The 56,426-nt window shown below is 70.8% G+C and carries 52 protein-coding genes and 2 pseudogenes (2 of these 54 cut by a window edge); 22 read left to right on the top strand and 32 right to left on the bottom strand.

Annotated elements, in window-relative coordinates; translation table 11 throughout:
• From OHU89_RS25935 to OHU89_RS25915, 5 genes are all read right to left on the bottom strand, one after another.
• Positions 1-173: the 5' portion of an ANTAR domain-containing protein gene (locus tag OHU89_RS25935; protein WP_405646208.1), read on the bottom strand. It extends 34 nt beyond the left edge of the window; 173 of the gene's 207 nt are visible here — the first part of the coding sequence; it begins with the start codon at positions 171-173; the stop codon falls past the left edge of the window.
• A gap of 85 nt (positions 174-258) precedes the next feature.
• On the bottom strand, positions 259-492 hold the full coding sequence (locus OHU89_RS25930) for a hypothetical protein (RefSeq protein WP_405646207.1): 234 nt from the start codon (positions 490-492) through the stop codon (positions 259-261).
• Positions 493-898: 406 nt separating this feature from the next.
• The gene (locus OHU89_RS25925; RefSeq protein WP_405646205.1) at positions 899-1,618 is read right to left on the bottom strand and encodes a TIGR03943 family putative permease subunit; all 720 of its coding nucleotides are present in this window, start codon (positions 1,616-1,618) and stop codon (positions 899-901) included.
• Entirely contained in the window at positions 1,615-2,616 is a 1,002-nt protein-coding gene (locus OHU89_RS25920) for a permease (RefSeq protein WP_405646203.1), read from the bottom strand. Before OHU89_RS25920 ends, OHU89_RS25925 begins: the two co-directional genes overlap by 4 nt.
• A gap of 60 nt (positions 2,617-2,676) precedes the next feature.
• On the bottom strand, positions 2,677-4,020 hold the full coding sequence (locus tag OHU89_RS25915; RefSeq protein WP_405646201.1) for a helix-turn-helix domain-containing protein: 1,344 nt from the start codon (positions 4,018-4,020) through the stop codon (positions 2,677-2,679).
• A 125-nt stretch (positions 4,021-4,145) separates the two neighbouring features.
• Between OHU89_RS25915 and OHU89_RS25910 the strand changes: the two genes are divergently transcribed.
• Positions 4,146-4,319, top strand: coding sequence for a hypothetical protein (locus OHU89_RS25910; protein WP_405646199.1), 174 nt, complete (start codon positions 4,146-4,148; stop codon positions 4,317-4,319).
• Position 4,320: 1 nt separating this feature from the next.
• Here OHU89_RS25910 and OHU89_RS25905 read toward each other — a convergent pair whose 3' ends face one another.
• Positions 4,321-4,896, bottom strand: a complete 576-nt coding sequence (locus OHU89_RS25905; RefSeq protein WP_266889858.1) for a tellurite resistance TerB family protein — start codon at positions 4,894-4,896, stop codon at positions 4,321-4,323.
• A gap of 97 nt (positions 4,897-4,993) precedes the next feature.
• Here OHU89_RS25905 and OHU89_RS25900 point away from each other — a divergent pair, with 97 nt between their 5' ends.
• Positions 4,994-6,235, top strand: a complete 1,242-nt coding sequence (locus OHU89_RS25900) for an amidohydrolase (protein ID WP_405646198.1) — start codon at positions 4,994-4,996, stop codon at positions 6,233-6,235.
• 6 nt (positions 6,236-6,241) lie between these two features.
• Here OHU89_RS25900 and OHU89_RS25895 read toward each other — a convergent pair whose 3' ends face one another.
• The 3 genes from OHU89_RS25895 to OHU89_RS25885 are packed head-to-tail and all read right to left on the bottom strand — an operon-like array spanning position 6,242 to position 10,537.
• Entirely contained in the window at positions 6,242-7,606 is a 1,365-nt protein-coding gene (locus OHU89_RS25895; RefSeq protein WP_405646196.1) for an extracellular solute-binding protein, read from the bottom strand.
• The gene (locus OHU89_RS25890) at positions 7,606-10,167 is read right to left on the bottom strand and encodes a caspase family protein (RefSeq protein ID WP_405646194.1); all 2,562 of its coding nucleotides are present in this window, start codon (positions 10,165-10,167) and stop codon (positions 7,606-7,608) included. Before OHU89_RS25890 ends, OHU89_RS25895 begins: the two co-directional genes overlap by 1 nt.
• A 4-nt stretch (positions 10,168-10,171) precedes the next feature.
• Positions 10,172-10,537: an effector-associated constant component EACC1 gene (locus OHU89_RS25885; protein ID WP_267015386.1), complete on the bottom strand. Its 366-nt coding sequence runs from the start codon at positions 10,535-10,537 to the stop codon at positions 10,172-10,174.
• Between the two features lie 186 nt (positions 10,538-10,723).
• Here OHU89_RS25885 and OHU89_RS25880 point away from each other — a divergent pair, with 186 nt between their 5' ends.
• Positions 10,724-12,685 (top strand): YncE family protein, encoded by a 1,962-nt coding sequence (locus OHU89_RS25880; RefSeq protein ID WP_405646192.1) that lies wholly within the window; start codon positions 10,724-10,726, stop codon positions 12,683-12,685.
• Here the strand turns inward: OHU89_RS25880 and OHU89_RS25875 are convergent.
• Both OHU89_RS25875 and OHU89_RS25870 read right to left on the bottom strand, forming a co-directional pair.
• The gene (locus OHU89_RS25875; RefSeq protein ID WP_405646190.1) at positions 12,675-13,733 is read right to left on the bottom strand and encodes a hypothetical protein; all 1,059 of its coding nucleotides are present in this window, start codon (positions 13,731-13,733) and stop codon (positions 12,675-12,677) included. The two genes, OHU89_RS25880 and OHU89_RS25875, sit on opposite strands and share 11 nt — an antisense overlap.
• Positions 13,734-13,802: 69 nt before the next feature.
• Complete coding sequence (locus OHU89_RS25870) at positions 13,803-15,032, bottom strand: PP2C family protein-serine/threonine phosphatase (protein WP_405646188.1); 1,230 nt, start codon at positions 15,030-15,032, stop codon at positions 13,803-13,805.
• 126 nt (positions 15,033-15,158) lie between these two features.
• Between OHU89_RS25870 and OHU89_RS25865 the strand changes: the two genes are divergently transcribed.
• A complete protein-coding gene (locus OHU89_RS25865; protein ID WP_405646186.1) occupies positions 15,159-15,632 on the top strand; it encodes a hypothetical protein in 474 nt (157 codons plus the stop codon).
• A gap of 61 nt (positions 15,633-15,693) precedes the next feature.
• Here the strand turns inward: OHU89_RS25865 and OHU89_RS25860 are convergent, their stop codons facing one another.
• Positions 15,694-16,236, bottom strand: coding sequence for an SH3 domain-containing protein (locus OHU89_RS25860; protein WP_405646184.1), 543 nt, complete (start codon positions 16,234-16,236; stop codon positions 15,694-15,696).
• A 143-nt stretch (positions 16,237-16,379) separates the two neighbouring features.
• Between OHU89_RS25860 and OHU89_RS25855 the strand changes: the two genes are divergently transcribed.
• Positions 16,380-16,910, top strand: a complete 531-nt coding sequence (locus OHU89_RS25855) for a hypothetical protein (protein WP_405646182.1) — start codon at positions 16,380-16,382, stop codon at positions 16,908-16,910.
• Here the strand turns inward: OHU89_RS25855 and OHU89_RS25850 are convergent.
• Positions 16,825-18,153 carry a PLP-dependent aminotransferase family protein gene (locus OHU89_RS25850; protein ID WP_405646180.1) on the bottom strand — a complete coding sequence of 443 codons (1,329 nt, stop codon included), beginning with the start codon at positions 18,151-18,153 and terminating at the stop codon, positions 16,825-16,827. The two genes, OHU89_RS25855 and OHU89_RS25850, sit on opposite strands and share 86 nt — an antisense overlap.
• 128 nt (positions 18,154-18,281) lie before the next feature.
• Between OHU89_RS25850 and OHU89_RS25845 the strand changes: the two genes are divergently transcribed.
• The 3 genes from OHU89_RS25845 (at position 18,282) to OHU89_RS25835 (ending at position 22,153) form a co-directional block, all read left to right on the top strand.
• On the top strand, positions 18,282-19,028 hold the full coding sequence (locus OHU89_RS25845) for an alpha/beta fold hydrolase (RefSeq protein WP_405646179.1): 747 nt from the start codon (positions 18,282-18,284) through the stop codon (positions 19,026-19,028).
• Between the two features lie 162 nt (positions 19,029-19,190).
• Positions 19,191-21,179 (top strand): zinc ribbon domain-containing protein, encoded by a 1,989-nt coding sequence (locus tag OHU89_RS25840; protein ID WP_405646177.1) that lies wholly within the window; start codon positions 19,191-19,193, stop codon positions 21,177-21,179.
• Positions 21,176-22,153, top strand: a complete 978-nt coding sequence (locus OHU89_RS25835; RefSeq protein WP_405646175.1) for an endonuclease/exonuclease/phosphatase family protein — start codon at positions 21,176-21,178, stop codon at positions 22,151-22,153. The genes OHU89_RS25840 and OHU89_RS25835 overlap by 4 nt, the downstream gene beginning before the upstream one ends.
• Before the next feature lie 83 nt (positions 22,154-22,236).
• On the opposite strand, the gene OHU89_RS25830 is transcribed toward OHU89_RS25835, so the two are convergent.
• Positions 22,237-24,309: a PhoX family protein gene (locus tag OHU89_RS25830; protein WP_405654656.1), complete on the bottom strand. Its 2,073-nt coding sequence runs from the start codon at positions 24,307-24,309 to the stop codon at positions 22,237-22,239.
• 386 nt (positions 24,310-24,695) lie between these two features.
• On the opposite strand from OHU89_RS25830, the gene OHU89_RS25825 reads away from it, so the two are divergent.
• Together OHU89_RS25825 and metG are read left to right on the top strand one after the other, a co-directional pair.
• Positions 24,696-26,387 (top strand): VWA domain-containing protein, encoded by a 1,692-nt coding sequence (locus OHU89_RS25825; protein ID WP_405646174.1) that lies wholly within the window; start codon positions 24,696-24,698, stop codon positions 26,385-26,387.
• Between the two features lie 132 nt (positions 26,388-26,519).
• The gene (gene metG / locus OHU89_RS25820; RefSeq protein ID WP_405646172.1) at positions 26,520-28,241 is read left to right on the top strand and encodes a methionine--tRNA ligase; all 1,722 of its coding nucleotides are present in this window, start codon (positions 26,520-26,522) and stop codon (positions 28,239-28,241) included.
• A gap of 55 nt (positions 28,242-28,296) precedes the next feature.
• On the opposite strand, the gene OHU89_RS25815 is transcribed toward metG, so the two are convergent.
• The gene (locus tag OHU89_RS25815) at positions 28,297-29,640 is read right to left on the bottom strand and encodes a polysaccharide lyase family 1 protein (protein WP_405646170.1); all 1,344 of its coding nucleotides are present in this window, start codon (positions 29,638-29,640) and stop codon (positions 28,297-28,299) included.
• Between the two features lie 148 nt (positions 29,641-29,788).
• Here OHU89_RS25815 and OHU89_RS25810 point away from each other — a divergent pair, with 148 nt between their 5' ends.
• Together OHU89_RS25810 and OHU89_RS25805 are read left to right on the top strand one after the other, a co-directional pair.
• Complete coding sequence (locus OHU89_RS25810) at positions 29,789-30,253, top strand: hypothetical protein (RefSeq protein WP_405646169.1); 465 nt, start codon at positions 29,789-29,791, stop codon at positions 30,251-30,253.
• Positions 30,254-30,316: 63 nt separating this feature from the next.
• Positions 30,317-30,682: a PH domain-containing protein gene (locus OHU89_RS25805; RefSeq protein WP_046261125.1), complete on the top strand. Its 366-nt coding sequence runs from the start codon at positions 30,317-30,319 to the stop codon at positions 30,680-30,682.
• Positions 30,683-30,684: 2 nt separating this feature from the next.
• On the opposite strand, the gene OHU89_RS25800 is transcribed toward OHU89_RS25805, so the two are convergent.
• The 3 genes from OHU89_RS25800 to OHU89_RS25790 all read right to left on the bottom strand — a co-directional run bounded on the left by OHU89_RS25800 (position 30,685) and on the right by OHU89_RS25790 (position 33,960).
• Positions 30,685-32,457: a carbohydrate-binding domain-containing protein gene (locus OHU89_RS25800; protein WP_405646167.1), complete on the bottom strand. Its 1,773-nt coding sequence runs from the start codon at positions 32,455-32,457 to the stop codon at positions 30,685-30,687.
• 106 nt (positions 32,458-32,563) lie between these two features.
• Positions 32,564-33,352 (bottom strand): polyphosphate polymerase domain-containing protein, encoded by a 789-nt coding sequence (locus tag OHU89_RS25795; RefSeq protein WP_405646166.1) that lies wholly within the window; start codon positions 33,350-33,352, stop codon positions 32,564-32,566.
• Positions 33,349-33,960, bottom strand: a complete 612-nt coding sequence (locus OHU89_RS25790) for a DUF4956 domain-containing protein (protein WP_266889894.1) — start codon at positions 33,958-33,960, stop codon at positions 33,349-33,351. Before OHU89_RS25790 ends, OHU89_RS25795 begins: the two co-directional genes overlap by 4 nt.
• Positions 33,961-34,128: 168 nt before the next feature.
• On the opposite strand from OHU89_RS25790, the gene OHU89_RS25785 reads away from it, so the two are divergent.
• Positions 34,129-35,523 carry a VCBS repeat-containing protein gene (locus tag OHU89_RS25785; RefSeq protein WP_405646164.1) on the top strand — a complete coding sequence of 465 codons (1,395 nt, stop codon included), beginning with the start codon at positions 34,129-34,131 and terminating at the stop codon, positions 35,521-35,523.
• 4 nt (positions 35,524-35,527) lie between these two features.
• Here the strand turns inward: OHU89_RS25785 and OHU89_RS25780 are convergent, their stop codons facing one another.
• The 4 genes from OHU89_RS25780 to aspS form a co-directional block, all read right to left on the bottom strand.
• Positions 35,528-36,109: a hypothetical protein gene (locus tag OHU89_RS25780; protein ID WP_405646162.1), complete on the bottom strand. Its 582-nt coding sequence runs from the start codon at positions 36,107-36,109 to the stop codon at positions 35,528-35,530.
• A 189-nt stretch (positions 36,110-36,298) separates the two neighbouring features.
• Positions 36,299-37,216: an intradiol ring-cleavage dioxygenase gene (locus OHU89_RS25775; protein ID WP_405646160.1), complete on the bottom strand. Its 918-nt coding sequence runs from the start codon at positions 37,214-37,216 to the stop codon at positions 36,299-36,301.
• A gap of 86 nt (positions 37,217-37,302) precedes the next feature.
• The gene (locus OHU89_RS25770) at positions 37,303-37,827 is read right to left on the bottom strand and encodes an MFS transporter (RefSeq protein WP_405654654.1); all 525 of its coding nucleotides are present in this window, start codon (positions 37,825-37,827) and stop codon (positions 37,303-37,305) included.
• Between the two features lie 126 nt (positions 37,828-37,953).
• Positions 37,954-39,717, bottom strand: a complete 1,764-nt coding sequence (gene aspS, locus OHU89_RS25765; protein ID WP_365393630.1) for an aspartate--tRNA ligase — start codon at positions 39,715-39,717, stop codon at positions 37,954-37,956.
• 183 nt (positions 39,718-39,900) lie between these two features.
• Between aspS and OHU89_RS25760 the strand changes: the two are divergent.
• Positions 39,901-42,032, top strand: a pseudogene (locus OHU89_RS25760) (SpoIIE family protein phosphatase).
• Here the strand turns inward: OHU89_RS25760 and OHU89_RS25755 are convergent.
• A complete protein-coding gene (locus OHU89_RS25755) occupies positions 41,999-43,048 on the bottom strand; it encodes an AI-2E family transporter (RefSeq protein ID WP_405646158.1) in 1,050 nt (349 codons plus the stop codon). The pseudogene OHU89_RS25760 and the gene OHU89_RS25755 overlap by 34 nt on opposite strands.
• Positions 43,049-43,221: 173 nt before the next feature.
• Here OHU89_RS25755 and OHU89_RS25750 point away from each other — a divergent pair, with 173 nt between their 5' ends.
• Entirely contained in the window at positions 43,222-44,091 is an 870-nt protein-coding gene (locus OHU89_RS25750) for a Bro-N domain-containing protein (RefSeq protein WP_405646156.1), read from the top strand.
• 90 nt (positions 44,092-44,181) lie between these two features.
• Here OHU89_RS25750 and OHU89_RS25745 read toward each other — a convergent pair whose 3' ends face one another.
• From OHU89_RS25745 to OHU89_RS25735, 3 genes are all read right to left on the bottom strand, one after another.
• Entirely contained in the window at positions 44,182-45,153 is a 972-nt protein-coding gene (locus OHU89_RS25745; RefSeq protein ID WP_405646154.1) for a pirin family protein, read from the bottom strand.
• Between the two features lie 91 nt (positions 45,154-45,244).
• Positions 45,245-45,640, bottom strand: a complete 396-nt coding sequence (locus OHU89_RS25740; protein WP_405646152.1) for a hypothetical protein — start codon at positions 45,638-45,640, stop codon at positions 45,245-45,247.
• Between the two features lie 67 nt (positions 45,641-45,707).
• The gene (locus OHU89_RS25735) at positions 45,708-46,172 is read right to left on the bottom strand and encodes an SseB family protein (protein ID WP_046261114.1); all 465 of its coding nucleotides are present in this window, start codon (positions 46,170-46,172) and stop codon (positions 45,708-45,710) included.
• 168 nt (positions 46,173-46,340) lie between these two features.
• On the opposite strand from OHU89_RS25735, the gene OHU89_RS25730 reads away from it, so the two are divergent.
• From OHU89_RS25730 to OHU89_RS25715, 4 genes are all read left to right on the top strand, one after another.
• A complete protein-coding gene (locus OHU89_RS25730) occupies positions 46,341-47,201 on the top strand; it encodes an intradiol ring-cleavage dioxygenase (protein ID WP_405646150.1) in 861 nt (286 codons plus the stop codon).
• Positions 47,202-47,335: 134 nt separating this feature from the next.
• Entirely contained in the window at positions 47,336-49,162 is a 1,827-nt protein-coding gene (locus OHU89_RS25725; RefSeq protein ID WP_405646148.1) for an acyl-CoA dehydrogenase, read from the top strand.
• 77 nt (positions 49,163-49,239) lie between these two features.
• Positions 49,240-50,535 carry a M18 family aminopeptidase gene (locus OHU89_RS25720; RefSeq protein WP_405646147.1) on the top strand — a complete coding sequence of 432 codons (1,296 nt, stop codon included), beginning with the start codon at positions 49,240-49,242 and terminating at the stop codon, positions 50,533-50,535.
• 78 nt (positions 50,536-50,613) lie between these two features.
• Positions 50,614-50,853, top strand: a complete 240-nt coding sequence (locus tag OHU89_RS25715) for a DUF6458 family protein (protein WP_307028327.1) — start codon at positions 50,614-50,616, stop codon at positions 50,851-50,853.
• On the opposite strand, the pseudogene OHU89_RS25710 reads toward OHU89_RS25715, so the two are convergent.
• The 4 genes and pseudogenes from OHU89_RS25710 to OHU89_RS25695 form a co-directional block, all read right to left on the bottom strand.
• Positions 50,841-51,899, bottom strand: a pseudogene (locus tag OHU89_RS25710) (NHL repeat-containing protein); the annotation flags it as partial. The gene OHU89_RS25715 and the pseudogene OHU89_RS25710 overlap by 13 nt on opposite strands.
• Positions 51,886-52,173 carry a recombinase family protein gene (locus OHU89_RS25705; protein WP_405646144.1) on the bottom strand — a complete coding sequence of 96 codons (288 nt, stop codon included), beginning with the start codon at positions 52,171-52,173 and terminating at the stop codon, positions 51,886-51,888. The pseudogene OHU89_RS25710 and the gene OHU89_RS25705, both read right to left, overlap by 14 nt.
• A gap of 41 nt (positions 52,174-52,214) precedes the next feature.
• Entirely contained in the window at positions 52,215-52,349 is a 135-nt protein-coding gene (locus OHU89_RS25700; protein WP_405655112.1) for a hypothetical protein, read from the bottom strand.
• A gap of 29 nt (positions 52,350-52,378) precedes the next feature.
• The gene (locus OHU89_RS25695) at positions 52,379-52,783 is read right to left on the bottom strand and encodes a cupin domain-containing protein (RefSeq protein WP_405646142.1); all 405 of its coding nucleotides are present in this window, start codon (positions 52,781-52,783) and stop codon (positions 52,379-52,381) included.
• A 53-nt stretch (positions 52,784-52,836) separates the two neighbouring features.
• On the opposite strand from OHU89_RS25695, the gene OHU89_RS25690 reads away from it, so the two are divergent.
• Both OHU89_RS25690 and OHU89_RS25685 read left to right on the top strand, forming a co-directional pair.
• A complete protein-coding gene (locus OHU89_RS25690; protein ID WP_405646140.1) occupies positions 52,837-53,850 on the top strand; it encodes a helix-turn-helix domain-containing protein in 1,014 nt (337 codons plus the stop codon).
• Positions 53,851-53,949: 99 nt separating this feature from the next.
• Positions 53,950-54,447 carry an LURP-one-related/scramblase family protein gene (locus tag OHU89_RS25685; protein ID WP_405646138.1) on the top strand — a complete coding sequence of 166 codons (498 nt, stop codon included), beginning with the start codon at positions 53,950-53,952 and terminating at the stop codon, positions 54,445-54,447.
• A 3-nt stretch (positions 54,448-54,450) separates the two neighbouring features.
• Here OHU89_RS25685 and OHU89_RS25680 read toward each other — a convergent pair whose 3' ends face one another.
• A complete protein-coding gene (locus OHU89_RS25680) occupies positions 54,451-55,245 on the bottom strand; it encodes a carbon-nitrogen family hydrolase (RefSeq protein ID WP_405646136.1) in 795 nt (264 codons plus the stop codon).
• 180 nt (positions 55,246-55,425) lie between these two features.
• On the opposite strand from OHU89_RS25680, the gene OHU89_RS25675 reads away from it, so the two are divergent.
• Positions 55,426-56,250: a maleylpyruvate isomerase family mycothiol-dependent enzyme gene (locus OHU89_RS25675; RefSeq protein ID WP_266889937.1), complete on the top strand. Its 825-nt coding sequence runs from the start codon at positions 55,426-55,428 to the stop codon at positions 56,248-56,250.
• Positions 56,251-56,305: 55 nt separating this feature from the next.
• Here the strand turns inward: OHU89_RS25675 and OHU89_RS25670 are convergent, their stop codons facing one another.
• Positions 56,306-56,426, bottom strand: the end of a protein-coding gene (locus OHU89_RS25670) for a nitrate/nitrite transporter (protein ID WP_405646134.1). Its footprint extends 1,172 nt past the window's final position; 121 of the gene's 1,293 nt are visible here — the last part of the coding sequence; its start codon lies off the right edge, out of view — the gene reads right to left on this strand; the stop codon is at positions 56,306-56,308.

Genomic DNA, 56,426 nt, shown 5'->3' with positions numbered 1-56,426 from the left:
CGCCCATCGCCCGGCGGTGCCCCCCGAGGCCTCGGCGGACGCGGGGAAGGCGGCCGCCCGGTGACGTTCTCGACGATGTCACGGGCGAGGTCGCGCAACTTGACGTTGCGGTTCTGCGAGGCGCGGCTGAGGAGCTCGAAGGCCCGCTCCGCGGAGCAGCGCCGCTGGGCCATGAGGATGCCGAGGCCTGGTCGATGACGGTGCGCGAGGCGATCGTGTGCTGGAGGTCCAGGCTGAACTGGAGCCGGCCGGAGATCTTCAGGGCGACGCCCAGCGCACGGCCTTGTCGCTGGCGGCCGCCGTGTAAGGGGCCCTGCCGCCCTCGACACCGAGGGTGATCGAGCAGTGCGCCGGCACCGGAAGGGCGCTCGCGGCCAGGGTGACGAGTTCCCCCAGGAACTCCTCCAACCGGTCGGCCTCCAGCAGCAGCGTCTGCATCCGGGCCGGCAACAGCTCACCGCGCGCCGGTCCGACGGGATGTGTGTCCGTCACGACGAGCCTCCATCGTGGGAGAAACCGGGCTCCGGTCCTCGGGTACCCCGCTGCGGCGGAGCATGGCGGATTCCTGCGGTACGAGGGCCCAGGAGCGGTCTTCACAATCCGCGGGCGAGTCACTACCTTCGGTTGGTGGCGAGTCAGGAAGCGGCCGCCCACGTGATGCATCCGTGCCGGAGCCGCTCATGTCCCTGCCCGTCGTGACCGCGACCACGCGTGCCGCCCGCCCGCGGACGCTGTCCGGACCATGAGGCCCGGTCCGCGTCCCCGTGCCCGCGACGCCGATGCGGAGCGTCTCCCGCCGCTCCGCGCGGGAACGGGGATCACCGGCGAGGACCACGCAGGGGAGCCGTGCGTCCTCGCGGAGGGAGCGGCCATCAGGACGGTGGCCGCTCCCTCACCCTCACCTCTTCTCGTACGGATCCGCCGGCTGCTTCATCTGCTGCACCGACACCGCGTCCAGCACCGGCGGCCACGCCCCGTCCGTGCCGAGCTTCCCCTTGGGATGCCAGGTGCCGGTGACGGTGACCCAGGTGTCGGCGGGCAGCGCGTCGGCGCCGCGGATCTCGGCCTTGCTGGTGGTGGCGTCGGCGGCACAGCAGGAGACGAGGAGCCGGGTGACGTACCAGGTCCCGTCGTCGCCGTGGGTCACGAACCCGGTCATCCGCACGGTACGGCCCTTCAGCGACCGCCCGGTGTCGTAGATCGCCCGTGAGGAGAACTCCCCCACGCCGAGCTCCACCGGGTCCCCGGCGGGCAGCGCCGGAAAGACCCCGACGCCCTGCGCCGCCCGCTGGGCCGCCTCGCGCTCGGCGCTGTAGGAGCCGAGGGCGGGGGGCGGGAAAAGCAGCAGCGCGAGGGCGGGGAGGGTGAGGAGCCAGGCCACACGGGGGCCGTGGTGGGCGTGGTCGTGGTGGGCGCCGTCGTCGTCATGGCCGTCGTCCGCCGAGTGTCGTACGACCGCCAGGACGATCCCCAGCAGCACGAGCGCCGCGCCCGAGACGACCAGATACGGTCTCAGCCCCGCCTGCACATACCGCAGATACAGCGCGCTGAACGCGGAGATCCGCAGGATCGCCGCCCCGACGAGCACCAGCAGCAGGGCCGGCCCGTACCGCCTCACAGCAGCCACCACCCCACGAGCACACTGCTCACCACGGCCACCACCCACGTCACGGCGGAGAACCGCACCGCGAAGGCCCGCCCGAACGTGCCCGCCTGCAGGGCGATCAGCTTCAGGTCGACCATCGGCCCCACCACCATGAACGCGAGCCGCGCGGTGGGCGAGAACCCGCTCAGCGAGGCCGCGACGAACGCGTCGGCCTCGCTGCACACGCACAGCACGACCGCGAGGACGGCCAGCAGCAGCACCGACAGCCAGGCGGAACCGGTGAAGACGTCCAGCACGGAGCGGGGTACGACGATGTTGAAGGTGGCGGCGGCCGCCGCGCCCAGCACGAGGAACCCGCCCGCGTGCAGGAAGTCGTGCTGGAGCCCGGCGCCGAAGGCCTTGATCCCCCGGGCCTCGGGAGCGTGCCGCTGGGGCAGCCTCAGCCACTCCTCCTTCCCGAACCGCGCCCACAGCCACCCCATCACCACGGCCGTCGCCAGCGAGGCGACGAGCCGGCCCAGCACCATCTCCGGCTGGGCGGGGAAGGCGATCGACGTGGCGACGAGCACGACGGGGTTGATCGCGGGCGCGGAGAGCAGGAAGGCGAGGGCGGCGGCGGGCGCGACCCCGCGCCGCATCAGGCTCCCGGCCACGGGCACGGAGGCGCACTCACAACCGGGCAGTACGACCCCGGCGGCCCCGGCGATCGGCACGGCGAGAGCCTGGCTGCGGGGCAGCAGCCGGGTGAAGACCCGCCCCGGCACGAACGCGCCGATGGCCGCCGAGACGACGGTCCCCAGCAGCAGGAACGGCACCCCCTGGACGGTGATCGCCGTGAAGACGGTCCACCAGGCGGCGACCGGCGGGGTGTAGAGATCGAGGGCGAGGGTGGGCCCGAGCACGGAGACGACGGTCGCGATGGCGAGCAGCGCGGTCCCGCCGAGTACGGCGTACACGAGCGCGCGCACGACGAACCGCAGCCCGTCGACCACACTCCGCTGATTCTCCACACCTGCCCTCTCGTCCTCGCGCAGGCTAACCGGTGAAGCCTGTGCGCAGGATCGGGACGGTCATAGAGGAGGCTGTGCGGGTGCGGGCCCGAGGGTGGTGGTGCCGGGGGCCGTACGGTGTCCCAGGCCCGTCCGGTAGGCGTCCAGGGCCGCCTCCACCCGCCCCTCCCTGCGCAGCAGGTCCCCCAGCAGCCGGCACAGGTCTGCCAGGTCACCAGCGGCCCCCGCCCGTTCCAGCAGGCTCAGCGCCCGCACGTAGTGCTCCTCGGCGGCCTCCGGGTCACGGGCGTCCTCGGCGATGATGCCGAGCAGCCGGTGCGCGGCGGCGGAGTGGACGGCGCCGCGCTCCGAGGACAGGTCCCCGAGCACGTCCTGGAGCAGGGCGGCGGCCTCGCCGGACTTGCCGCGCCGGTGCAGTACGTCGGCCAGCTCGACGGCGGCCTGGCTGCTGTAGAGGGCGGCGCGGGAGGCGGAGAGCATGGTGAGGGCCTGTCTCAACTCGTCCTCGGCGCGCTCCAGTTCGTTGTTCTGGGCGTACACGTACCCGCGCATCCAGTGGCAGTTGGCCAGCTCGGTGCGGAGCTGGAGCTGCCGGTACAGCTCGGCCGCCTTCGCGAGCGAGGCGTCGGCCTCGGCGACCCGGCCCTCGGCGATCAGGGTACGGGCGACGGACCGGTGCATGCGGGCCACCAGGGCGGGGTCGCCGGCCTGCGGGGCGAGGGCGAGGGCGAACTCGGCGGCCTGGGCGGCGCGGGCGTGGGCGCCCATGTCCATGTAGGGCCCGATGATGCTGGCGTAGAGGAGGAGCAGCGCGTCGGGATCGTGCATGCCGCCGCGGTTGAGTTCGTCGAGGGTGGACTCCAGGAGGTAGACGGCGTAACGGAGTTCACCGGCGAGGTAGTGGGCCAGGGCGCGGCCGCGGAGGGCGGGGACGCGGGCGGGCAGGGGAGCGCCGGCCAGCGTCTGCTCGGCCCGTTCGAAGTACTGCCGTCCTTCGACGAGTTCACCGGTCTCGACGGCGCACTCCCCGAGTCCGAGGAGGGCGGCGGCCCGCACCTCGACGATCCGCAGGGCGTCCGCCTCCGCCAGCAGTGCGGTGTACTGCCGGCCGGCCTCCTCGGCCTCGCCGGTGGCGAGGGTGCGCTGGGCCTCGACGATCCGCAGCCGCAGATCGGTGACGAGATGGGCGGGCCGCCCGGTGGCGAGCTCGTCGAACTCGACACCGAGCCGCTCGGCGAGATGCCGCAGTGCCTGATCGGAGGGCCGGACACGGCCCGCCTCCAGGGTGGAGACATAGGCGGCGGTGTAGGCGGGCTCGGCGACCTGCCGCTGGGTGAGGCCCCGTTCGACGCGCAGCTGCTGGAGTCTTCGCCCGATGGTCTCCGGATCGTCACGTTCCACCATGAGCCAACTCCCCCTGCGCCTCTTGCCGTTGGGCAACGCCGGGCTCTAGGTTAAACGGCGTATTAAGCCTGCTTAATGCGTTGCTGCTGTTGTTGCTGTGCATCTGTCGTCACTGCGAGGTCGTCGTGCTCGAACGCACCAGCACCACCGAGCGTTTCGTGAGGAGCGCCATCGCCGCCGTGGTCGCGGTGGCGGCCCTGGTCCTGGCGGCCAACGCGGGTCCGGCGAAGGCCACGGAGGGCCATCGGGCCGACCATGTGGAGCAGGTGGAGCAGGCCGGGCACGCCCGGCGGGGCTAGGTCAGAGCTGGAACTCCGCGGGGTTCAGCCCCAGTGCCGCGCAGGCCTCCTGGAGGACCATCTGCTCCGCCTGGGAGAAGTGCCCGTCGGCACCGGCGATGACGATGCCGGTCTGGATCACGGCCCGCGCCTCGGTCGGCTTCTTGGCGGCCTTGGCGATGTCCTGCATCGCCTCGGCCTTCCCCTGCGGGAAGTTACGGGTGAGCTGGTCCACGTGCTTGTGGAAGCGAGTGCGCAGCTGCTCCGGCGGGAAGTTCTGCAGCACCTCGTTGCTGAGGATCATCTGCTCCATCTGCTGCATCTCGGACGCGTCCACCTGACCGTCGGCCGCCGCGACCAGCGCGCACATCGCCATGCTCGCGTCCCGGTACGCACCGCTCTTCAGCTCGGTCTTGATCGAGCCGAGCTGGTTCTTCAGCAGGCCGACCAGCTGGGCGCGGGATCCACCGCCCGATCCACCGTGCGATCCTGAGCGCGAACCGGTCTGCGAGCCGTGTCCCCCGGTCGTGCCGCGCCCGCCCTGTGCCTGCTGCTGCAAGCTCTTGGCCTGGTCCTTGAGCCGGTCGAACAGTGCCATTGCCGTCACCTCGGTACTCGTCTGATCGATCTCACCCCGGAAACGGACCCGCCCCGGAAAAGGTTCCACGGCGGACCCCCGGCATAGATTGCCCTCCATGACCTCCACCGCCGCCCGTACCGCGCTGGCCCTCACCGCCGACCTACCGGTCCCGGACCTGGAGGACCTCTACCGGGACCTGCACCGCCACCCCGAGCTCTCCGGCCAGGAGCACCGCACGGCCGCGCGGTTCGCCGAACGGCTGAGGAAGGCGGGGTACGACACCGCCGAGGGCATCGGCGGCACCGGAGTCGCCGGGGTGCTGCGCAACGGGGACGGACCCGTGGTCCTGCTGCGCGCCGACATGGACGCGCTGCCGGTCCAGGAGGAGACCGGACTGCCCTACGCCTCCGAGACCCCCGGTGTGATGCACGCCTGCGGGCACGACCTGCACATGACCTGGCTGACCGGCGCGGCCCAGGCGCTGGCGGCGGGGCGGGACACCTGGTCCGGGACGCTGGTGGTGGTCGGGCAACCCGCCGAGGAGAGCGGCGGCGGGGCGGCGGCGATGGTGGCGGACGGGCTGTACGCGCGCGTGCCGCGCCCCGACGTGCTGCTCGGGCAGCATGCGGTGCCGGGGCCCGTGGGCCTGTATCCGCACGTTCCCGGGCTGATCATGTCGGCCACCACCGACGTCGAGATCGTGGTGCACGGGCGGGGCGGGCACGGGTCGCGGCCGGAGACGACCGTGGATCCGGTGGTGACGGCGGCGTACATCGTCACCCGGCTGCAGACCGTGGTGAGCCGGGAGGTGGCGCCTCGCGAGTCCGCGGTGCTGACGGTCGGGCGGATCGAGGCGGGCACGGCGGCCAACATCATCCCGTCCACCGCCCGGATCTCCCTCAACCTGCGCACCCAGTCGGAGGCGGTACGCGACCGGATGATCGCCGCGATCCGCCGGATCGCCGAGGGCGAGTGCCTGGCCGCGGGGTGCCCGCGCGAGCCGGAGGTGACACTGGGCGGGTCCTACCCGTTGACCGTGAACGACGCGGACACCGACCGCCGGGTCGCCGACGTGCACCGCGAGGTGTTCGGCGAGGGCACGGTGCTCGATCCCGGCCCGGCGATGGGCAGCGAGGACTTCTCCCGGCTGGCGGCGGACGGACAGCCGTACGCCTACTGGTTCGTGACGACCACCCCGGCCGAGATCTGGGACGCGGCGCCGGGCGGCGCCGACCTGTTGGCCCGCCTGGACGCGCTGCCGAGCAACCACAGCCCGCACTTCGCGCCGGATCTGTCGGTGGTGGGGCCCGGGGTACGGACGCTGGTGGCGGGCGCGCTCAGCCATCTGGTCCGGTAGGGCCGGCTAGTCCGGCAATGCCTTCTTCAGTGCCGCGTCCAGCGCCGCCGCCAACTCCGCGTCGCCCGGCGGGCTGTCGCCCAGGAGCGGGCCCAGCTGTGCCGTGAAGGTCTGGGTGAAGGCTCCGTAGAGCGGGGTGCGCGGGCGCTGGACCGCGTCCTGCAGGGCGGGGAGCAGGATGCTGCGGGCGTAGCGGGGGCGGCCCTCGTCGTCACGGGGCATGCGGTCGGCCCGCTCGCCGGTGGGGGAGGCGGAGGGGGTCGTGGGGGTGAGAGGGCAGCGGACGTCCTTGGTGTAGGCCGAGGTACGGGTCGCCGCGAACCCCGCGTCCAGCAGGCAGCGTTCGCTCTCCGGGCCGGTGAGGTACCTGATCAGCTCGGTCGCCTTCCCCGCCCGTTGCGAGCCCTCGGTCACCGCGAGGTTCTGGCCGCCGAGCACCGCCCGGCCGGGGAGTGGGGCGACACCCAACTGCTTCTCCTCGAAGGACTGGTGGAGGGTGCGGTAGGCGTACGGCCAGTGGCGCAGGAACGCGGTGCGGCCGTCGGCGAAGTCGCTCAACGTGGCGGCCTCGTCGGAGTGGACGGCGTCCTGGAGGGTGTACGGGGACTCGGTACGGCGGCGCAGTTCGGCGACACCGGCGGTCAACTGGGCGATGTCGGCGTCGTAGTGGCCGTCGGCGCCGGTGAAGTGGAAGCCCTCCGTCGCCGACGCGAACGCCTCGACCGCGTTGACCGTACGGCCCTCGTAGGGGGCGAGCTGAGTGGTCCAGCCCTTCTGGTAGGCGCCCACGGCGGGATGCTCGTCGATCTCCTCGATCAGGTCCTCCAGCTGCCCCCAGTCGAGGCCCGCGCTCAGGTCGGTCCGCTGGACACCGGCCGCCTTGAGCAGATCCCGGCGGTAGTAGAGCAGCCCGACGTCACTGTTGAACGGCACCGCGTACACCTCGTCGCCCCAACGGGCCGTGTCCGCGACGGACTCGATGTGATCGCGGTTCAGCACGTTGCGGGGCAGCGGGCGGATCAGCCCGGCCGCGGCGAACTCCGGTACCCATGTCACATCGAGGTTGACGACGTCGTAGACCGCGCTGCCGGACTGCAGGGCGCCGAGCAGCTGACTGCGCTGCTCGTCGGCGCTGCCGGGCAGTTCGACGAGCCGGGCGCGGTACCCGGAGTTCGCCTTCTTCTCCCGCTCGTTCCACTCATCGATGAGCTGCTGCCGAATCCCGTTCTGCCCGGTCACATCCCGGCCCCCGGCGACCACGATGTCCCCGGCCACGTCGGGAGAGGGCGCGGCGGGGGTGCCGGAGCTGCCGGTGCAGGCGGTGACGGCCAGCAACAGGGAAGCGATGAGCAGTCGGCATCCTCGGCTCATCAGTCCTCCCCCGTTCCCGTGCGGGCCACCTCGTCCGCCAGGGCCGCGCCGAGGTCGTCGCCGGCGTCCAGACAGCGGCCGCCGCTCGCGGTGGCGATACGCGCCGCCGGTTCGGTGCGGTCGCAGCCGGCGGAGTCCAGGGAGACCGTGGCCACCGGGATCTTCGCCGAGCGGGCGCGGGTCAGGACGTCGTCGAGGTTGCCGGCGGTCAGTTGGGGGTCGTCCTCGCCGTCGGTGATGTGGACGATGAGCTGGGGGCGGTCGTCGGCGGTGCCGCGTTCCGCCATCTCGTCGAGCGCGGCGAGCAGCGCGGCGTGCGGGTCGGCCTGGGCGTCGCGGACGTGGGCACGGGTGTCGACGGCGCGCTCGGCCTCCTTGCGGGTGTGCGGGCCGAAGGGGAGCACGCTCTCGTACGGGCGGTCGCCGGAGGTTCCCGAGACGCCCCACACCGCGTACTCGTCCTGCGCACCGAGCCCGCCCAGGGACTGCTTCAGCAGGCCGGGGCCACCGCTCGGGCCCTCCCACAGACCGGCCATCGAACCGGAGCTGTCGAGGAGATAGAGGACCCGGCCGGGGCCGTGCGCGGCGCGGTACCGGTCGAGGACGTTCGTCATCTCGCCCCCGCCCGCGGACTCGTCGAGCGGTTCCGGATCGGCCAGCACCCCGGTGGCGAGCGGCGGTTGCAGTTCCCCGTCCGTGGAGCGGAAGCCGTCCCCGGCGAACACCGCCCGCCCCTCTTCCCCGGTCAGCCACTCCCGGAAGTCCCCGGCGGCCCGGTCGCGCGCCGCCTCGTCGCGGTCGGCGCCCTCCCAGCGCACCCGGACGAAGGTGGGCTGCACACCGGGCACGTCGTTCGGGTACTGGGCCGTGCGCGGGATGCGTGTCGTACGTTCGCAGGCGACGCCGCTGCGCAGCAGGAACTCCGGTACGAGGGCCGCCGTACGGTTGTCCACGTCTTCGTCGGCGGGCAGCGTGCACAGCAGGTCGGCGGCGGTCGGGGCGGGCGGCCCCGGCTGGGCGACCTTCTGCTCGGCACCGGCCGCGTCGGCGCTCGCGGTGTCGTACAGGCCGACCGTGGCGAGCAGCGCCGCGTCGGCGAACTCCGGGTCGGGACGGCGTACCGCGGCCTTCTCGTCGCGCACCCGCAGATGGTCGATCATCCGGGACAGGGACAGGCCGACCCGGTCCCCCAGGGACTTCGCGGCGATCCGCTCCGGTACCGCGAGCACGACCGGCGAGTGCGCGAAGGGCTCCTCGTCCGCCTCCAGTTCGGCCACGGCGTCGGTGTCCTGGAGTACATCGACCCGGGCGGCGTCGGCGGGGGAGGCCGGGATCCACACGTCCGGCTGCGGGCCGACGTCCCGCTGCGGGTTGGACTCCTCGTCACGTGGCTCCTGCCAGGGCACCGAGTCCTGGCCGAGCGCGGCGACCGTGTCGGCGGACCCCGCGCTGTAGACGGTGATCCCGCTGCGCCGGCAGCCGTCGCCGGTGGTGTTGGCGTCCGACGTCAGATACGCGTCGGCCGCCGCGGTGACCGTCGGCGCGAGATCGGGGTCGGTCAGCACGCGCAGTTCCAAAGGCGGGGCGCAGGGGTCGCTGTCGGAGGTCAGGGCGACGATGCCGTAGGAGCCGAGACCGATCGCGGCGACGGCGAGCAGCGCGGTGAGGCGGGTGGGGCCCACCGCGTGCAGCAGACCGGGGAGGCGGGAGCGGCGCAGCCGGGCGCCGACGGTGTCGGCCCAGGTGCCGAGGAGTGCGAGGAAGGCGGTCAGGGGACGCCGGGGCGGCACGGGTGGCGGGGGCGGCGGCGGGGGCGGCTTCACCCCGGGCGCCGACAGCAGGACGTCCTCGTCCGGCTCGGATCTGCTCTGCGGCTCCCACGGATCGCCCCGCACGGTCTCGTAACCGTCGGCGGCCATCCGGGCCCGTAACGCGTCCGACAGCTCCCGGAACCCCAGCTCGCCGCCCTCGTCCAGGAGCTGTACGAGCTCGCCGGTGAACGGCGTCGGCGTGCCCGGATCGCCCGCGTCGACCCGGTGGTTGGCCTGCACGCTCATCAGCAGCAGCACCCGGCGCTTGCTCTCGAACCGCTCCCACAGCCAGGCCGCGTTGCCCGCGAAGCAGCAGTCGAGGATCACCACGACCCGCTCGGCCGGGCTGCCCGCGAGCACCGTCAGCACGGTGGTGAACATCTCCGCGCCCGGGAACACCGCGTGCCGCCCCGGGACCACGCGCGCGTTGTGCATCTGCAGGAACAGCTCGTCGCCCGCGCTCGGGATGGCCCCGTGCCCGGCGAAGTACAGCAGGAGCAGGCCCTCGGCCTCGCCCGCGGCGGTGTGCAGGGCCCGGTTGAACTCGTCCTGGGACGGCGAGCGGGAGACGACGACGTCGTGCTCGTCGAACACCCGGCCACGCAGCAGCGCGTCCCGCAACCGGTTCACATCGTGCTTGACGGCCGGCAGGTCGCCGGGCACCCCGTGCGGCGGCTCCGTGAACTCGTACTCGGAGACACCCACCAGCAGCGCCCGGTTGGCCCGTCCTCGCGGGTCGAAGCGGGTCACCGGCCTACCTGTCGTCGTGGAGGTCCACGATGTCGACGCGGCCCGTGGGCGGATCCCCGTTCTCCACGCCCCGGCGGACGTCCCGCCACTCCTCCACGGATCGTTTGACGTACTCCAGCAGCTCCTTGAAGACCGCGGCCCCGGCGCCGCCCGCCATCGCCACGACGATGTCCATGCCGATGCCCATCGGCGCGCCGGACTCGTCGGTACGCGGCCGCTCCAGGATCTGCAGCTCGCCGGCGCGCACCCGCTCGTCGAGCCGCTGCTCCCGCTCCAGCCACTTGCGCAGGGCGTCGATGTCGTTCTCGCTCGCGGTCCCGTCCAGCCGTATGCGTATGCCTTGGTCGGCCACTCCGTCCCCCTCAGCCATAACTCACCATCATGGCAGCGGAGTTGTGTGCACGGGAGGGTTTGTACGGGACCCCTGTGCCGACGTTGTCGGTGGCATGACTTACTCTTCGCTCACTCGCCACACGCGGAGCACAGGCCCCACACAAAGGGGCCGGCCGTCTGTGGCACTCCTTCACGTTTTCGTTCCGGGGGGTTCGAGATCAGCGTGCGCAGACGCACCCTTACGACCGCCACCGCACTGGCGGTCCTCCTCAGTTCGGCGGCGCTCGCCGCCACGCCCGCCGTCGCCGACACCGTCAGGTCCGTCGCGGTCGACGAGCCGTACGACACCGTCGTGGACGACGTCCACCAGCGGATCTACATCAGCGACCGGTATCTGAACCAGATCGTCGTCACCGACACCACCGGCCGGGTCCTCACCAAGCTCACCGGCCTCCCGCAGGTCCTGGACCTGGAACTGAGCCCGGACTCCGGCACGTTGTACGCCGCGCTCTACGGGGCCGACAAGATCGTCGCGTTCGACACCGCGACGCTCACCCAGACCGCCGAGTACCCGACGGGCGACAAGACGATCCCCTCCCGGCTCGCCTACGCCGACGGCAGGCTGTGGTTCGGCTACGGCGACCAGTGGGACTCCGGGCTCGGCGTCCTCGACCTGACCGCCGAGACCCCGACGGTCACCCTCGATCTGGCGGGCGCCCACGACTTCGCGTCCCCGCCCAAGCTCTACGCCGACCCCGACAACCCGGGCACGCTCCTCGCCCTCGACTCGGGCATCAGTTCCGGCCCGATCGTCGTCTACGACGTCTCCACGGCCACCCCGACGATCCGGGTGACCGAGGACAAGGGCGGCTTCTACAAGGACGCGGCCCTGACCGCGGACGGGCAGAACGTCGTCGTGGCCGGTCCCGGCACCCGGGCACTGACCGAGTACCGGCTCTCCGACCTGTCGGTAGTGCGCACCTACCCCGTCGCCGACCAGCCCGAGACGGTCTCGGTCGCCCCGGACGGCACGGTCGCGGCCACCGTCCTGGACACCGACGACAAGGGCGACACCTACGTCTTCCCGACGGACGCGGCCAAGCCCGCCAGCGTGCGCAACCTGTCGCACGACTGGATGCCGTGGGGCGGTCACTCGACGGCCTGGTCGGCGGACGGCTCCCGGCTGTTCGTGATGACCGACACCTACTACACGACCCAGTTCCACGCGGTCACCGAGCCCCGCAAGTACGTCGGCACCCTGACGGTCAGCGCCCCCGCCACCGCGGAGCGGGCCAAGACCCTCACCGTCACCGGCAAGCTCACCTCCACGCTGGCGCTGCCCGCCGGTACGCCGATCACCGTCACGCGCACCGACCTGGACTCCCCGAACGGCAAGTCGCTGGGCACCAAGACCCTCGGCACGGGCGGCAAGTACTCCTTCACGGACAAGCCGCCGGCCGGCAGCAAGGTCAAGTACACGGTGACGTACGCGGGCGACGCCGAGCACACCGCCGTGTCCGCCTCCGACACCGTCGACGTCTCCCGCGCCAAGACGACCCTGACGCTGAACAACAACGGCAAGGTCTACTCGTACGGCAAGGACGTCAAGTTCACCGCCCACCTCGGTACGACGTACAAGAACCGCAAGGTGGAGATCTGGGCCGACCCGTTCGGCGGGGACAAGGCCAACAAGCTGGTGAAGTCCGGCACGGTCAACTCCAGCGGCAACCTGTCCGTCACCCTCGACCTGAAGCGGGACACCAAGGTCACGGCGAAGTTCCTGGGCGACGCCCGGTACGCGCCGAAGACGGTGTCGAGCACGGTCGGCGCCAAGGTGAAGGTGTCGACGGCCGTCAGCAAGCACTACAAGACGAAGTACACGTGGGGCCACACCTACTACTACTTCAAGAAGTCCAAGAACCCGGTGTTCACGACCACGATGACGGCGTACCCGGGCCGCAAGCAGCGCATGGAGTTCGAGTTCTACTACGACGGCACGTGGTACGACCTCGGCTCGGAGTACTTCGCGCTGGGCTCCGCGGGCATCTCGAAGGTGGAGCTCACCGGTGAGCACGAGACGGGCTACCGGATGCGCGTCCGCTCCTCGTACATCAACTCCTCGTCGGGCGACACCGTGAACTCGACGACGCACGGCGCGTGGAAGTACTTCATCTTCACGAGCTGATCGTCTGAAGGCGGCCCAGCTGCCTGTGCACATGGTCCAGGGCGCCCTCGCGGCGTCCTGGCACCCGCGCCCTCAGGTCGGCCAGCGCGGGCCCGAGTTCCCGGGCCCGCGCCGGGTCGTCGATCCGCCCCCACTGATGGTGGGCCCGGTCGGCGGCGGCCTCCACGGCGGGCGCGTCCGGGGCCTGCCCGGCGGCCAGCCGCGTGGTGGCCACGGACAGCCAGGCCCGGCAGCTGCGCGCCGGGTCCCCGGCGAACATCGCCAGATCCGCCCGGACCTCGCTCCAGTGCAGCGCCTCCTCGGAGGCCGGCCCGTGCGCGCGTACGGCGGTCAGCTCGTGGTGCGCGGCCAGTGAGTCGGCGTCCCCGTGCCGCCGGGCCGCGACGGCGGCCGAGATCAGCACGTGCGGGTCGCCCGCGGTGGGCCCCTGCGCGCTCAGGACAAGCCCCACGCTCTCCTGCGGGGTCCGGGTCAGCGCCTGCTGGTGCAACTGCTCCAGCGGGGGCCGGTGCCCACTGCGCAGGATCGTCGCCACGGCCTTCATGTACGCGGGCGTCGACACCGTGCGCCGGGACGGCGGCGGTGCGATCCGGCCGTAGACGGCGTTGTTGCGGCCCGTGTCCAGGGGGTTGGCCCACAGCCACTCCCAGGTCTCCGGGTCGGCGTGCAGATCGAGGACGAAGGCCGTCGCGCCGGCCGGGCGCAGCCGCAGCTCCTCCCGGAACCAGTGCCAGGGGAAGGCGGTGTAGCGGACCGTCGAGGGGGTGGTGCGGGCCAGCGCGAGGTGGGGCAGGTGCTGGCGGCGGTCCAACTGGAGCTGGCCGGTGAGGAACACGGTGAGCGGGCCGGGGGCCGCCGCGGCGGCCCGCAGCCGCGTCAGCACCGCCTGCGGCTCCAACGGGTCCGCGAGCTCGACCACGTTGGCCGTGTCCGTGCCGGACAGGACGGCGGGCGGTACGGCGGCGAGGACGGGGAGCACGGAGGCCGCGTCGACCAAACACCCCTTGCCCGCCGGTGCGGCGGCCAGCAGCAGCACGGTTCCGGGCATCGGTCCCTCCCCATCCCCCGTCGATCACGTACGGCAGCACCGTAACCGCTGCGGCTGCAAAGGTGGACCTCAGGACTGCAAACGTCCCTTTCCTGACGGACTGCCCACCGGTCGCCGTACCGCGAACACCGTCGTGTCGTCGGCCAGCCGTCCCCCGCAGTGCCGCAGGGTGCCGTCGCGGACGAAGGCGACCAGACGGTGCGGTTCGGCGATGCGCGGATCGGCGGCGACGGCGTCGGTGACCTCGGCGGCGAGCGGGTAGAAGAGGCCGCCGGAGTCACGGGCCTCGGTCACACCGTCCGTCGTCAGCAGCAGGGTCTCACCGGGCGCCAGGGGCACCCGCAGCACCGGGGGCGGGCCGCCGGTGGCGAATTCACCGAGTCCGAGCGGGAGGGCCTCGCCGGGCGGCAGGTGCCGTACGCCGTCGGGGCCGACGACCAGCGGGGGTTCGTGGCCGAAGACGACGGCGTCGACGGCGCCGGTGTCGTCGTCGGGGAAGCCGAGCAGTACCGCCGTGGCGAAGCGGTTTCCGTCGCCGTCGCCGCGGGGGCCGCTGCCGTCGAACCCCCGTCGTCCGCCCGGACGCCGCGGGGCAGGCGGGGGTTCGACGGCAGCGGCCAGTGCCTTGATGTGGCGGCGGTGCCGCACCATCCGTACCTCCAGGCGGCCCGCGACCGTCGTGAGGTCCGCCTCGTGGTACCCGGCCTCGCGGAACGTACCGAGCAGCGCGGCGGCCGCCTCCACCGCGGCGAGGCCCTTGCCCTGGACGTCGCCGACGAGGACCCGGGTGCCGTGCGGACCGGGCTGGATGTCGTAGAAGTCGCCGCCGACCCGGGCCTCGACGTCGGAGGCGAGATAGACCGCCGCGTGCTCCAGGCCGCCCCAGTCCACGGGGAGGGGGCGCAGCACCGTGCGGCGCGTGGTGTCGGCGACGTCCCGCATGTGCAGCATCAGCCGCTCACCGCGCACCCGGACCGCACAGGCCAGCACGGCGAGGACGCCGCCGATGCCGACGAGGATGAAGTCGGGCAGTCCGCTCTGGTACTGGTTCGGGTACGAGGTGTCCGCGAGGAGATAGTTCAGCAGCGCGAGCACGGCGAAGACCGCTGTGCCCCACACCCCGCAGATCGCGGCGGCGATACCGGGCACCAGCACGACCCAGCTGATCATCCGGAACTCGCCGGCCGAGTTGAAGTCGATCACCGTGATGCCGATGAGCATCAGCAGCGGCGGCACCCAGGCGACGCTGCGGCCGCGGATCCGCAGCAGCTCACCGCGGCTGCGGACGTCGCGCTTCATGCCGTTCAGCGAAGCATGGGGTGCCCGGGGCCGCCATCCGGTGCCGAATACCGCGTTCCGCCGACTTGCCAGGGGCTCCTCCCAGGTGTGCTCTGGAATCCGGGGGCGAGAGAGAGGAGTCCTCTCATGGCTCATGCGGCACCCGCGTCCGGCGGAGCGAAGCGATATGGAGGTCCCCCCGGCCGAAGGCCGGCGGAGACCCGCGGAACGCCCGATGTCTTCAGCGAGCGGGTCCACAGGGCGGCGCGGTACGGGATCCCCGTCGTCCTCGGCCTGGTCTATGGCTACTGGGCCGCGGCCAACCGCCGCGGCGGCGGCGAGATCACCGGCTGGAACATCCTGTTCGGCTTCGTGACCGCGCTCGCGTTCATCGTGCTGTGCATCGCGGTGGCGACGTTCGCGCCGCTCCTCAAGCGCGAACTGCACTCTCTGGTGAAGTCCGGCTTCGCGGGCGCCGCGGTCGGTTTCCTGTACAGCCAGACCGGCGAGAGCGTGCTGCGGTCCGCGGTCCTGGGACTGGTGGTCACGGCGAGCGTCTTCGGCGTGTTCTTCTACCGCTACTACACACGCGAGGACGCGGCCGGAAACCGTCTGCGCTGACCCCGGGTGACATGGGCAAAGGGGCCCGGCAGCCGCTGCCGGGCCCCTTCGTCTCCCTCTCTCACCCACCGCCCGGGAACAAGTCCCAGGCGTCCGCCGAGGACCCGGTGGCGCTCCAGCTCCACGAGCCGGAGAAACTCCAGGTTCCGGACCCCGACGCGCTCCATGAGTCGTTCCAGTACGGGTCGTCCCAGTTGCTCCAGGCCCCGTCCTTCCACTCGGGACACGGATCGGCGCAGCTCGGCACCGGGCGACCGCCGGTGTCGACGAAGACGGCGCTGGCCCAGCCCTGGGCGCCTTCGAGCCAGTACCAGTACGGATTGCCGTTGACTCGCTGCCCCTGGACCTTGCAGTCCACGCGGTCCTGGCTCCACGGCGAGAGCTGTGTGACGACGGGCGAGTGAGTGGTGGGCGCGGCTCTCACATTGAGGTCGACGCCGGAGACGATGGTGCCCCAGATCGGACCGCCGGAACCGCCGCCGCCATGCCCGTCGGCGTAAGTCGGCGGGGCGGCTGCTGCCGGGGTGCCCGCTGCCGCGACGGCCAGGGTGCCGCCGGTGAGCAGGGCCGCGGCCAGGGTCCGCAGGGCCGGAGTGGTGCGCATAGATCGGCCTCCTTCTCCTCAGATCCAGGAAACACCCGTTCGGGTGAACCCTCCACCGGAGAGCCCGGCCGGGGGGTGCCGTCATGCGGCCATATGCAGTCACCCCGGTCGCGCACACGCCCCCGGCCCCCTTGCCTGGAACCGTGCGCCCACCCCTCCGCAACGCCGTGTCGGCCGCCCTGATCGCCCTGGCCTGTCTGCTCGTGCCGTTCGGGGTGCTCGCGGCCTGGGCGACCTACGGAAGGAATGCCGAGCTCCCCCGGCTCAGGCATCAACTCACCGACCCCTACGTGCCGTTCGAGGTCGCCGGATTCTGGCTACCCGTCACCGCGCTGGTCCTCGCCGCCGCCGGTATCACGGTCGCCGCGTGCCGCCGCCGCGCGGTCACGGCGACCTCGCTGGGCACTGCGCTGGGCGGCGCGTTCCTGGGCCTCTCGGTGGCGCTCGGCCGCCATCTGACCCTCTCCGACCTGCACAGGGCCCGCCGCCCGGCCGCCGGCGCCATCTACGACGCCCTCACCGCCACCCTGCGCACGGTCTCCTGGCTGCTGGTCGCCCTCGGCCTCACCGCGGCCTGCGCCACCTGGCTCACGGCCGTTTGCGCACGACGCCGGCGAGCGTCCGCAGCGCCCGTTCCAGATCCCGCGGTGCGGCCGACGCGAGCCCGAGCCTGACCGCGTCCGGCGTCCGGTTCGGGTCGACGGCGAAGGCGGGCCCCGGTGTCACGGCGATCCCGAGCGCCGCCGCGGCGGCCGTGAAGGTGTCGGCACGCCACGGCGCGGGCAGCTCCCACCAGGCGTAGTAGACCTGCGGATGAGCCCGTACGACGAACCCGTCGAGCTCCTGGGCGACGAGCCGCTGCCGCTCGGCCGCGTCCGCCCGCTTGGCCTCCACCAGCAGTTGGACGACCCCGGCCCCGACGAGCCGTACGGCCGCCTCCAGCGCGAACCGTCCCGCGCTCCACCCGCCGGAGCGGATCGCGGCGGCCACGGCGTGGCGGCGGTCCCGCGGTACGACGACGAAGCCGACGGTGAGCCCCGGCGCGACCCGCTTGGACAGGCTGTCGACGACGTGGGTGAGACCGGGCGCGTGGGCAGCGAGGGGGTCGGGGGCGTGCGGGTGGAGGAAGGACCAGATGCGGTCCTCGACGACGGGGAGGTTCAGGTCGGCCACGGTGAGCGCGATCTCGCGGCGCCGGTCCCAGCTCATCGTCAGGGACGTGGGGTTGTGCAGCGTCGGCTGGAGGTAGAGCGCGGACAGCGGGGCCGTGCGATGGGCGGCGGCGATGGCCTGCGGCAGCGGTCCGTCCTCGTCCACGGCCAGCGGCACCAGGGTGATGCCCAGCCGCGCGGCGATCTCCTTGACCAGCGGATACGTCAGCGACTCCACTCCCACCCGGCCGCCCGGCCGGACCAGGGAGGCGAGGGTGGCGGCGATGGACTGGCGGGCGTTGCCGGTGAACAGCACCTGGGCCGGGTCGGGGTGCCAGCCGGGGGTCGCGAGGAGTGCGGCCGCCGCCTCGCGTGCCGCCGCGGTGCCGGTGGCGGCGGCCGGGAGGAGCGCCTCGGCGAGGACGTCGGGGCGCAGCAGGGGCTCGAGGACGGGGGCGAGGAGCTCCGACTGGCCCGGCGCGGAAGGGTAGTTGAGCTCCATGTTCACGGGCGCCCGGGTCGCCTGCTCGGTCAGCGCCCGCCCTGCGGGTCCGGCCGGGGCGGCCCGCACGAAGGTGCCGCGCCCGACCTCCCCCACCACCAGCCCCCGCCGGACGAGTTCGCCGTACACCCGCCCCGCCGTCGACCCGGCGATCCCGCGCCGCCGGGCGAACTGCCGTTGCGGCGGCAGTCGTTCACCGGGTTTGAGTCGTCCGGCGGCGATGTCGTCGGCGAGTCGGTCGGCGATGCGCCGGTAGTCGTCCACGGGTCCCCCTCTTGCGCCACTGCTCTTACGTCACTGCTCTTACGTCACTGCTTTGTGCGTTCTCACGATTGCACCGAGGGCAAAGATCTTATTGCACCGAGGAGTTGGGGCGACCTAGGGTCGACGTCATGCCTACAGTCCCTTTGGTCCTGGTCCACGGCCACCCCTTCGACCACACGATGTGGAACCCGCAGCGCGCGGCCTTCTCCGCCGACCGCCAGGTGATCACCCCCGACCTGCGCGGCTACGGCACCTCACCACGAGGCCCCGAGGTCACGCGCTTCGAGCAGTTCGCCCACGACATCCGGGAGCTGCTGGACGAACTGGACGTGCAGGCGTGCGTGCTGGCCGGCCTCTCCATGGGCGGTCAGATCGTCATGGACTGCTACCGCCAGTTCCCCGAACGCGTCCGGGGGCTGGTCCTCGCCGACACGTTCCCGGCGCCGGAGACACCCGAGGGCGTCGAGGTCCGGCACGCGGTGGCGGACCGCCTGCTGCGGGAGGGCATGCGGGGCTACGCCGACGAGGTCCTGGAGAAGATGGTCGCCCCGTACGCGGATGCCGAGGTGAAGGCCCACGTCCACCGCATGATGACGGCCACCTCCCCGCAGGGCGCCGCGGCCGCCCTGCGCGCCCGCGCCGGCCGTCCCGACTACCGCGACCTGCTCACCCGCGTCACGGTCCCCGCCCTGGTCGTCGTGGGCACGGACGACGAGTACACCCCCGTGGCCGACGCGGAGGCGATGCACGCGGCGCTGCCCTCCTCGCAACTGCGGGTGATCGAGGGCGCCGCCCATATGCCGAACCTGGAGCGGCCGACGGAGTTCAACGAGGCGTTGGGGGAGTTTCTGACAAAGGTGGACGCGTCCTCCTAGGCTCCCGCATTTTCTTAGGTATCCGTAGTGATTCGCCATCCGTCGGCGTCGTGCCGTGTGCTCGGCGTCGTTGTCGTATGTGAGTACGTGGATCGAATGCGTGACTCTCCGCGGGGAGTGTCGTTGATCGGATGACAGCATTGCGGACGGGAGGGGGCACGGGTGAGCCGGAAACTGCCGCTTGCCGGGGGCGAGACCACCCGTACCGCCTGTGCCCGTGCCCTGCTGCGTACGGGTGTCGAGGAGAAGACAGGTGAATTCCTGTCCGCCTCGGTGCTGGCGGGGAGGGTGGGCTGGGCTGCCGATCTGGTATCGGGCATGGTCGCCGCGCTGCTGGCCGAGCACTGGAACGTCGCCGATGTGGACGTGCTGGCCGCCGGTGAGGACGCCGGGGGCCGCCCGCTGCCGTCGAATGCCTGGATGGCCCTGCGCCGCCTGGGCTGGAGCGTCGGCCCGCCCAGGGGCATCCGCGTCAATGACCGCATCGTGCGCATCGCCCAGGAGACGGCCGGGCGCACGCTGCGTGCTGCGAAGTGGCGCGCCGACCTCACCACCGCGGTCATCGAGACCTGGCCCGCCGACCCGGCCAAGCGCACCCCGCAGGAGTGGGACCAGGTGCGTGCGGCGGTGCCCGGCGGGGAGTATCTGCCCTCCAGCGCCATCAGGGGCCGTACCCGGCAGATCGCCGCATTCGCCAAGCAGCACGGCCGGGTGCCGGTGAACGTGTTCGAGCTGGAGGCCGCGCCCCAGGTCGCGCGCATGCTGTTGCTGTCCGCCTGTGACGGGCAGCAGGCCACCATCGAACGCGCCGACGAGCCGGGCCGGGCGCTGCTGCGGCTGCAACTGCCCACCCGCCCGGATCCACGGTCCTACAAGGACTGGAGGTGGGTGGCCTGCACGGTCAGCCTGCCACCGACGGTCCCGGCGGGCGCGATGCTGCACCTGCCCACTCTGCGCATCCATCGGGGCACCGTGCGGGCAGACCTTGCCTACACCCACGCCGTTCCGAAGGCGCAGCGGAGCGGACACGCAGTCGCGCTAGGCGTGGACTGGGGCCTCAACACCTTGCTGTCCGCAGGGGCTGCACGGCTGCACGGCGACGGAAAGATCGCGGCCCTCGGCGTGGGGGGCATGTTCCGTGCGGCTGGTGTTCTCGCCAAGCAGCACCGGCTGCGCCGTCTGTCCGAGCATCTGCACGCCAAGGCCGATCATTACCAGCGGCTCATCGGCGAAGACGAGCAGCACACCCTGACGGCCAGGCACCAGGTTCTCGCCGACGAACTCCGGCACGTGTCCGGGCGCCGGTCGAACCTCAACGATGCCCTGGCCCGGGCTGCCGCACGGTGGGCTGTCGATCAGGCTCTTGCCGCCTCGGCGACCGTGATCTACGTCGAAGACCTCCGCTCGATGGAGGCCAGGGGCATGGGCCGCACGATGAACACCCGGCTCTGCCAAGCCGTGCGCGGGCAGATCGTGGACCGCATGCGGCACGTGGCCGCCGAGGCCGGTATCGCCGTGATCACCGTCCCAGCGCGGGGCACCTCCCGGCACTGCCCGCAGTGCCTCGTCCCCCTGCGGCACCGCAAGGCCCCCGACCGGCCCGCCACACCCGGCTGGAAGTGGGCCGTCTGCGCCTCCTGCGGTTGGCAGGGCGACCGCGACCAGGGCGCCTGGCGGCGGATCGCCGCCCGCGGCCTCACCCACCAGGCCAAGACCGTCACCGACCGCACCAGCGGGGCCATGGCCATCCGCACCGTGATCGACAAGCTCGAAGCGGGCGCCGTCATCACCCCCGCGCCCAAGACCCGCCGGACGGACCGGTCCAAGACCGGACCCACCCGGCGCCACCCAGCACGTCCGACGCCCAGGCGACGCCGGACACCCTCCCCCACCAGACCCCCGGGTCCGGCGGGCCAGCGTCCGGAGGGGCACGCTCACACGGACCAAAGACGGCTGCCCCGCGCGGCCCACCGGCACCAGGGCGTGACGACGATCAGCACACCCATCAGCCGACACCGGCCACGAGGAACAGCGCTGGGAGCGGGCTTCCACCTGCACGCCCACGCCACCCCTCCACGATGGGCAGAACCCGAGCCAGACACTACGTCTGCATGGCATCGCCAAGCTGATCAGAGACGCTCGGAGCGGTGAGCAGCCCCGAGGAACGGCCCGCACGACGAGCACGACGGAAGTTCGGCATCCGGATCGCCGCCGTGCTGTTCGTCGTCGTCAGTGTCGTCATGGGGTGCCGGCTCGCCGACGTCGACGGGATCACGCCCGTCCCCCAGCTCCTCGCCTTCCTGCCCTGGCTGGTCGCGCCCACCGCGGTCGGCCTCGCCCTCGTCCTGCTCGCCCGCTGGTGGCCCGGCGTGGTGTGGAGTGTCGTCCTGCTCGGGCTGCTGGCCTGGTTCATCGAGCCGTACGGCAAGAGCGGTGACCCGGGCGGGCCCGTGGTCGCCTCCGTCCGGGTGCTGACCTCGAACGTGGAGTTCGGGCAGGCCACCGACGCGCTGGTCGACGCGGTCCGGCGGGAGAAGCCGGACCTGGTGTTCGTGCAGGAGTGTGAGTACACCTGCGACGCCGAGCTGAAGCGGGCCCTGGGCGGCACCTTTCCGCACCGGCAGGCCGTCGAGGGCGGCGGCTCCGCGGGGTCCGTCATCCTCAGCCGGTTTCCGCTGAGGGCGGCCGCTCCGATCCCCGGCACGATGGGGATGCCCGGGGCCGTCGCCGACGTGCGCGGGCGCGCGGTACGGCTTCAGCTCGCGCATCCGATGCCGCCGCTGCCGGGGCAGGTGGACGTGTGGCGGCGCGAGCTGGGCGCGCTGCGGGACTTCGCGGCGGAGCAGGCGGGTGGGACGACCCTGCTGGCGGGTGACTTCAACGCCTCCCAGGACCATGCCGCCTTCCGCCGCATCCTCGACACCGGGCTGCGCGACGCCGCCCGGCTCGCCGGCGACGACCGCGCACCGAGCTGGCCGGCCCGGACCGCGCCGACCCTCGGGGCGCAGATCGACCACGTCCTGCTGTCCTCGGACTTCTCGGTGGAGACGGCCCGCTTCCTGGATCTGCCCGACACCGACCACCGGGCCCTGCTGGTGAGGATCACGCTGCATGCACGGCGATGATGTGCGGGAGTGACGTGCGGGGACGACGGTGGCTGTGACGCGCGGTCACAGCCACCCCCCGACCTCGTTCGGGCAGACCTGGCTCAGACGCCGATGTCGTCGCCGTCCTTGCGCCACACCGCCACGACCGCCGGGCGCACGATCCGGCCCGGCCCGTCGGGCCAGACGCTCGCCGGGTTCTCCACCGTCGCCCCGCTGATCTCGCCCGGGTGCTGGACGGCGACCAGGACACGGCGGTCCTGGACGATCGGGCCGCAGGTCTCGGCACCGATCGGCATGGTCAGGAACTGCTTGAGCTCACCGCGCCGGTCGCCCTTGGTCGCGACGCCGAAGAGGCCGTCGTGGTAGCCGAGCTGGGCGCCGTCGGTGGAGATCCACAGGTTGCCGTGCGGGTCGAAGGCGACGTTGTCCGGGCAGGAGATGGGGCTGACGCGGTCCTTGGGGAAACCGGCGAAGTAGGTGGCCGGGTCGTTCGGGTCGCCGGCGACGAGGAACAGCAGCCAGGCGAACTTCGTGCTCTCCGGCCGGTTCCAGCGCTCGGTCAGCTCCAGGATCTGCCCGTGCTTGTTGGCATTGCGCGGGTTGGCCTCGTCCGCCGGGGCGTTGCTGCCGACACCGCGGTTGGAGTTGTTGGTGAGGGCGACGTACACCTTGCCGGTGTGCGGGTTCGGCTCGATGTCCTCGGGCCGGTCCATCTTGGTCGCGCCGACCTTGTCACCGGCGAGGCGGGTGAAGACGAACACCTCGTCGGCGCTCATGCCGTCGACGTGCGAGACGGCGCCCTTGGCGGTCGCGGTGGCCAGCGGTATCCACTCGCCGCTGCCGTCGAACTCGCCGTCGGAGGGCAACTTGCCGGTGCCGTCGATCTCGATGGCGGGGGAGTCGCCGGTGAGCTTGGCGACGTAGAGCGTGCCCTCGTCGAGCAGCGAGAGATTGTGCTCGCGGACGGCGCGGCCCGTCCCCCTCTTCATGCGCTTGCTGCTGACGAACTTGTAGAAGTAGTCGAAGCGCTCGTCGTCACCGGAGTAGACGACGGGGCGCCCGTCGTCGGTGAGCCGGATGGTGGCGCCTTCGTGCTTGAAGCGGCCGACGGCGGTGTGCTTGCGGGGCGTGGACGTCGGGTCGTACGGGTCGAACTCGACGACGTATCCGAACCGGTGGACCTCGTTGGGCTCCTGGGCGACGTCGAAGCGCTTGTCGAAGCGTTCCCACTTGCGCTCGGTCGCGCCCGTCCCGATGCCGTACCGCTTGTCGGTGGCCCGGCTGCTGTTGGCGAAGTACTGGTTGAAGTTCTCCTCGCCGTGCAGGCTCGTGCCCCAGGGGGTCGTACCGCCCGAGCAGTTGTTGAGCGTCCCGAGGACCTTCGTTCCCGTCGGGTCGGCGGAGGTCTTCAGGAGGTCGGAGCCGGCGGCCGGGCCGGTGAGCCGGAACTCGGTGGTGGCCGTGACACGACGGTTGAGGGGATGGCGGGGTACGACGGTCAGCTTGCCGGTCTTGCGGCTCTCCTCGACGACGACGGCGGACAGCCCGTGCGCCGCCCAGGCGATCTCGACCTGCTCGCGGGTGGGGTTGGCGGCGTCGTAGCCGCGGAACATGAGCACCTCGTCGGTGTACTCGTGGTTGGCGACGAGAAGCTGCCTGCCGTGGCCCAGCGGGAGCAGGGTCAGGTAGTCGTTGTTGTACCCGAACTGTCCGGCCTGGGCGGCGGCGCTCTGCTTCTCCGGGTCGAAGGCGGGCGCACCGCGCAGGATGGGCTCGCCCCAGCGGACGACGACGTTCTGGGCGTAGCCGTCCGGGACGGTGACCTGGTCGGCGGTGTTGGGCGCGACCGGGGTGAAACGGAGCCCGCGGGCGGCCTTACCGTTGCCGGGCCGGTACGAGGCGGCGGTCGCGTCGGTGCCGGCGTGGGCCTGGGGTGCGGCCGCGACGGTGGCGGACCCGGCGGCTGCGGCGACCGTCACGACGGCGGCGGCCTGCATGATCGACCGCCGGCTGACGGCACCGGCGATGACGTCGCCGACGTACTCGTTGGCGCTGGTGTTGGGCGCCTCGTGGAAGCAGGCGTTGCCACACCGGTACAGACAGGTCAGGGCGGAGCGGCCGCCCGGGTGCTCATCGGACGACGACGTTCTGATCAACGGCAGCAGTTTGCGCATTTTGTGTTCCCCTTGCTTCCCCATGGAATCCCCTTGAATCCGCGTCACGGACGCTAGGAGCCCGTTTGTGCGGCAGCGGGGACTCTCGGTGAACTGCCGGTGAATCCGAGGCAGCGGTAAGGGAGTTGGCGGCCCGGGGGAGGATGGGACCGGCCTGTGGCCGGTTGGCGGTCTTGACGGAGGCAGGGTCCTGTGTCCGCCCCTCCCCAAGATCACCATCCGAGGCCGCTAACCTTACGTGTCCGTCCTGGCCAGGGATTTACGGGCATCAACTCATGCGAAGGGTTGCGCACATGGGCATTCTCACTCTCCTGCGGAACGCGTTCGGCCGGTCACGCAAGGGGCGTAGCGCCGAGGCAGAGGGTGCGGAAGGGACAAAGCCGACGGTGCCCTCCCCGTCACCCGAGCCCTCGACCTCGACTCCGGCCTCGGCCTCGGTCCAGGTCCAGGTCCCGGAGCAGCGTCCGTCGACGTCGGCGTCCCTGTCGACGAAGGACGAGCACGATCTGGTGTCGGCGGCGTTCGACAGCGTGGTGGTACCGAAGCCGGCCGGTCCGGCGGAGGAACGGGATCCTGCGGCGGGCTCGACGGAGACCGCGCCGGTGATCGCCGAGGAGGCGACACCGGGGGCGACCGAGGAGGCTGCGGCGGAGACCGCCGTGGCGGCGGAGCCGACGCCGGTCACCGAGGAGCCTGCGGCGGAGCCGACGCCGGCGCCCGCCGAGGAGGCTGCGGCGGAGACCGCCGTGGCGGAGCAGGTCGAGGAGGAGGCGAAGGCCGAGGAGCCGACGCCGGTCGCCGAGGAGGCTGCGCCGGTCGAGGAGTCCGCGCCGGTGGCCGAGGAGACCGCCGTGGACGAGACGGCTGCCGAACCCGTCACGGAAGAGGCGCCGACGGCCGAGGAGCCCGCCGCGGCAGCCGAGCCCGAGCCGGTCGTGGAAACCGCCCCGGAGCCGGTCGCGGAGACCCAGCCGGAGCCCGCCGCCGAAGCCGCCCCCGAGCCCGAGCCGGAGCCTGTGGTCGAGGAGTCCGCGCCGGAGGCGGCCGCAGAGGCCGTCGCGGAGGAGCCGACGACGGCCGAGGAGCCCGTCGCGGTCGCCGAGACCGAGCCGGAGGCCACCCCCGAGCCCAAGACGGTCGTCGAGGAAACCTCGCCGGAGGCGGTCTCTGACGAGGCCGCCGCCGAGGCTCCTGTCGCGGACGAGTCCGCCCCGGAAGCAGCTGCGGAAACGGCGCCCGTGCCGGAGCCCGCTGTGGCGGCCGAGGCCGACGCTGCCGTGGACACCGAGACCACTGAGCCCGCCGTAGAGGCGGAGCCGGTCGCGGTGACTGCCGCCGAGGTCGCCCCCGAGCCGGCGGCAGAGCCCGAGCCGCAGCCGGCCGTCGAGGAACCCACCACCCCCGAACCGATCGCCGCGGCCGCCGAAGGCGAAGCCGAGGCGACGGTCGCCCACGACGCCGCCGCCCTCGCCCTCGCCAAGGCCGGCCTCACCACCGCCCGCGCCAGGACCTACCTCGTCCTGGACCGCTCCGCGAGCATGCGCTCGTACTACAAGGACGGCTCCGCCCAGGCGCTCGCCGACCAGACGCTCGCGCTCGCCACCCAGCTCACCCCGGACGCCGAAGCCGGCACCCCCGCCGTCCACGTCGTCTTCTTCTCCACCGAGGTCGACGGCACCACCGACCTCACCCCCGCCTCCCCGAAGGACGCGATCGACGAGGCGCACGCCGGCCTCGGCCGCATGGGCCGCACCAGCTACCACGCCGCCGTGGAAGCCGTACTCGCCCACTACGACAAGAACACTCCCGACGCGAAGACCCCCGCCCTGGTCGTCTTCCAGACCGACGGCGCCCCCGACGCGAAGACCCCCGCCACCCAGGCCCTGACCGACGCCGCGAAGACCCACCCCTCGGTGTTCTTCTCCTTCGTCGCGTTCGGCGAGCACGAGAACAAGGCGTTCGACTACCTCCGCAAGCTGAAGACCGACAACACGGCCTTCTTCCACGCGGGCCCGACCCCCAAGGAGCTCACGGACGCGGAGCTCTACGACGGCGTACTGATCGACTGGCGTCCGTAGTCACCGAAGATCGACACACCCCGGGCCGCCCGCTTTCCACCCCTCAATACGGAAAGCGGGCGGCCCACCCATGTCGGATAGGATTTCTTGGTTCGCAAAGCACCGAGAATTCCGACCTGGGAGCAGCCCCCGATGGCTCGACACCTCATCACCAGCGCCCTTCCGTACATCAACGGGATCAAGCACCTGGGCAACATGGTGGGGTCCATGCTCCCGGCGGACGTGTACTCCCGGTACCTCCGCCAGCGCGGCCACGACGTCCTCTACATCTGCGCCACCGACGAGCACGGCACCCCCGCCGAGCTCGCCGCGAAGGAGGCGGGGCTCAGCGTCGCCGAGTTCTGCGCCCAGGCGCACGACGCCCAGAAGGCGGTCTACGACGGCTTCGCGCTGGACTTCGACTACTTCGGCCGCAGCTCCAGCGAGCAGAACGTCGAGATCACCCAGCACTTCGCACGCCGCCTCAACGAGAACGGCTTCATCGAGGAGCGGGCGATCCGCCAGGTGTACTCCCCCACCGACGGCCGCTTCCTCCCGGACCGCTACGTCGAGGGCACCTGCCCCCACTGCGGCTACGACAAGGCCCGCGGCGACCAGTGCGAGAACTGCACCCGCGTCCTGGACCCCACGGACCTGATCAACCCGCGCTCGGCGATCTCCGGCTCCACGGACCTGGAGGTCCGTGAGACCAAGCACCTCTTCCTCCTCCAGTCGAAGCTCCAGCACGAGGTCGAGGAGTGGGTCTCCCGTCACGAGGACGAGTGGCCCCAGCTGGCCTCCTCCATCGCCCGCAAGTGGCTGACCGAGGGCCTGCACGACCGTGCGATCACCCGTGACCTCGACTGGGGCGTCCCGGTCCCGGCGGACACGTGGCCGGAGCTGGCGGCCGAGGGCAAGGTCTTCTACGTCTGGTTCGACGCCCCGATCGAGTACATCGGCGCGACGAAGGAGTGGTCGGACCTGGACCCGGAGAACCGGGACTGGAAGTCCTGGTGGTACGAGGCCGACGACACGGTCCGCTACACCGAGTTCATGGCGAAGGACAACGTCCCCTTCCACACGGTGATGTTCCCGGCGACGGAGCTCGGCGTCCGGGAGCCGTGGAAGAAGGTCGACTACGTCAAGGCCTTCAACTGGCTGACGTACTACGGCGGAAAGTTCTCCACGAGCCAGCGGCGAGGCGTCTTCACCGACCAGGCCCTGGACATCCTCCCGGCCGACTACTGGCGCTACTTCCTGATCGCCAACGCTCCCGAGTCCGACGACTCGTCGTTCACCTGGGAGCACTTCACCGCCACGGTGAACAAGGACCTCGCCGACACCCTCGGCAACTTCGTCAACCGCGTCCTGTCCTTCTCCAAGAAGCGCTTCGGCGAGGAGGTCCCCGCGGGCGGCGAGCCGGGCGCGGCGGAGACGAAGCTGGGCGAGCAGATCGCCGAACTCCTCGCGGAGTACGAGTCCCAGCTGGAGGCCCTCCAGTTCCGCAAGGCCGCGGCCGCCCTCCGCGCCCTGTGGTCGGCCGGCAACTCCTACCTGGAGGAGAAGGCCCCCTGGCTGGAGATCAAGACCGACCAGGAAGCCGCCGCCCTCACCCTGCGCACGGCGATGAACCTGATCCACCTCTACGCGGTGGTCTCGGAACCCTTCATCCCGGCCACCTCGGCGGCCATGCGCCAGGCCTTCGCCCTCAAGAACGACACGGCGACCTGGATCAGCCCGGAAGCCGCCCGCTCCCTCACCGCCGTCCCGGTCGGCACCCCCTTCACCGTCCCCCCGGTCCTCTTCGCCAAGCTCACGGACGAGGACCTTGAGACGTACAAGGAGCGCTTCGGCGGCGAGCCGGCCGCGTTGTAAGCCCCGCACAACACGAAGGGCCCGGGACCACACGTCCCGGGCCCTTGCCCTTGCCCTACTTCAGGACGCCCGCGCCCGTGGTCGTCCCCAGCGACGTCGGCAGGTTCTTCGCCGACGACTCCAGGCCCGCCGTCAGGGTCGGGGTCCAGTTCACCGTCGTCTTCAGGTCCTTCGACGACGCCGCGTTGTACGCCGCCACCAGGTCCGTGACCGTGCCGTTCACCAGGTTGCCCGAGCCCTTGACGGAGCCGGTGCCGTCGCCGCTGAGGAGCTTGGCGACCTTCACCGACGACGGGACCTTCCAGTAGTTGTTCTCGGCGACGACCTGGGCCTTGGCGCGGGAGTTGATGCTGTACTGCACCGCGTAGCCGTTCCGGGGGGTCACGTCGTAGTAGTTGTTGTAGATGTGGACCTGGCCCACGCGGGACAGCGGGGCGCGCTGGGTGATGCCCTTGTAGACGTTGTGGTGGATCGAGACACGCAGCTTGCCCGCGGGCTCGCTGTCGCTGCTGCCGATCAGCGTCGTCTTGTCGTGGTTGGTGAACTGGTTGCGGGAAACCGTCACGAGGTCGGAGCTCTTGGTGATGTCCAGCGCGCCGTCGTGGATCTGGTACTCGCGGCCGTAGTACTTCGGGTTCGCCGAGTCCAGGTGCGGCGCGTCCGTGAACGTGTTGTGGTCCGCCCAGACGTGGGTCGCGCCGCGCAGGGTCACCGAGTCGTAGTTGGAGTTCCAGTTGCCGTCGTCACCGTCGGTCGGGTCCCACTGCGGGAAGCAGTCCTCGGTGGCGGCGAAGGCGAGGTTGCGGACGATGACGTTGTCCACGTTCTGGATCTGGAGCATGCCGCCGGTGATCCCGGCGTTGGTGCCGGGGACTCCGACGATGGTGGTGTTCGCCGGCGCCTTGAAGACGATGTTCTTCGCCTGCTTCGACTGGGCCGCGGCCCGGGCCTTCTCCTGGGTGCCGGAGGGGAGCTTGGAGCGGCCGTACGTCGACGGGTCGTACGCCTTCAGGTAGGCGGAGAGCGAGTAGCCCGTGCCCGACGCGTAGTCCGCGCAGGTCAGCTTCTTGCCCGCGTCGTCGGTGTTGGCGTTGATCGTGCCCTTGACCTTGATGATCCGGGGTGTGGTGTCGGAGGCCGAGCCCAGCGCCTTGACCAGCTGGGCACGGGTGGAGACCGTGAAGGTGTGCGCGGCGTCGGCCTTCGAGCCGCCGGTCGTGCCCGTCCCCGAGGAGGCCCAGCCGTCCTTGGCGGCGAGGGTCTCGTGGTACAGGTCGACGGTCCAGGCGTTCGCGTTCAGCACCAGCGCGCCCGCGCCGACACCGGCCGCCACCACGGCGGCGGAGACGACGAGGGTGTGGCGCTTACGGAGAGACCGGCGGTGTGCAGGAGCAGCCACGGATGAGTCCTTACGTACTTGGGGGGTAGTTCCGACTCTTCTGTGGTCATGGAGATCCAAAAGGTTGCCGTAAAACTTTCGTCTCATCGGTGATCAACTGATGGATGGGGGGCGGAACTTGCCAGAGAAGCTACGTATGGTTTGCGCCATGGCAGTACCTGGGATCATCCCGATCGCCTACGAGCCGCACGGCCGTACCGAGGCCATCGGGCTATACGCGGACGGGCAGTTCCTCGGGTCGGTCTCGTACGCCTTCCCCAAGGGGTTCCGGCTCGACAGCGGCTGGGAGCAGCACAAGCGTCTCTACGCCGTGCTGCACACCTTCGACGCGCAGGGCAACTACCGCGACTCGCAGGTCTGGTGCGCCGGCACCTGGGCGGAGCAGCAACGCGACGGCTCGGTGCTCGGACGGGCGCGGGCCCACCTCGCCACGCTGTTGCGGAGTCTGCCCCGGCGCACGTACACCGACATCGCCGTACGGCCCTTCCAGCTCATCGTCGACGGTGTCCTGTTCGGTCTGGTCACCGGGGAGGACGAGGACGAGCTCTGGGCCGAGCTGTACCCGGACAATCTGGGCTTCGGGCCGCCCTGGGACGGCAGTTACGACACCTGATCTAGGCAGACGCCCCCACAAGGCGCTATACATGCCGAAGATCACTAGTGGGGGGTTTCATCCATGGCACTTTTCGGCAACGCGCACACCATCGATCCGGCCCAGGCGGCATCGGACTTCGCCAAGCTGCTGGGCGCCGGTGAGGGCGTGCAGGCGGCGTACCAGCTGGTGCGCGACGTCATCATGTTCACCGACCGCCGGCTGATCCTGGTCGACAAGCAGGGCATCACCGGCAAGAAGGTCGAGTACCACTCGATCCCGTACCGCAGCATCACGCACTTCGCGGTGGAGACGGCCGGCACCTTCGACCTCGACGCCGAGCTGAAGATCTGGGTCTCCGGCAACTCCGTGCCGATCCAGAAGACCTTCACCAAGGGCGTGGACATCTACGAGGTGCAGGCGATCCTCACCCAGTACGTCGCGCGCTAGCCCTATCTGCGGGGGCCGCCCCCGAAGCCTCCTTCGGGGGCGTCGCCCGCCGTCACCGTGGCGATCTCGTCGGCCCCGTCGAGATCGCCCGCCGCGTACATCCCGCCGCTCTCCTCGCCCGAGGCCTTGCCGCCCGACCAGATCCGGTACTCCGAGCCGCTCTTGAGGGCCGCCGACGAGTAGACGACGTTCTGGATCGCCTTCGAGGTGACGTACGAGGCGACCACCTTGCCGTCCGAGTCGACGACGTGCAGGGTCGTCCCCGCCTCCACCGTCGAGTCGAGCGTCACCGACAGCCACCCCTGCCCGGACTCCTCGTCCGGCGCCACGGCCATTCCCGCGCTGCCCGCGGCGAGCAGCACTCCGCCGCTGACGGTGAAGCTGCCGTTGACGTCGAGCGCCCCGTTGCCGCCCGTCTCGGGGCCGTTGACCACGAGCGTGCCGCCGGTGATCTCGGCGGTGCCGTTGGAGTCGAAGCCGTCGCCGTCCGCGTCGATGACGAGGGTGCCGCCGGTGACCTTCAGGCTGTAGTCGCCCACGGACTCGCCGCCGCCACCGCCTCCGGGGCCACCGCCACCCGGACCGCCGCCCTGGTCGTCTCCTTGGTCGTCGGAACTCGTCGTGCTTCCCGACGCGTTGACCCCGTCGTCGCCCGAGGTGACCTTCGTCGAGCCGCCCGCGACGGTGATGTCCTTGCCCTCAAGGCCCTCGTTCGACCGCGTGATCTCGACCGCGCCCTCGCTGATGACCAGGTCGCCCTCGGCGTGCACCCCGTCGTCCCCGGCCGCGACGGTCACCTTCGCCCCGTCCAGGTGCACGGCCGCGTCGCTGTGCAGCCCGTCGGCGGAGGCGTCGATCTCGACGGTGCCCTTCTCCAGGACCGTGATCACGCCGGACTTCAGTCCGTGCGCGGAGGAGTCGTCGGTCGCCTTCGCGGTGACGTCGAGCGTGCCGCCGGTGACGACCAGGTCGGTGGCCGCGTCGACGCCGTCGCCCGCGGCGGTCACCTGGACCGTTCCTGCCGAGAGGGAGATGTAACCCTCCTTCGTGTCCTCGGTGTTGTCGGACTTCAGCCCGTCGCCCTGGGCGCTCACCTTCACCGAGCCGCCCTTCACGACGAGGTAGTCCTTGCCGCGTACGCCGTCGTCGGCGGCCTCGACCGTGATCGTGCCGGACGCGATGACCAGGCCGTCCTTGCTCACGATCCCGTCGTTGCCGTTCCCGTGCACGGTGAGCGAGCCCTCGCCGCCGACGGTGAGGTCCCCGGCGCTGAAAAGAGCGGCGTTCGCATCCGCGTCCTCCTCGTAGGAGTCGGCGTCGGAGAGGGTGTTCTCACTGCCGTCGGCCAGGACGACCACCAGCTCCTCGACCTCCGTCGCCGCGATCGCCGCACCCGAGGAACTGGAGATGTCGACCCCGTCGAGAATCAACGTCACCTTCTGGTCAGGGGCGTTCACCAGCACCTGCCCGTCGGAGAGCTTGCCGCTGAGCCGATACGTCCCGCCCTCGGTGAGCGTGACGCTCTTCCCGCCGAGCGTGACGTCCTCGGCACCCGAGGTGCTGAGGTCCCCGTCGTGGGCCTCCTTGTCGGCGGCGAGAACGGCGGCGGCCTTCTGAGCGCCCTCGACGGAGGCAGCGGCCGAGGACGAGCTCCCAGCGGCCTCCTCCTCCGACTCCGAGGACGACGAGCACCCGGCCAGCGCGGCGGCGCCGAGCACGGCGGACACCACGGCACCCATGGCCTTAGTACGGACGGACGTCGTACGGATTCTCATGCGGAACTCCTGTCTGGGCGGTCCGGGCGAGGTACGGCGCGACACCGCGCCCGATATGCGGCTCCGCCGTGTGGGAGCGACCGGCCCCCACCGGCCCACGGCGCGGTCACCGCTGTCCCGGCGGAGCGCTTCGCACGGTCGGAAAGTGGCGGCGCAGCACGGGCAGCCACCGGTGGGCGGGCAGTTCGGGGCGGAGGGCGGCGAGGCCCGTGCCGTACTTCGACACCGGGAGAGGACGGTGGCGCAGGGACCACAGCAGACGGTCGGCACCGGAGCCGGCCCGGCCGGCCTTGGTCTCGACGATCGCGCGGTCGGGGGTGCGCAGTTCGGCCGTGCCGTCCGGGAGGGACCAGGTCAGACCGGTGTCCACGGTGAGGCGGCTGTCGGTGGCGGGGAGGTGGAGGGTGGTGCGGCGGTACGCCGTGGTCAGGGTGGGTACGAGTCGGAGGTGCCGGATGTCGATGCCGGCGCCGGCGAGCACGTCGTCGGCGTAGGCGCGGGCCTCGGGGGACAGCCGGTGCGGATCACCGTCGTACGGCATGCGGTCCTTGACCGTGATGCCGCGCGGGCCGCGCGTCTTGACCTCGACGAAGCGCTCCCCGGAGGCCAGGTAGGTGCGGATGCGCAGCTTGAAGCGGCGTCTGCGCTGCCGGGCGGCGCCGAGGTAGCCGTCCAGGCCCGGGGTGTCGAAGTACAGGGACCGGTAGCCGAACCGCCGCTCGCCGTCGATCTCCAGGACCCGTACGTCCTCGCCCAGCCCGCCGAACAGGATCGGCAGGTCGGCCGGCGGCAGGACGTACTTGCGGTCGAGGCGGGTCAGCAGCGGAGGGAGTTCGTCGAGACCGACGGGGCGCAGGAGCCGTACGGCCGTGTGGACGGATTCGGGCGCGGTCACGCCCGGATGTCCTGTTCGGCGGGGACACCGGCCTCCTGCGGGACCGGGGTGCCGGAGACGATGTAGCGGACCTCGACCTGGGTGGTGTCGTTGACGAGGTCGACGCTCCTCACCGTCAGGTTGACCACCCGGCCGCCGAGCAGGACCTCGAGGTGGGCGCGCAGGGCGTCGTCGTCGGTGTAGGCGGAGTCCAGGCGCAGGCTGCGCTGGCGGTGGCGGGGGAAGAGGCGGGGGTGGTCGGCGACGTACATCACGGCGACGATCAGGGCCGTCATCGCGGCGGTCAGCGGGTTGGCCTCGGCGGGGAGGCCGCCGAGCAGGCCGATGGCCAGGGCGGAGAAGTAGTACGCGATCTCGTGCTGGGCGATCTCGTACGACCGCAGCCGGATGATCGACAGCACGCCGAACAGGCCCATCCCCAGCCCGATGCCCACGGACGCCGAGCTCAGGGTCATCGCCACGGCGAGCACCCCGACGTTGACACCGAGGAAGGAGGCGACGAGGTCGCGGCGGTGGTGGCGCGGGAAGTAGACGCCGAAGACGAGCACCGAGACTGCGGCGAGGTCGGAGGCGACAAGAACCAGCTGGTGAACGGCTGTTGACGTCATGGGAGAACATTCGGGGAACAGCCTGTGAGGCCCCTTTGAGAAGCGTTAAGCGACTTTAAGAAGTCTTGGCAATGTCCGGCCGCTCGGGGGCCGGCGGCCACAAGTTCCCCTGCTGAAAGAGGAGTTCGCTCCCTTACACTTCCCGCGAAGATTCAGGAGGGGGATCTGATGCGCAAGTGGTTCGTGATCGCCGGGGTGATCGGTGGGGCGCTGCTGCCGGCGGTTCCGGCGGCGGCCGTGCACGGAGGCGTGCCGGGTGACTTCAACGGCGACGGCTACAAGGACGCGGTGCTGCCCGCGCCGGGTGCGAATGTGTCCGGCAAGGAGGCGGCGGGGGCGGTGGTCGTGCTGTACGGCTCGAAGTCGGGCCTGGCCGCGAGCCACCGCAAGACGATCACGCAGAACACGGCCGGGGTGCCGGGCGCGGCGGAGGCGTACGACCGGTTCGGCGAGGCGACCGCGACGGCGGACCTGAACCGGGACGGGTATGCGGACCTGGTGGTGGGGTCGCCGGCGGAGGACACGCCGAAGGGCACCGACTCCGGTGCGGTGACCGTGCTCTGGGGGAGCGCCGACGGACTGACCAGTGGGACGGATCTGCCGACACCGGCTGACGCCCCGGGCCAATACGGGCTGGACATCACCGCGCTCAGCACCGGGGCCGGGGCGAAGACCCGGGTGGCGGTGGCCGGGTGGGACGCGTCCGTGTACTTCAGCGGGCCGTTCACTCGCGGCGGCGGCTTCGGATCCGTCACCTACAACGACAACACGCCCTCCACCAGCTCCGTCGCGCTCGGCGACCTCAACGGCGACAAGGTTCCCGACCCGGCCTCCGCGACCGTCCGCCTGAGCGGCCGGAGCGGCGGCGACGTCTACGCGAACCCCGCCTACGGCAACGAACTCCAGGGCAACGGCCTCATCGTGGCCACCGGCGACGTCGACGGCGACGGATACGCCGACCTCGTGGCCGGCGACCCGGACGAGCCGGAAGCGGCGGGCGTGGACGGCGCGTCGGGCGGCCGGGTGCTGGTCTGGTACGGCTCGGCGACCGGCGTCGCGACCGACACCGCGCCGGTGCAGATCACGCAGAACACGGCCGGTGTCCCCGGCGCGAGCGAAAAGGGCGACGCCTTCGGCGGCGCGCTGACCGTCGCCGACCTGAACCGGGACGGGCTCGCGGACATCGTCGTCGGCACCCCGTACGAGAGCCTCGCCAAGAACCGGGCCGGTCAGGTGACGGTCGTCCCGGGCCGCGCCTCGGGATCCCTCGGCACCGGCTCGTACTCCTTCTCCCAGGACACGGCGTCCGTCCCGGGTGCCGCCGAGACCGACGACTTGTTCGGTACGACGGTCTCGGCCGGGGACGTGAACAAGGACGGCAAGCCGGAGCTGTTCGTCGGGGCGTCCGGCGAGAACAACGCCACCGGCGCGGTGTGGGTGTTCCCCGGCGGCTCGTCCCGTCCGACGGCCTCGGGCAGCAAGCTGTTCACGGCCTCGTCGGTGGGCCTGACCCAGCAGTTCGGTACGACGCTCGGCGGCCTCGGCCTGCTCTGGGCGATCTGACCGCTCAGGCGACCGCCAGCGCCGGGTTCCACCAGGGCGAGCTGTACCAGCCCCCGGGGACCCGGCGCCCGGCGACGACCCCGCCCGCGTAGTAGTACGGCGTCACCCCGTCCCGCCAGCGGTTGGAGACCGTGTACGTCCGCTCGTCCAGGATGACCCGCCCGTCCCGGGCCGTGACCGCGGGCGTGCCCAGGCCTGGCAGGACGGGCCCCGGGTCCAGGCGGAGCGCGGTGCGGGCGGCGCGGACGTAGTGGAGGCCCTCGACGGCGGCCGCCGTGGCCGAGTCGTACCGCCCGGCGGCGAGCTCCCCCTTCGCGGCGCGGTACCGCTCGGTCGCGTCGGCGAGAGCCTGCACGGCCGCCTTGTCACCCGCCGCGTCGATCCCCGCCAGACCGGCCCCGAGCCGCTCGACCCACCGCCCGGCCTCGACACGGACACCGGTCCCGGGCTCAGGATCGGGATCGGGGACAGCGGGCGGCCCCGCCACCGGCACGACAGGCTCCGCCCGACCGCCCTGCCTCCGCTGTACGACGACCGCGGCGACCGCGGCGACGATCAGCAACAGTGCGAGTACGACGTATCCCATCGCTTCCTCCAGCGCTTGCGGTCTCCCACGGGGCGGGGCGACCCGACCCCGTATGTCCCCATGAGACCCCGGGCCGCTGTGCGCAGCTGCCGAGCCGTCTGTACGGCTCCTGTGAGAACGCCATGGCGGCGCACGGCAAAGGGCGCCCGGGACCTGACCGTCCCGGGCGCCCTTTGTGCAGGTCCGTGGTTACAGCGAGGTGCCCTCGTTCGTCGCGTCGGGGTCGACGCCCATCGTGAGGGAGCCGACGACGCCCTTGGCGATGTTCTTCTTGTTGTACTTCAGCTTGAGCAGGCCGCCCGCGGTGCCGCTCTGGTCGTAGATGGTGTCCTCGTCGAGCGTGGTGCGCTCGGTCGTCGAGGTCGAGTACGGCTCGACCTCGGCGGAGGCGAGCACGGACGTCTCGTCGAAGAAGAGCTGGCCGGTGTGGCAGGTGGTGCCGCCCTCGTACCCGGCGTCCGTCCACTCGCCGCCCACGTGCACCTTGGTGTGGATGTGGACGGTACGGCCCCGGTACCAGCCCGGGAAGATGGTCTTGAAGGTGACCTTGCCGTGCTTGTCCGTCCTCCACGTGCCGCGCAAATAGCGCTCGTCGTCGGTCGGCTCCTCGTGGACCCCGCCGCCGGTGCCACCGGACGGCGCGCCCGACGGCGGCTCACCGGTCGGGGTGCCGGAGGGGGCGCCCGTGGGAGCGGTGCCGCCACCGCCGGTCGACAGGCTCTCGTAGCCCGAGTAGATGCCCAGGGCGTCGCAGTGCCAGATGTCCACGGCGGCGTTGCGTACCGGCTTGCAGGTCTCCGAGTCGATCACCTTGAGGTCGAGGACGAGCGGGATGCCCTCCTTGTCCTCGGTGATGTCACGGCGGAGCTTGTCGGCGTCTATGTAGTACGGACCCTCGGTGGTCTCCGAGGTGAGCTTGTAGCAGACCTCGGCGGAGGAGGTGCCGCTCGCGGAAGCGGTGCTCGTCGTCTCGTCGGCGAAGGCACCCGAGGCGAGCGTGGCGCCCGCACCCACGGCCACGGCGGCACCCGCGCCCGCCACGACGACCTTGCGACGCGTCAGGTCCCGCTTGTGCTTCGGCTCGTTGTTCTGCTGGTTTCCCGTCATGGGCAGGAAAGTTAGGTAAGAAGACTGTCAGGGACGTGGGAAAGCACTGTGGCGTTCTCAAAGGAACATGAAAGGAAAGCCTTCCCTTACTTGCCGGTTGGGGCCACCGCCGCGGGGGCGCCGGCCTCCATCGAGGGGCCGTCCGAGGCCCGTGCGCCACGGATGAACCGGGCCGCGACCACCGCGAGCAGCGAGGCCGCCGACAGCGTGGAGAGACCGCCGTTGGTGCTGCCCGTCGTGTCCTTGAGATAGCCGGAGAGCGTGGGCGAGACGAATCCGCCCAGGTTTCCTATGGAGTTGATCAGCGCGAGGCCCGGCGCGGCGATCCTCAGGTCGAGCCCGGACTGCGCCATGGGCCAGAACAGCGTGGCCGCGCACTTCGAGCCGACCCCCGCGAGCGTGATCGCGGCGAGCCCGAACCAGGGGGAGCCGAGGGTGGCCAGATAGGTGCCGATGGCCGAGAGGAGGAGCGTGAGCGCCAGGAAGGGCCGGCGGTCCGGGGCCCGGTCGGTGAAGTGGCTCATCGAGTACATGGCGACCATCGAGCAGACCGCCGGTATCGCCGACAGCAGTCCGACCTGGAAGGAAGACAGCTCGCCGATCTCCTCGATCAGACTCGGCAGCCAGAAGGTGATCGCGTACCCGGTCAGCCCGTTTCCGGCGCGCAGGCAAAAGGGACTTGAAATCGTCCGTCGATTTCAAGTCCCTTTGCGATCAGCCGAGTTACAAGGCTTGCCTTACTTCGGCTGCGGCTTGCGCACCGACAGGTGCAGCTCCTTCAGCCGCGCCTCCTCCAGCTCCGTCGGCGCGCCCATCATCAGGTCCTGGGCGTTGCCGTTGAGCGGGAAGGCGATGGTCTCGCGGATGTTCGGCTCGTCGGCCAGCAGCATCACGATGCGGTCGACGCCGGGCGCGATCCCGCCGTGCGGCGGGGCGCCGAAGCGGAACGCGCGCAGCATGCCGGCGAACTTCTCCTCCACCGTCTCGCGGTCGTAGCCCGCGATCTCGAAGGCCTTCAGCATGATCTCGGGCTCGTGGTTCCGGATCGCGCCGGAGGACAGCTCGACACCGTTGCAGACGATGTCGTACTGCCAGCCGAGAATGTCCAGCGGGTCCTGGGTCTCCAGGGCCTCAAGACCGCCCTGCGGCATGGAGAACGGGTTGTGCGAGAAGTCGATCGCGCCGGTCTCCTCGTCCTTCTCGTACATCGGGAAGTCGACGATCCAGCAGAACCGGAACACGCCCTCCTCGAAGTGCCCGGCACGCTTGGCGGCCTCGACCCGCACCGCGCCCATGATCTTCGAGACCTCGTCGAACTCACCCGCGCCGAAGAACACGGCGTGCCCGGCGGCCAGCGACAGCCGCTTGGTCAGCTCGGCGACGTTCTCCTCGGTGAGGAACTTCGCGATCGGACCGGACAGCGAACCGTCCTCGGCGACCCGGACCCAGGCCAGACCCTTCGCACCCTGCGAGACGGCGTAGTCGCCGAGCTGGTCGAAGAACTTCCGCGGCTGCGCGGAGACGTCCGGCACCGCCAGCGCCCGCACGTGCTTGCCGGCGAACGCCTTGAACTCCGAGCCCTCGAAGACATCGGTGATGTCGACGAGCTCCAGCTGGGCCCGCAGGTCCGGCTTGTCGGAGCCGTACTTCAGCATCGCCTCACGGAACGGGATCCGCGGGAAGGGAGACGTCACATGACGTCCGTTGCCGAACTCCTCGAACAGCTCCGTCATGAGCTTCTCGATCGGCTGGAAGACGTCCTCCTGCTCGACGAAGCTCATCTCGACGTCGAGCTGGTAGAACTCGCCCGGCGAACGGTCCGCACGGGCGTCCTCGTCACGGAAACAGGGCGCGATCTGGAAGTACCGGTCGAAGCCGGAGATCATCAGCAGCTGCTTGAACTGCTGTGGCGCCTGGGGGAGGGCGTAGAACTTGCCCGGGTTCAGACGCGACGGCACGACGAAGTCACGTGCGCCCTCGGGAGAGGTGGCGGACAGGATCGGCGTCGCCATCTCGTTGAACCCGAGGGCCGTCATCTTGTGACGAATGGCGGAGATGACCGACGTACGCAGCAGGATGTTCTTGTGCATCCGCTCGCGGCGCAGGTCCAGGAAGCGGTACTCCAGGCGCCGCTCCTCGTTGACCCCGTCCTCGGTGTTGATCGTGAACGGCAGCGGGGCGGCCGCGCCGAGCAGCTCGACCTCGCCGACCTCGACCTCGATCTCGCCGGTGGGCAGGTCGGCGTTCACGTTGTCGGTTCCACGTGAAACAACCTTGCCGTCTACACGGACCGTCGACTCCTTGGAGACCTTGTCCAGGGCCTCGTACGCGGGCGTGCCGGGCCGGGCGACGAGCTGCGTGATGCCGTAGTGGTCGCGCAGATCGATGAAGAGGATGCCGCCCAGGTCGCGCCGATTGTGCAGCCAGCCGCTCAGCCGGACGTCGGTACCGACGTCAGAGGCGCGGAGCTCGCCGCAGGTGTGGGACCTGTACCGATGCATCGTCGTTCATCGTCCTTACATCTTGGGCTGTGCCGAGGGTCACTCCCCGACAAGGAACGGGCCATGGTGCCCGGACCTCCCAAGGGTACCGGCCGCCCCAAGATCGGCTCCCCACCATTAATCGCGGGACGCGGGCCCGGCCATCGGTGGCAGCCCTCGATCAACTCTCCCTACAGTGGGGCAATGCGCACTGGTGAGCCCCTGCCCGCCGTGGGGGACGTCCTCGCCGCCCTCGCGACCGGCCTGTGGCACTGGGACACCGCAACGGGCCAGGTCACCGTGGACGCCGAGGCCGCACGCCTGCTCGGGCTGCCCGCCGAGCCGACCACCCTCACGGAGGTCCAGGCACGCGCGCGTATGCACGCCGTCGACTGGAACGAGATCACCGGCGTCATCCAGCTCGCCGTCGCCGAGGGCACCCTCGCCGAGGTCCGCATCCGGATCATGGACGAGCAGAACCGGGTGGTGCGGGTCGTCCGCAGCCGCTCGAATCCCTCCTACGACGCCGAGCGCCGCGCCTTCGTCCTGATCGGCACCCTGCAGGAGGTCACCGAGCCCTCACCCGGCACCCCGGCCGCCCGCAGCGCGATCACCGGCGACTGGCGGCGCTCCAGGGAGGCGTTCCTCCTGGACGCGGGCCGCGCCCTGGCCGAGGCCCGCTCCACCGAGGAGGTCCTCCGGGTCGCCGCGGGCCTGTCGATGCCGGGCTTCTCCCCGGACGGCCTCGCGGTCTTCGGCGTCGAGGGCGACCGCCTGAAGATCATCGGCCACCACGGACAGCAGCCCGGCGACGAGGGCCCCTTCTCCCACATGGCCCTGGAGACGGACTACCCCGCCGCCGAGGTGGTCCGCACCGGTCGCGCGGTCTACCTCTCCACCCCCGAGCAGTACCGGAACCGCTACCCGGTCACCTGGCCCCTCGCGGCCCACTTCGGCCGCCAGTCCTGGGCCTTTCTCCCCCTCACGGTCGCGGGCCGCACGATGGGCGCGTGGATGGCGGCCTTCGCCTACCCGGTCGCCTTCACCCCGGACGAGAGATCCGTGCTCACGACGGTCGCCCGGATGCTCGCCCAGGCCCTGTCCCGCGCGGAGGCGGCCGAGTCGGCCAGAGAGCTCACCGACGGCCTCCAACGCTCCATGCTCCCCAAGCTGGGCCCCGAGATACCGGGCATGAGCGTGGCGGCCCGCTACGTCCCCACCGGCGGCGGCCTCCAGGTGGGCGGCGACTGGTACGACATGATCCCGCTGCCCGGAGGAGGGCGCTTCGCCCTGGTCATAGGCGACGTACAGGGCCACGACGTCCACGCGGCAGGCCTGATGGGCCAGCTGCGCATAGCCCTGCGGGCCTACGCCTCGGAGGGCCACCGCCCCGACGCGGTCCTGTCCCGCGCCTCCCGCTTCCTGCACGGCATGACGTACGACACCGACGACCCCGCCGACCAGCGCTTCGCGACCTGCCTCTACGTCGAGGTCGACCCCGCCACCGGCCGCCTCGACATCGCCCGCGCCGGCCACCCCGACCCCGCGATCCGCATGGCGGACGGCACGGTCCTGGTCCGCCGCACCGACGGCGGCCTCCCCCTCGGCATCGACCCCGACGCCGACTACCCCACGACCGGCCTCACCCTCGAGCCCGGCGAGACGATGATGGTCTGCACCGACGGCCTGATCGAGACGGGCGGCCACGACCTGGAGAGCGGCTGGCAGCGGGTCCGCACGATCCTGGAGGAACACAAGGGCGACCTGGAGGAACTGGCGGACGCCCTGGTCCAAGCCGTGCACGGCCCCTCCTCCCACCACACGACAGGCCCCTGGCGGACCGCCGCGAGGACGACATAGCGGTGTTGCTGTTGTGCCGCGAGGGAGAGGGCTGCGGCTGCGGCGACACCGTCGTGACGACACCGCCGATCCGCCGCACGATGCTGTCGGTGGCCCAGGCGGAACCGGAACGCGTGGCGGTGGCCCGCCAGCAGCTGAAGGAGCTCCTCCACGACTGGCCGTCGGAGGACCAGGTGGACTCGGCGGTACTGCTGCTGTCCGAGATGCTGACGAACGTCCTGGTCCACACCGACGCGGACGCGCTGCTCCTGGCGGAGGTACGTGGCGAACGGGGCGCCCGCCGTATGCACGTGAAAGTGACGGACACCAGCGACGACCTCCCCCACGTCCGCCGCCCCGGCGAACTGGCGTCGTCGGGCCGCGGCCTGGTCCTGATCGAACTGCTGGCCGACACCTGGGGCGTGGACCCGCAGGGCGAGGGCAAGAGCATCTGGTTCGAGCTCTACGAGTCCACGGCGGCGGACGCGTCGGAGTAACGCTCCCGTAGCTCATGCGCGACCCCGAAGGCGGCGGCGGTGAGCGGCACGGCGAGCAGCATGCCGAGAATCCCGGCGACGGAGGCCCCGGCCGTGATGGCGAGCATGACGACCGCCGGATGCATCTGCACGGTCCGGCTCTGGATCATCGGCTGCAGCACATGCCCTTCGAGCACCTGCACGGCGAGCACGACCCCGAGCACCCACAGCGCGATGACGAACCCCCGGTCCGCGAGCGCGACGAGGACGGCGACGGCCCCGGAGACGAAGGCGCCCAGGTAAGGGATGTAAGCCGCCACGAACACCAGCGCCCCCAGCCCGACGGCCCCCGGCACATCGAGGATCAGCAGCCCGACGGTGATGCAGAGGGCGTCGATGAGGGCGATGAGCGTCGTCCCCCGCATGAACCCCTCGACCCCTTCGTACGCCCGCCGGGCCATGGCCTCGACGAGGTCACCGGAGGAACGGGGAACAAGGGAGCGCAGCGCGCCGACAGCCCGATGCGAGTCCCTCAGAAAGAAGAAGACGAGCAGCAGCGCGAGCACAGCCATGGCAATGGTCTCGCCGACGACACTGACCCCGCTGATCACCCCGGAGGCGGCGGTCCCCCCGAACTTGGCGAGCAGCTCCTTCGCGTTGGAGGCGAGGTCGTCCAGCGAGGTCCCCGCGGCCCCGAAGTGCTCGGCGAGATCCTGAGCCGCCTGCTTGAGCGAGGCGACGATCTCGTCCCCGGTGTCGATGAGCGCGGCGACGACGATATAGACGGCCCCGCCGACGACACCCACGACGGCGACACACGTGAGCCCGGCACCGACCGACCGATTGACCCTGCCCTTGACGAGCCACCGGTGCAGGGGCCCGAGCAGCGCAGCCCCCAGCAGCGCGAGCAGCACCGGCACAACAGCGGTCCGGAACTCCACACACAACCGGATCCCGACATACACAACCCCGGCGACAAGCAGCACGACAACACACCAGGCGGCCAGACGACGGACGGGCTCGGGAAGCAGTTGCACACCCCCAGCGGACCACGCGCCCCCGGCCTTGTCCTGTGCGGTCGGCCGGTCAGGTGAAGGGCCGACGCGGTCGGCAGAATCGGTACGTCTGTCCACCTTTCGGATGAACAACCTTGCTATGGACGTGAGTTGCCCTTCCGCGTCTCTAGGTTCCGGAGCGGAGGTGATGCTCGATGAAGGAGCAGAACAACACGCGCAAGGACGCGATCGACATCAACGACTTCGTGTTCGTGGCCACGGGGGCCCGGGTACGGAGGCTGACGATGCCGGACGGGACGCACTGGTTTCCCGCGGTCGACGTATGCAAGGAGCTGGGGTACACCACCCCTCGAAAGGCGCTGCTCGACCACGTTCCCCAAGAGCACCGAGAGATTCTCGAGACAGTGACTGGAGGTCACACTCTCAGCGTTCCCGCAGGTCGGGAGTGGCGACGAGACATGAACGTCGTCGATCTCCAGGGCCTGATCCGCTTGGTCAACGGCTGCACGAAGCCGGAGTCCCAGCCCTTCAAGAACTGGGTCGCCGAAGTCATCGCCACCATCCAGCGCGACGGCTCCTACTCCCTGGAACCGGCCCCCGTGCAGCCCGCCGCCACCTGCTGCACCGCATACGCCGTGCCCCAACAGCTCGCTGACGCCCTCGTCCGGCTCGAAGAGCGCGCCTGCCGGACGGACGAAGCGCTACAGCGGATCGACAACAAGCAGAACGTGATCATCGAGTCCCTCCGGGACATCGCCCAGACCCTCCGGCGCTCCGGCGATCGCGCCCGCCCGGTCCAGGCCCCGGAGTTGACGCCTCAGCAGCTCCTGGCCAACTGGAAGTCCCGGAACCTGGTCGTCACCGAGGACGTCCACGCGGTGGCTGCCCACCTGGCTCCTGCGCTGCTGCACGGCGGCGCCGGTTACAGCGTGGAGGAGATCTCCGTCTGCACCGGGTTGTCGTCCGACCGCGTCCACGACAGCCTGGAGTTGCTGTCCGAGCAGGAATGCGTGCGGCAGGTGGGCCGCGCCCCGAACGGCGCGCCGTTCTACGTACTGCCGTAGTCCGGTAGCGCCCACATAGGAAAGGCCCGAAGCCGCACCCCAAACTTGCGGCTTCGGGCCTTCTCACAACCTACCGAGTCGCGGCCCGCTTTACAGGCCACCCTCGGACATCCCGTGCACGGCCGGGATCGTCCCCAGCCGCCCCTTCTGGAAGTCGTCGAACGCCTGCTGGAGTTCCTCACGGGTGTTCATGACGAACGGCCCGTAGTGCGCCATCGGCTCACGGATCGGCTGCCCGCCCAGGAGTACGACCTCCATGTCCGGCGTGTGCGAGTCCTGCTTCTCGTCCGCGCGGACGGTCAGGGACCCGCCGGCGCCGAAGACCGCGGTCTGGCCCAGGTGGATCGGACGCCGCTCGGCACCCACCGACCCTCGGCCGGCGAGGACGTACGCCAGTCCGTTGAAGTCCTCGCGCCACGGCAGCGTGAGCTCCGCACCCGGCGCCAGCGTCGCGTGGACCATCGTGATCGGGGTGTGAGTGATACCGGGACCGTCGTGGCCGTCCAGCTCACCGGCGATCACTCGAAGGAGTGCGCCACCGTCGGGGGTTGTCAGCAACTGGACGTTGCCACCGCGGATGTCCTGGTAGCGCGGGGCCATCATCTTGTCCTTGGCGGGCAGGTTCACCCACAGCTGGAGGCCGTGGAAGAGACCGCCGGACATGACCAGGGACTCCGGCGGCGCCTCGATGTGGAGCAGGCCCGAGCCTGCGGTCATCCACTGGGTGTCGCCGTTGGTGATGGTGCCGCCGCCACCCTGGCTGTCCTGGTGGTCGAAGACGCCGTCGATGATGTAGGTCACGGTCTCGAAGCCGCGGTGCGGGTGCCAGGGGGTGCCCTTCGGCTCCCCGGGCGCGTACTCAACCTCACCCATCTGATCCATCATGATGAACGGATCCAGATGCCGGTAATGGATCCCGGCGAACGCACGGCGCACCGGAAAGCCCTCACCCTCGAAACCGCTCGGCGCGGTCGTGACGCCGAGCACGGGACGGGCCACGGCGTCGGCCGGGGCGGCCACGCGGGGGAGCGTCAGCGGGTTCTCCACGGTCACTGCGGGCATGTCGGTACCTCCTTGGTGCGTTCAGTTTAGTTGAGCATTGAACTTCCTGCCACCTCTAACCATGAGGTCCGCAGGCACATTCCCGCCGCCGTCAATGCAACAGGGCCACCGTCCCGACGCCCATCGCCCACAGGCCCGCCGACACCGTGGACAGCCCGAGGACCAGGCGGAACAGACCGAGCGCGAGGTGCCCGGCGGTACGGTGCCCGACCTTGGTGGTGCCCTCCGGATCCTCGGGGTCGTACAGGATGTCGACCTCGTCCGCCCCGCCCTGCCGACCGCTGCGCGTACGCGCGTTGCCCAGGGCGTCGACGTACGCGTACGTGTGATGCGTGACGGCGTCCTCGCCGGTCCCGACCTCGTACGACCGCTCGCGCCGCCCCTCCACCGTGATCCCCCGGCGGCGCAGCACGACGCCCGCCCGGAGGCGGGCAACAGAACGCCGCCGGCCGTGCAGGACCAGCGGCGATGTGTCGATCTCGGTCACGCGGGCACAGTAGGCGAGCCCGGGGACCGGAAGGGGCGGTTAGTCGTAGCGGTGCTGGATCCGGCACTCAGCCGTACATCCGGCGCATCGCGAACTCGACCATCTGCTCCACGGCCTTCGCGTCGAAGACCATCCGGTGCTCGCCCTCCATGTCGAGGACGAAGCCGTAGCCGGTGGGCAGCAGGTCGATCACCTCCGCCCCGGTGATCACGAAGTACTTGGACTCCTTGCCCGCGTACCGGCGCAGTTCCTTGAGCGAGGTGAACATCGGGATCACCGGCTGCTGGGTGTTGTGCAGGGCGAGGAATCCGGGGTTGTCGCCGCGTGGGCAGTACACCTTGGACGTGGCGAAGACCTGCTGGAAGTCCTCCGCCGCCAGCTGGCCCGTCGTGAAGGCCCGCACGGCGTCCGCGAGGGACGGCGGGGACGGCTCGGGATACAGCGGCGGCTGCTGGCCGTACCCGCCCGGCATCTGCTGCTGTGGGGCGGCGTACTGCTGCTGCGTACCCGCGCTCTGGTCGTAGCCGTACATGGGCGCAAGAGTACCGATCGGGGCGGGGGCGGCGGGCGGCAATGGGGACCGGGCAGACCGACAGCGGCTTGACAGGCGGCGGCCGTGGTTTCCGGCGGCCGCCCCTCGTAGCGTCTGTAGTGCCGAGGGGAGCGGCACGGACAGCGGCCCACCACCAAGAGGACAGCCATGCGCGGACACCACGACGACGCAGCTCACGAGCACGACGGAGGACTCGCCCACGACCTTCCCGTCCTCGCCCGCCGGCGGATGATCCGGCTGATGGCGGGAGCGAGCCTGGTACCGCTGGTCGGCTGTTCCGCCGACAGCGACTCCACGGCGTCCGCCTCTTCCTCTTCGTCCTCTTCCTCATCCTCTGCCTCTGCCTCTGCTACGGCCGGCTCGTCATCCTCCTCGGAATGCGCCACCATTCCCGAGGAGACCGCCGGGCCCTACCCCGGCGACGGATCGAGCGGTGTGAACGTCCTCAGGGAGAGCGGTGTCGTCCGCAGCGACATCCGCACGAGCTTCGGCGACTCCGCGGGCGGCACCGCCGAGGGGGTGCCCCTGACGTTCACGCTGACGGTCGTGGACGCCGCATCCGGCTGCGGGACCCCGAGAGTGGGCGCCGCGGTCTACGTCTGGCACTGCGACCGCGAAGGGAACTACTCCCTGTACACCGAGGGCGTCACGGACGAAAACTATCTGCGGGGTGTGCAGGAGACCGACGACAAGGGGCAGGTCACCTTCACCAGCATCTTCCCGGGCTGCTACACCGGCCGCTGGCCGCACATCCACTTCGAGGTCTACGCCGACCTGGAGAACGCGACCGCGGCCACCTCCATCACCAACACCTCGCAGCTCGCGTTCCCCAAGGACGTCTGCGACACGGTGTACGCGACGGACGGCTACAGCGAGAGTGTGTCCAACCTCGGTCAGCTCTCCATCGAGACGGACATGGTTTTCAGCGACGGGTACGACCAGCAGCTGGCGACGGTGAAGGGCAGCGTCGACGCGGGGTACACGGCCACCCTCACGGTTCCGGTGTGAACCGTCACAGATGACCGGATCAGGGTTGCGGTTTATTACCGGCGGGTAGCATCATCGTATCGAAGCTACTTGTTGGTACGTGAACTAGCGCGAGGATCCAGTGCCTCGCCCGACTCTCTACGGGAGCCGTCGCCATGGGGCACTACAAGTCCAATCTCCGCGACATCGAGTTCAACCTCTTCGAGGTCCTCGGGCGCGACAAGCTGTACGGCACCGGTCCGTTCGAGGAGATGGACGTCGAGACCGCGAAGAGCATCCTCGACGAGCTGACGCGCCTCGCGGAGAACGAGCTGGCGGAGTCCTTCGCGGACGCCGACCGCAACCCGCCGGTCTTCGACCCGGAGACCAGCACCGCGCCGGTCCCCGCGTCCTTCAAGAAGAGCTACAAGGCCTTCATGGACTCCGAGTACTGGCGGCTGGGCGTCCCGGAGGCCATCGGCGGCACCACCGCCCCGCCGTCCCTGATCTGGTCGTACGCGGAGCTGATCCTGGGCGCGAACCCGGCCGTGTGGATGTACTCCTCCGGCCCGGCGTTCGCCGGGATCCTCTACGACGAGGGCAACGACGTACAGAAGAAGATCGCCCAGATCGCAGTGGACCGGACCTGGGGTTCGACCATGGTGCTGACCGAGCCGGACGCGGGTTCGGACGTCGGCGCCGGCCGCACCAAGGCGATCCAGCAGGAGGACGGCTCCTGGCACATCGAAGGCGTCAAGCGCTTCATCACGTCCGGTGAGCACGACATGGAGGAGAACATCCTCCACTACGTCCTCGCCCGCCCCGAGGGCCACGGCCCCGGCACCAAGGGCCTGTCCCTCTTCATGGTCCCGAAGTACCTCTTCGACTTCGAGACCGGCGAGCTGGGCGAGCGCAACGGCGCCTACGCCACCAACGTCGAGCACAAGATGGGCCTGAAGGCCTCCAACACCTGCGAGATGACCTTCGGCGACCAGCACCCCGCCAAGGGCTGGCTGATCGGCGACAAGCACGACGGCATCCGCCAGATGTTCCGCATCATCGAGTTCGCCCGCATGATGGTCGGCACGAAGGCGATCTCCACGCTGTCGACGGGCTACCTGAACGCGCTGGAGTACGCCAAGGAGCGCGTCCAGGGCTCCGACCTCGCCGCCTTCGGCGACAAGGCCGCGCCCAAGGTCACCATCACCCACCACCCCGACGTACGCCGCTCGCTCATGACGCAGAAGGCGTACGCGGAGGGCATGCGCGCCCTCGTCCTCTACACCGCCTCCATCCAGGACGCGATCGCCGTCAAGGAGGCCGCGGGCGAGGACGCCAAGGCCGAGCACGCGCTCAACGACCTGCTGCTGCCGATCGTGAAGGGCTACGGCTCCGAGAAGGGCTACGAGCAGCTCGCCCAGTCGCTCCAGACCTTCGGCGGCTCCGGCTTCCTGCAGGAGTACCCGATCGAGCAGTACATCCGCGACGCCAAGATCGACACCCTGTACGAGGGCACCACGGCCATCCAGGGCCAGGACTTCTTCTTCCGGAAGATCGTCCGCAACCAGGGCGCGGCCCTGAACGGTCTCGCCGAGGACATCAAGAAGTTCCTGGCGCTCGGCACGGGTGGCGAGGAGCTGTCCGGCGCCCGCGAGCACCTGGCCAAGGCGGCCGTCGAGCTGGAGGCCATCGTCGGTCTGATGCTGACCGACCTCGCGGCCACCGAGCAGGACGTCAAGAACATCTACAAGGTGGGCCTGAACACCACCCGTCTGCTGCTGGCCTCCGGCGACGTCGTCGTCGGCTACCTGCTCCTCAAGGGCGCCGCGGTCGCCGCCGAGAAGCTGGAGACGGCCTCCGCCAAGGACAAGGCGTTCTACACCGGCAAGATCGCGGCGGCGAAGTTCTTCGCGGCCAACGTCCTGCCCGGCGTCACCGGCGCCCGCAAGCTCGCCCAGGGCGTCGAGCTCGACCTGATGGAGCTGGACGAGGCCGCGTTCTAGGACACACCCGCACAGCTCTCCCGAGGGCCCGCTCCCAGCACCGGAGCGGGCCTTCGTACGTCGTTAAGGTGAACCCCATGAGCGAACCCTCCCGCTTCGACCGCGGTCACACCGACGACCTCATGTCCTTCCTGGCTGCCAGCCCCTCGCCGTACCACGCCGTGGCGAACGCCGCCGAGCGACTGGAGAAGGCGGGCTTCAGGCAGGTCGCGGAGACGGACGCCTGGGACGGGACGACCGGCGGCAAGTACGTGCTGCGCGGCGGCGCGATCGTGGCCTGGTACGTCCCCGAGGGCGCCGAGCCGCACACCCCGTTCCGGATCGTCGGCTCGCACACCGACTCCCCCAACCTGCGGGTCAAGCCGCTGCCGGACGCCGGGGCGCACGGCTGGCGCCAGGTCGCCGTGGAGATCTACGGCGGGCCGCTGCTGAACTCCTGGCTCGACCGCGACCTGGGCCTGGCCGGCCGGCTGACCCTGCGGGACGGCTCGACGCGACTGGTCAACGTCGGCCGGCCGCTGCTGCGGGTCCCGCAGCTCGCCGTCCACCTGGACCGCTCGGTGTCGACGGAGGGCCTCAAGCTCGACAAGCAGCGGCATCTGCAGCCCATCTGGGGACTCGGCAACGACATCCGCGAGGGCGACCTCATCGCCTTCCTGGAGGAGGAGAACGGGCTCCCGGCGGGCGAGGTCACCGGCTGGGACCTGATGGTGCACTCCGTGGAGCCCCCGGCCTATCTGGGCCGCGACAAGGAGCTGGTGGCCGGCCCGCGCATGGACAACCTGCTGTCCGTGCACGCCGAGGTCGCCGCGCTGAGCGCCGTCTCCACCGGCTCGGCCCTGTCCCACATCCCCGTACTCGCCGCCTTCGACCACGAGGAGAACGGCTCGCAGTCGGACACCGGCGCGGACGGGCCGCTGCTCGGCAGTGTGCTGGAGCGTTCGGTGTTCGCGCGCGGAGGGTCGTACGAGGACCGGGCGAGAGCCTTCGCCGGCACGGTCTGTCTGTCCTCCGACACGGGCCACGCGATCCACCCCAACTACGCGGAGCGCCACGACCCCACGCACCACCCGCGGGTCAACGGCGGCCCGATCCTCAAGGTCAACGTCAACAACCGCTACGCCACGGACGGTTCGGGCCGCGCGGTCTTCGCCGCCGCCTGCGAGAAGGCCGGCGTCCCCTTCCAGTCCTTCGTCTCCAACAACTCCATGCCCTGCGGCACCACGATCGGCCCCATCACAGCGGCCCGGCACGGCATCAAGACCGTCGACATCGGCGTCGCCATCCTGTCGATGCACAGCGCCCGCGAACTGTGCGGCACGGACGACCCTCATCTGCTGGCGAACGCGCTGGTGGCGTTCCTGGAGGGATAGCGAGGGACAGCGAGGGATAGCCCTCGCGAGGCCGGGTACCCGCCTTCGACCGGAACCACCGGACAGGGAGGCGACACTATGGGCCTCGGCGGATGCATCATCCTCATCGCCGCGGGAGCCATTCTCACGTTCGCGACCGACTGGGATATGCAGGGAGTCAATCTCGACCTGGTCGGCGTCATCTTCATGATCGTCGGCCTGATCGGCGTCAGTACGTTCAGCAGCATCGCCCGGCGCAGGCGGGTGGTCGTACCGCCGCCCACGACGACCGTGGTCGAGGACGACCACCACCGGCGCGGGGGCGGCTACAGCGCCTGATCGTCCATACCGGCCAGGACTGGGGTGTGCCGGTCCGTACCGCCCTCGGCGAGACGGACCGGCACACCCCAGTCCTGCTGGTGGACATGGCAGGCGGGGTACGCGTTGCGCGGGTCGTCGTCGCAGGAGGCGGCCGTCGCGGAGACATGCAGTACACCTTCGGCGACCGCCGGATCGAGGTGCAGGGTGCGGGAGAGCTCGGTGCCCGCGCCCTCTCCCTCGACCAGCAGTCCGGGCGGGGTGGCGGAGATCAGCAGCCGGGTCGAGGGACCGTAGCGGGTGTCGAGCTTCTGACCCGCCGGGGCCTGGAAGACCACGTCCAACCGCAGCCTGCCCGGGGCGACGTCGGTGGCGGCGCGCGGGGTGCGATGGGCGACCGATGCCACGCGTACGGCCTCCTCCGGGAGCCGCAGCCGGGTGAGCCGGTGCCGGGCCGACTCGACGACCACGAGGTCGTCCCCGACGAGAACGGCGCCGCTGGGCTCGCGCAGATCCGTGGCCAGGGTGGTGACCTCGCCCGTCGCCGGGTCGTAGCGGCGCAGGGCGTGGTTGTACGTGTCGCTGACCGCGACCGAGCCGTCGGGCAGCGCGGTGCCCCCCAACGGGTGCTGGAGCAGGGCCTGTTCGGCGGCGCCGTCGCGGTGTCCGAAGTCGAAGAGCTCGGTGCCGACGGCGGTGTGGACGGTGCCGTCGGTGTCCACCCAGCGCAGGGCTGACGTCTCGGAGTCGGCGACCCAGAGCCGCTCGGGGGTGGCGGCGAGCCCGGAGGGCTGGGCGAACCACGCCTCGGCGGCGGGGCCGTCGACCAGGCCTTCGTTGGTGGTGCCGGCCGCGACCGCGACCGTTCGATCGGCCGGGTCGTACGTCCAGAGCTGGTGGATGCCGGCCATGGCGATCCACACCTTGCCGTGCCACCAGGCCACGTCCCAGGGGGAGGAGAGGTTGACCTCGCGTGCCGGTCCCGAGGTGTCGTCGCCCCGCATCCACGGGTGGCCGGTGCCGGCGAGGGTGGTGGTGCGGCCCGACTCCGGGTCAAAGCGGCGCAGGGTGGCCGATCCCCTTGCGGGACAGACGGACCAGCTTCCAGACGACCAGCGTGCCGACGACGCCCGCCGTGACAGCCGCCAACGCGGCGTCGAAGCCTTTGCGCTCAACGGTCTTGTAACCGGAGCGCCCTCTGTCTATGTGGACCTTGCGGACGGTCAGTCCGTTGCGCTCGGCCCAGGCAAGGCAGTCGGCTTCCTGCCGTTCGATTGCGGTCTTGCCGTCCCGGTCGAGGGACAGGCGGAGGTAGAGATCACAGATCGTGTCTTGGTGCACACACTCAGTGTGGCGAAGAGTTCGGTGCTCTGTTGTCTATTTCAAAAATCGAGAACGACGATACGTCCGCGCAGATCGGCGAGGGTGTACTGCTTCTCGCCCGTGTTCAGCCAGCCGCCCTTGCCGACGAGCTCGGGGGCGCGGACTCGGACACGGCGGGGCGCGGAGTCGCTCATGGATCAAGAGTGCCACCCGCCACCGACAGTCACCTCAGCGTGTGCCCCGTCGTGGCATCCACATGCTCCGGTACGTCCTCGTGGCGGTCGCCGACCGTGAGGGTGCCGGTGGGTTCGAGGACGAGGATCGCCGACGGGACGGGGGCGTACGGCTTGTGTTCCGTGCCGCGGGGGACCGTGAAGACCGAGCCCTTGGGGAGGACGACCGTGCGTTCGCCGGTCGGTTCGCGCAGGGCGATGTGGAGTTCGCCGTCGAGGACGAGGAAGAACTCGTCGGTGTGGTCGTGGGTGTGCCAGAGGTGTTCGCCCTCGACCTTGGCGATGCGTACGTCGTAGTCGTTGACGGCGGTGACGATGCGGGGGCTCCACTGGTCCGTGAAGGACGCGAGGGCCTTTTCCAGGGAGATCGGCTCGGGGGAGACGGGTTCGCTCATGTCCGTCATCGTCGGCCGTGGCCCGGCACGTGCACGAGTGCTAGGAATTGCACATGCCGCAAGGATCCTCTCAACCGAACAGGCGTCCGCACCGGGTCGCGGTCATCGTCGACGAGGGCACCAACCCCTTCGAAGTCGGTGTCGCCACCGAGTTGTTCGGGCTGCCGCGGCCCGAACTGGGGCTGCCGGGGCCGTTGTACGAGGTGACACTGTGCGCGCCCACGCCCGGGGTGCGGATGAACCACGGGTTCTTCACGCTGAGCGGTGTGCCCGGGCTCGAGGCCGTGGACGAGGCCGACACCCTGGTCGTGCCGGGGCGGCCGGACAACGTCGTACCGCGCGGGGCCGCCGTACTCGACGCCATTCGCCGCACGCACGCGCGTGGCGCCCGCGTCATGAGCCTGTGCACCGGCAGCTTCGCGCTCGCCGAGGCGGGGCTGCTGGACGGCCGGCGGGCCACCACCCACTGGCTGTGGGCGGACGCGTTCCGCGAGCTGCATCCCAGGGTCCTCCTGGAGCCCGACGTCCTCTTCGTCGACGAGGGCGACCTTCTCACCGCCGCCGGCAGTGCCGCCGCGCTCGACCTCGGGCTGCACATCTGGCGGCGCGACCACGGTGCCGAGGTCGCCAACGCCGTGTCCCGGCGGCTGGTGTTCGCCGCCCATCGGGACGGCGGACAGCGGCAGTTCGTGGAGCGTCCGGTGCCCGAGGTGCCGGACGAGTCGCTGGCGCCATTGCTGGCGTGGGCGCAGGAGCGGCTGGGGGAGCCGCTGACGGTGGCGGAGCTCGCCGCCCGCGCGGCCGTCTCCCCCGCCACGCTGCACCGCCGTTTCCAGGCCCAGCTCGGCACGACGCCGTTGGCCTGGCTGACGGGGGAGCGCGTGACGCTGGCCTGCCGCCTCATCGAGCGGGGCGAGGAACGGCTGGACGTGGTGGCCGCCCGCAGTGGCCTGGGGACGGCCGCGAACCTCCGCGCGCGCGTGCGGCGCGAGACGGGGCTCAGCCCGTCGGCGTACCGGAGGCGGTTCGGGACGTCGGCGACGGAGGTGCCGCGGCCTCGGACCTGAGCTGTCGCAGCTCGGACACCACACCGACCCCGGCGTGTCGGCCATCCCTACGGCCTATTGGTTGCGTTCCGTCGCGCAGGTCGGGGAAGCGGTATCGGCATGAGATTCCTCGTACGCGACCGGCTCCTCGGCTTCGGTGACGACTACTGGATCGAGGACGACCAGGGCAACAAGGTGTTCCTCGTCGACGGCAAGGCCATGCGGCTGCGGGACACCTTCGAGCTGAAGGACACCCGTGGGCGCGTCCTGATCGACATCCGGCAGAAGATGTTCGCCCTGCGGGACACGATGATCATCGAGCGGGACGGCGAACCGCTGGCCACGATCAAGCGCAAGCGCCTGTCCCTGCTGCGCAACCACTACCGGGTGTCCCTGGCGGACGGCAGCACCGAACTCGACGTCAGCGGGAAGATCCTCGACCGGGAGTTCGCGATCGAGTACGACGGTGAGCTGCTCGCCGTGGTCTCCCGGCGGTGGCTGCACGTGCGGGAGACCTACGGCGTCGACGTCGTACGGGAGGACACGGACCCGGCGCTGCTGATCGCGGTGACGGTGTGCGTGATCCAGCTCGCCGAGAAGGAGAGGGAGTCCGACTGAGACCTAACGCCGGGGTGCGTCGAGTCCCAGCATCCGGTCCTTCAGCGCCGGGAACTGATCCCGTGTCACGGCCACCTTCGCGGCGTCGAACTCGACGGTGAGGACCTCCTCGTCGGCGCCGGCCTCGGCCAGTACCTCGCCCCACGGATCCACCACGATCGAGTGACCGGCCTGTGGAACTCCCGCATGTGTCCCGGCCGTTCCACAGGCAAGCACGTACGCCTGGTTCTCGACCGCCCGCGCCTGGGCCAGCAGCGTCCAGTGCGCCCGGCGGCGCTCCGGCCAGCCCGCGGGGATCACCAGGGTCTCGGCGCCGGCGTCGACGAGGCCGCGGAAGAGTTCGGGGAATCGGAGGTCGTAGCAGGTCGCCAAGCCGAGGGTGGTCTCGGGCAGACGGACCGTCACCAGGTCCCGGCCCGCGCCCATCAGCACGGCCTCGCCCTTGTCGAAGCCGAAGCGGTGGATCTTGCGGTAGGCGGCGATCAGATCGCCGGAGGGGGAGAAGACGAGAGAGGTGTTGTAGAGCGTGCCGTCAGGGGTGTGCTCCGGGATCGAGCCCGCGTGCAGCCAGACGCCCGCGTCGCTCGCGGCCTTGGCCATGGCCTCGTACGTCGGCCCCTCCAGCGGCTCGGCCTCGCTGCCGAACCCCTCGTAGGCGAACGCGCCGGTGGTCCACAGCTCCGGCAGCACGACCAGATCGGCACCGGACTGGTCCCGTACCAGTGAGGCCACCCGCCGTCGGCGCGATTCGACCGATTCGCCCTCACTTACGGCGATCTGAATCAACGAGGCGCGCACACTACCACCGTCCTGGCATTCGAGCCGTTCACACGGGCCTACGATCGTCACACGAAAGCACTGCCGGGGTGCCTCACAGCAGCGTAACTTAGCGTTCCAAGACACCCGCCGACAGCCACACTCCCACTGGCAACGACGCCATCACCAGCCCGTGCACCGACCGCCGAGGGGTCCCGTTCCGTGAGTCTGCATCCCACCCTCCAGCCCTACGCCGACGCCTGGACCCACTCCATCGATGCGATATCCGAGCTGGTGACGCCCCTTGTGGAGGGAGAGTGGAACCGGCGTACCCCGTGCCCCGGCTGGTCGGTGCGCGACGTCGTGTCCCATGTCATCGGTCTGGACACCGAGATGCTGGGAGACCCGCGCCCCATCCACTCGCTGCCTCGCGACCTCTACCACGTGACCAATGAGCAACAGCGGTACACGGAGATGCAGGTCGACGTCCGCCGCCATCACACGGCGCCGGAGATGACGTCCGAGCTGGAGTACGTGATCATCCGCCGCAACCGCCAGCTGCGCAACGAGTCGCGGGATCCGGGTACGAAGGTGCGTGGCCCCCTCAGCAGCGAACTGACGCTCGAAGAGTCCATGCGCAAGCACGCCTTCGACGTCTGGGTGCACGAGCAGGATCTCCGCGCCGCCCTCGGCCGCCCCGGCAACCTGGACTCCCCCGGCGCGCACATCGCCCGTGACGTCCTGCTCGCCGAAATGCCCGCCATAGTCGCCGAGAAGGCCGACGCCCCGCGCAGCTCGGCGATCGTCCTCGACGTCCACGGCCCGATCGAGTTCCTGCGCACGATCCGCGTCGACATCCAGGGCCGCGGCACCCTCGAAACGGCTCCCGCTCTCGGCCCCGCCGCCACTCTCACCCTCGACTGGGAGACCTACGTCCGCCTGGCCTGCGGCCGGGTGACGGCGGACGCGGTACCGGACCGGGTGAAGGCGGAGGGCGACCCGGCGCTGACGGCGGCGATCCTGCGGAACTTCACGGTGACGCGCTAGCGGGACCGCGATGACGCGGTACCGCTGACGGAACTGGGGGCGGCGGCCCCCAGCTCTACACCGGCACGTGCACCGTCTCCACCCGGCTCGCCACCAGCCGCTCCCGCTCCCGGCGGATCGCCCGCTTGCGCAGCCGCAGGATCTGGCTGATCCCCAGCGCCTGCAGCACGAAGACC

The sequence above is a fragment of the Streptomyces sp. NBC_00019 genome (genome assembly GCF_045041015.1).
GTDB lineage: Bacteria > Actinomycetota > Actinomycetes > Streptomycetales > Streptomycetaceae > Streptomyces.
This window is presented reverse-complemented; position numbering and strand designations above follow the sequence as displayed.

What these genes read in the sequence shown, in the direction of transcription:
- OHU89_RS25905 (WP_266889858.1), bottom strand. Translation starts at nt 4,896, where the DNA reads ATGGCACTGTTCGACCGGCTCAAGGACCAGGCCAAGAGCTTGCAGCAG.
- OHU89_RS25790 (WP_266889894.1), bottom strand. Translation starts at nt 33,960, where the DNA reads ATGACGTCAACAGCCGTTCACCAGCTGGTTCTTGTCGCCTCCGACCTC.
- OHU89_RS25750 (WP_405646156.1), top strand. Translation starts at nt 43,222, where the DNA reads ATGAAGGAGCAGAACAACACGCGCAAGGACGCGATCGACATCAACGAC.
- OHU89_RS25745 (WP_405646154.1), bottom strand. Translation starts at nt 45,153, where the DNA reads ATGCCCGCAGTGACCGTGGAGAACCCGCTGACGCTCCCCCGCGTGGCC.
- metG (WP_405646172.1), top strand. Translation starts at nt 26,520, where the DNA reads ATGGCTCGACACCTCATCACCAGCGCCCTTCCGTACATCAACGGGATC.
- aspS (WP_365393630.1), bottom strand. Translation starts at nt 39,717, where the DNA reads ATGCATCGGTACAGGTCCCACACCTGCGGCGAGCTCCGCGCCTCTGAC.
- OHU89_RS25685 (WP_405646138.1), top strand. Translation starts at nt 53,950, where the DNA reads ATGAGATTCCTCGTACGCGACCGGCTCCTCGGCTTCGGTGACGACTAC.
- OHU89_RS25915 (WP_405646201.1), bottom strand. Translation starts at nt 4,020, where the DNA reads ATGGTGGAACGTGACGATCCGGAGACCATCGGGCGAAGACTCCAGCAG.
- OHU89_RS25805 (WP_046261125.1), top strand. Translation starts at nt 30,317, where the DNA reads ATGGCACTTTTCGGCAACGCGCACACCATCGATCCGGCCCAGGCGGCA.
- OHU89_RS25695 (WP_405646142.1), bottom strand. Translation starts at nt 52,783, where the DNA reads ATGAGCGAACCCGTCTCCCCCGAGCCGATCTCCCTGGAAAAGGCCCTC.
- OHU89_RS25780 (WP_405646162.1), bottom strand. Translation starts at nt 36,109, where the DNA reads ATGGGATACGTCGTACTCGCACTGTTGCTGATCGTCGCCGCGGTCGCC.
- OHU89_RS25810 (WP_405646169.1), top strand. Translation starts at nt 29,789, where the DNA reads ATGGCAGTACCTGGGATCATCCCGATCGCCTACGAGCCGCACGGCCGT.
- OHU89_RS25700 (WP_405655112.1), bottom strand. Translation starts at nt 52,349, where the DNA reads ATGAGCGACTCCGCGCCCCGCCGTGTCCGAGTCCGCGCCCCCGAGCTC.
- OHU89_RS25800 (WP_405646167.1), bottom strand. Translation starts at nt 32,457, where the DNA reads ATGAGAATCCGTACGACGTCCGTCCGTACTAAGGCCATGGGTGCCGTG.
- OHU89_RS25900 (WP_405646198.1), top strand. Translation starts at nt 4,994, where the DNA reads ATGACCTCCACCGCCGCCCGTACCGCGCTGGCCCTCACCGCCGACCTA.
- OHU89_RS25860 (WP_405646184.1), bottom strand. Translation starts at nt 16,236, where the DNA reads ATGCGCACCACTCCGGCCCTGCGGACCCTGGCCGCGGCCCTGCTCACC.
- OHU89_RS25865 (WP_405646186.1), top strand. Translation starts at nt 15,159, where the DNA reads ATGGCTCATGCGGCACCCGCGTCCGGCGGAGCGAAGCGATATGGAGGT.
- OHU89_RS25875 (WP_405646190.1), bottom strand. Translation starts at nt 13,733, where the DNA reads ATGCCCGGAACCGTGCTGCTGCTGGCCGCCGCACCGGCGGGCAAGGGG.
- OHU89_RS25735 (WP_046261114.1), bottom strand. Translation starts at nt 46,172, where the DNA reads ATGTACGGCTACGACCAGAGCGCGGGTACGCAGCAGCAGTACGCCGCC.
- OHU89_RS25785 (WP_405646164.1), top strand. Translation starts at nt 34,129, where the DNA reads ATGCGCAAGTGGTTCGTGATCGCCGGGGTGATCGGTGGGGCGCTGCTG.
- OHU89_RS25775 (WP_405646160.1), bottom strand. Translation starts at nt 37,216, where the DNA reads ATGACGGGAAACCAGCAGAACAACGAGCCGAAGCACAAGCGGGACCTG.
- OHU89_RS25690 (WP_405646140.1), top strand. Translation starts at nt 52,837, where the DNA reads ATGCCGCAAGGATCCTCTCAACCGAACAGGCGTCCGCACCGGGTCGCG.
- OHU89_RS25885 (WP_267015386.1), bottom strand. Translation starts at nt 10,537, where the DNA reads ATGGCTGAGGGGGACGGAGTGGCCGACCAAGGCATACGCATACGGCTG.
- OHU89_RS25895 (WP_405646196.1), bottom strand. Translation starts at nt 7,606, where the DNA reads ATGAGCCGAGGATGCCGACTGCTCATCGCTTCCCTGTTGCTGGCCGTC.
- OHU89_RS25720 (WP_405646147.1), top strand. Translation starts at nt 49,240, where the DNA reads ATGAGCGAACCCTCCCGCTTCGACCGCGGTCACACCGACGACCTCATG.
- OHU89_RS25730 (WP_405646150.1), top strand. Translation starts at nt 46,341, where the DNA reads ATGCGCGGACACCACGACGACGCAGCTCACGAGCACGACGGAGGACTC.
- OHU89_RS25845 (WP_405646179.1), top strand. Translation starts at nt 18,282, where the DNA reads ATGCCTACAGTCCCTTTGGTCCTGGTCCACGGCCACCCCTTCGACCAC.
- OHU89_RS25830 (WP_405654656.1), bottom strand. Translation starts at nt 24,309, where the DNA reads ATGCGCAAACTGCTGCCGTTGATCAGAACGTCGTCGTCCGATGAGCAC.
- OHU89_RS25725 (WP_405646148.1), top strand. Translation starts at nt 47,336, where the DNA reads ATGGGGCACTACAAGTCCAATCTCCGCGACATCGAGTTCAACCTCTTC.
- OHU89_RS25715 (WP_307028327.1), top strand. Translation starts at nt 50,614, where the DNA reads ATGGGCCTCGGCGGATGCATCATCCTCATCGCCGCGGGAGCCATTCTC.
- OHU89_RS25870 (WP_405646188.1), bottom strand. Translation starts at nt 15,032, where the DNA reads ATGAAGCGCGACGTCCGCAGCCGCGGTGAGCTGCTGCGGATCCGCGGC.